This is a genomic window from Pseudomonas sp. B1-22, assembly GCF_050474425.1.
Classification (GTDB): domain Bacteria; phylum Pseudomonadota; class Gammaproteobacteria; order Pseudomonadales; family Pseudomonadaceae; genus Pseudomonas.
Genome location: NZ_JBCHVH010000003.1, coordinates 1 through 54,729, shown reverse-complemented (window position 1 = coordinate 54,729; position 54,729 = coordinate 1). Strand labels below are relative to the sequence as shown.

54 protein-coding genes and 1 rRNA gene are annotated in these 54,729 nt (G+C 65.9%); 26 read left to right on the top strand and 29 right to left on the bottom strand.

Going from position 1 to position 54,729, the window contains the following annotated elements:
- Positions 1–337 precede the first annotated feature (337 nt).
- The 3 genes from ACQ5BL_RS12275 to ACQ5BL_RS12265 are packed head-to-tail and all read right to left on the bottom strand — an operon-like array spanning position 338 to position 3,467.
- Positions 338–682, bottom strand: coding sequence for a YdbL family protein (locus ACQ5BL_RS12275; protein ID WP_207886754.1), 345 nt, complete (start codon positions 680–682; stop codon positions 338–340).
- Between the two features lie 14 nt (positions 683–696).
- Positions 697–888 carry a YnbE family lipoprotein gene (locus ACQ5BL_RS12270; protein ID WP_015479537.1) on the bottom strand — a complete coding sequence of 64 codons (192 nt, stop codon included), beginning with the start codon at positions 886–888 and terminating at the stop codon, positions 697–699.
- Between the two features lie 17 nt (positions 889–905).
- Entirely contained in the window at positions 906–3,467 is a 2,562-nt protein-coding gene (locus ACQ5BL_RS12265) for an intermembrane phospholipid transport protein YdbH family protein (RefSeq protein ID WP_243803905.1), read from the bottom strand.
- A gap of 169 nt (positions 3,468–3,636) precedes the next feature.
- Here ACQ5BL_RS12265 and dadR point away from each other — a divergent pair, with 169 nt between their 5' ends.
- The 3 genes from dadR to ACQ5BL_RS12250 all read left to right on the top strand — a co-directional run bounded on the left by dadR (position 3,637) and on the right by ACQ5BL_RS12250 (position 7,211).
- Complete coding sequence (dadR, locus tag ACQ5BL_RS12260) at positions 3,637–4,125, top strand: transcriptional regulator DadR (protein WP_015479539.1); 489 nt, start codon at positions 3,637–3,639, stop codon at positions 4,123–4,125.
- 147 nt (positions 4,126–4,272) lie between these two features.
- Positions 4,273–5,592 carry an NAD(P)/FAD-dependent oxidoreductase gene (locus tag ACQ5BL_RS12255; RefSeq protein WP_243803903.1) on the top strand — a complete coding sequence of 440 codons (1,320 nt, stop codon included), beginning with the start codon at positions 4,273–4,275 and terminating at the stop codon, positions 5,590–5,592.
- 68 nt (positions 5,593–5,660) lie between these two features.
- Positions 5,661–7,211 (top strand): phospholipase D family protein, encoded by a 1,551-nt coding sequence (locus tag ACQ5BL_RS12250; RefSeq protein WP_243803902.1) that lies wholly within the window; start codon positions 5,661–5,663, stop codon positions 7,209–7,211.
- A 46-nt stretch (positions 7,212–7,257) separates the two neighbouring features.
- Here the strand turns inward: ACQ5BL_RS12250 and ACQ5BL_RS12245 are convergent, their stop codons facing one another.
- Together ACQ5BL_RS12245 and ACQ5BL_RS12240 are read right to left on the bottom strand one after the other, a co-directional pair.
- On the bottom strand, positions 7,258–8,427 hold the full coding sequence (locus tag ACQ5BL_RS12245) for an MFS transporter (protein ID WP_207886758.1): 1,170 nt from the start codon (positions 8,425–8,427) through the stop codon (positions 7,258–7,260).
- Positions 8,428–8,625: 198 nt separating this feature from the next.
- Positions 8,626–10,119, bottom strand: a complete 1,494-nt coding sequence (locus ACQ5BL_RS12240) for an aldehyde dehydrogenase (protein ID WP_207886759.1) — start codon at positions 10,117–10,119, stop codon at positions 8,626–8,628.
- 303 nt (positions 10,120–10,422) lie between these two features.
- On the opposite strand from ACQ5BL_RS12240, the gene ACQ5BL_RS12235 reads away from it, so the two are divergent.
- Entirely contained in the window at positions 10,423–10,785 is a 363-nt protein-coding gene (locus ACQ5BL_RS12235; RefSeq protein WP_207886760.1) for a cupin domain-containing protein, read from the top strand.
- A 124-nt stretch (positions 10,786–10,909) separates the two neighbouring features.
- Here ACQ5BL_RS12235 and rpmG read toward each other — a convergent pair whose 3' ends face one another.
- Positions 10,910–11,065, bottom strand: a complete 156-nt coding sequence (gene rpmG / locus ACQ5BL_RS12230; protein WP_017520721.1) for a 50S ribosomal protein L33 — start codon at positions 11,063–11,065, stop codon at positions 10,910–10,912.
- 11 nt (positions 11,066–11,076) lie between these two features.
- Positions 11,077–11,313 carry a 50S ribosomal protein L28 gene (rpmB, locus tag ACQ5BL_RS12225; RefSeq protein ID WP_009614118.1) on the bottom strand — a complete coding sequence of 79 codons (237 nt, stop codon included), beginning with the start codon at positions 11,311–11,313 and terminating at the stop codon, positions 11,077–11,079.
- Positions 11,314–11,678: 365 nt separating this feature from the next.
- Between rpmB and ACQ5BL_RS12220 the strand changes: the two genes are divergently transcribed.
- Together ACQ5BL_RS12220 and ACQ5BL_RS12215 are read left to right on the top strand one after the other, a co-directional pair.
- Entirely contained in the window at positions 11,679–13,250 is a 1,572-nt protein-coding gene (locus tag ACQ5BL_RS12220) for an ABC transporter substrate-binding protein (protein WP_243803900.1), read from the top strand.
- Between the two features lie 95 nt (positions 13,251–13,345).
- Complete coding sequence (locus ACQ5BL_RS12215; RefSeq protein ID WP_243803898.1) at positions 13,346–13,828, top strand: hypothetical protein; 483 nt, start codon at positions 13,346–13,348, stop codon at positions 13,826–13,828.
- Here the strand turns inward: ACQ5BL_RS12215 and radC are convergent.
- Positions 13,802–14,476: a RadC family protein gene (gene radC, locus ACQ5BL_RS12210; protein ID WP_243803897.1), complete on the bottom strand. Its 675-nt coding sequence runs from the start codon at positions 14,474–14,476 to the stop codon at positions 13,802–13,804. The genes ACQ5BL_RS12215 and radC overlap by 27 nt on opposite strands.
- Before the next feature lie 141 nt (positions 14,477–14,617).
- Here radC and coaBC point away from each other — a divergent pair, with 141 nt between their 5' ends.
- The 5 genes from coaBC to ACQ5BL_RS12185 are packed head-to-tail and all read left to right on the top strand — an operon-like array spanning position 14,618 to position 20,377.
- Positions 14,618–15,826, top strand: a complete 1,209-nt coding sequence (gene coaBC, locus ACQ5BL_RS12205; RefSeq protein ID WP_243803895.1) for a bifunctional phosphopantothenoylcysteine decarboxylase/phosphopantothenate--cysteine ligase CoaBC — start codon at positions 14,618–14,620, stop codon at positions 15,824–15,826.
- 7 nt (positions 15,827–15,833) lie between these two features.
- Complete coding sequence (dut, locus tag ACQ5BL_RS12200; RefSeq protein WP_207886765.1) at positions 15,834–16,289, top strand: dUTP diphosphatase; 456 nt, start codon at positions 15,834–15,836, stop codon at positions 16,287–16,289.
- 37 nt (positions 16,290–16,326) lie between these two features.
- Positions 16,327–18,942: a phosphomannomutase/phosphoglucomutase gene (locus ACQ5BL_RS12195; RefSeq protein WP_430293141.1), complete on the top strand. Its 2,616-nt coding sequence runs from the start codon at positions 16,327–16,329 to the stop codon at positions 18,940–18,942.
- 27 nt (positions 18,943–18,969) lie between these two features.
- The gene (argB, locus tag ACQ5BL_RS12190) at positions 18,970–19,875 is read left to right on the top strand and encodes an acetylglutamate kinase (RefSeq protein ID WP_207886766.1); all 906 of its coding nucleotides are present in this window, start codon (positions 18,970–18,972) and stop codon (positions 19,873–19,875) included.
- 55 nt (positions 19,876–19,930) lie between these two features.
- Positions 19,931–20,377 carry an acyl-CoA thioesterase gene (locus ACQ5BL_RS12185; RefSeq protein ID WP_243803893.1) on the top strand — a complete coding sequence of 149 codons (447 nt, stop codon included), beginning with the start codon at positions 19,931–19,933 and terminating at the stop codon, positions 20,375–20,377.
- A 10-nt stretch (positions 20,378–20,387) separates the two neighbouring features.
- On the opposite strand, the gene ACQ5BL_RS12180 is transcribed toward ACQ5BL_RS12185, so the two are convergent.
- Both ACQ5BL_RS12180 and pyrE read right to left on the bottom strand, forming a co-directional pair.
- The gene (locus ACQ5BL_RS12180; RefSeq protein WP_430293140.1) at positions 20,388–21,002 is read right to left on the bottom strand and encodes a DUF4124 domain-containing protein; all 615 of its coding nucleotides are present in this window, start codon (positions 21,000–21,002) and stop codon (positions 20,388–20,390) included.
- A 19-nt stretch (positions 21,003–21,021) separates the two neighbouring features.
- Positions 21,022–21,663 (bottom strand): orotate phosphoribosyltransferase, encoded by a 642-nt coding sequence (gene pyrE / locus ACQ5BL_RS12175; RefSeq protein WP_207886768.1) that lies wholly within the window; start codon positions 21,661–21,663, stop codon positions 21,022–21,024.
- An 81-nt stretch (positions 21,664–21,744) separates the two neighbouring features.
- Here pyrE and ACQ5BL_RS12170 point away from each other — a divergent pair, with 81 nt between their 5' ends.
- The gene (locus tag ACQ5BL_RS12170; RefSeq protein WP_207886769.1) at positions 21,745–22,524 is read left to right on the top strand and encodes an exodeoxyribonuclease III; all 780 of its coding nucleotides are present in this window, start codon (positions 21,745–21,747) and stop codon (positions 22,522–22,524) included.
- A gap of 78 nt (positions 22,525–22,602) precedes the next feature.
- On the opposite strand, the gene ACQ5BL_RS12165 is transcribed toward ACQ5BL_RS12170, so the two are convergent.
- Together ACQ5BL_RS12165 and rph are read right to left on the bottom strand one after the other, a co-directional pair.
- Positions 22,603–22,974: a DUF4870 domain-containing protein gene (locus ACQ5BL_RS12165; protein ID WP_207886770.1), complete on the bottom strand. Its 372-nt coding sequence runs from the start codon at positions 22,972–22,974 to the stop codon at positions 22,603–22,605.
- A 49-nt stretch (positions 22,975–23,023) separates the two neighbouring features.
- Entirely contained in the window at positions 23,024–23,743 is a 720-nt protein-coding gene (gene rph, locus ACQ5BL_RS12160) for a ribonuclease PH (RefSeq protein WP_152227344.1), read from the bottom strand.
- Positions 23,744–23,939: 196 nt separating this feature from the next.
- Between rph and ACQ5BL_RS12155 the strand changes: the two genes are divergently transcribed.
- From ACQ5BL_RS12155 to ACQ5BL_RS12130, 6 genes are all read left to right on the top strand, one after another.
- Positions 23,940–24,803 carry a YicC/YloC family endoribonuclease gene (locus tag ACQ5BL_RS12155; protein WP_207886772.1) on the top strand — a complete coding sequence of 288 codons (864 nt, stop codon included), beginning with the start codon at positions 23,940–23,942 and terminating at the stop codon, positions 24,801–24,803.
- A gap of 52 nt (positions 24,804–24,855) precedes the next feature.
- Positions 24,856–25,467, top strand: a complete 612-nt coding sequence (gmk, locus tag ACQ5BL_RS12150; RefSeq protein WP_207886773.1) for a guanylate kinase — start codon at positions 24,856–24,858, stop codon at positions 25,465–25,467.
- Positions 25,468–25,566: 99 nt separating this feature from the next.
- Positions 25,567–25,833, top strand: a complete 267-nt coding sequence (gene rpoZ / locus ACQ5BL_RS12145) for a DNA-directed RNA polymerase subunit omega (RefSeq protein WP_043256481.1) — start codon at positions 25,567–25,569, stop codon at positions 25,831–25,833.
- 60 nt (positions 25,834–25,893) lie between these two features.
- Complete coding sequence (gene spoT / locus ACQ5BL_RS12140) at positions 25,894–28,005, top strand: bifunctional GTP diphosphokinase/guanosine-3',5'-bis pyrophosphate 3'-pyrophosphohydrolase (RefSeq protein ID WP_207886774.1); 2,112 nt, start codon at positions 25,894–25,896, stop codon at positions 28,003–28,005.
- A gap of 20 nt (positions 28,006–28,025) precedes the next feature.
- Entirely contained in the window at positions 28,026–28,406 is a 381-nt protein-coding gene (locus ACQ5BL_RS12135; RefSeq protein WP_152227352.1) for a RidA family protein, read from the top strand.
- A 60-nt stretch (positions 28,407–28,466) separates the two neighbouring features.
- The gene (locus tag ACQ5BL_RS12130; protein ID WP_243803892.1) at positions 28,467–29,201 is read left to right on the top strand and encodes a hypothetical protein; all 735 of its coding nucleotides are present in this window, start codon (positions 28,467–28,469) and stop codon (positions 29,199–29,201) included.
- A 32-nt stretch (positions 29,202–29,233) separates the two neighbouring features.
- On the opposite strand, the gene ACQ5BL_RS12125 is transcribed toward ACQ5BL_RS12130, so the two are convergent.
- The 3 genes from ACQ5BL_RS12125 to ACQ5BL_RS12115 form a co-directional block, all read right to left on the bottom strand.
- A complete protein-coding gene (locus tag ACQ5BL_RS12125; RefSeq protein ID WP_243803890.1) occupies positions 29,234–29,857 on the bottom strand; it encodes a LysE family translocator in 624 nt (207 codons plus the stop codon).
- A gap of 66 nt (positions 29,858–29,923) precedes the next feature.
- A complete protein-coding gene (locus ACQ5BL_RS12120; RefSeq protein WP_243803888.1) occupies positions 29,924–30,724 on the bottom strand; it encodes a helix-turn-helix transcriptional regulator in 801 nt (266 codons plus the stop codon).
- Position 30,725: 1 nt separating this feature from the next.
- Entirely contained in the window at positions 30,726–31,595 is an 870-nt protein-coding gene (locus tag ACQ5BL_RS12115) for an NAD-dependent epimerase/dehydratase family protein (protein WP_243803887.1), read from the bottom strand.
- 93 nt (positions 31,596–31,688) lie between these two features.
- On the opposite strand from ACQ5BL_RS12115, the gene oxyR reads away from it, so the two are divergent.
- From oxyR to ACQ5BL_RS12100, 3 genes are all read left to right on the top strand, one after another.
- Positions 31,689–32,621 carry an oxidative stress transcriptional regulator OxyR gene (oxyR, locus tag ACQ5BL_RS12110; protein WP_015479567.1) on the top strand — a complete coding sequence of 311 codons (933 nt, stop codon included), beginning with the start codon at positions 31,689–31,691 and terminating at the stop codon, positions 32,619–32,621.
- On the top strand, positions 32,618–34,693 hold the full coding sequence (recG, locus tag ACQ5BL_RS12105) for an ATP-dependent DNA helicase RecG (protein WP_243803885.1): 2,076 nt from the start codon (positions 32,618–32,620) through the stop codon (positions 34,691–34,693). Before oxyR ends, recG begins: the two co-directional genes overlap by 4 nt.
- Positions 34,694–34,784: 91 nt before the next feature.
- A complete protein-coding gene (locus ACQ5BL_RS12100; RefSeq protein ID WP_430293139.1) occupies positions 34,785–36,191 on the top strand; it encodes an HDOD domain-containing protein in 1,407 nt (468 codons plus the stop codon).
- A 60-nt stretch (positions 36,192–36,251) separates the two neighbouring features.
- On the opposite strand, the gene ACQ5BL_RS12095 is transcribed toward ACQ5BL_RS12100, so the two are convergent.
- From ACQ5BL_RS12095 to ACQ5BL_RS12075, 5 genes are all read right to left on the bottom strand, one after another.
- Positions 36,252–36,653: a helicase gene (locus tag ACQ5BL_RS12095; protein WP_207886781.1), complete on the bottom strand. Its 402-nt coding sequence runs from the start codon at positions 36,651–36,653 to the stop codon at positions 36,252–36,254.
- A 135-nt stretch (positions 36,654–36,788) separates the two neighbouring features.
- Entirely contained in the window at positions 36,789–37,061 is a 273-nt protein-coding gene (locus ACQ5BL_RS12090; RefSeq protein ID WP_009614168.1) for an HU family DNA-binding protein, read from the bottom strand.
- A 202-nt stretch (positions 37,062–37,263) separates the two neighbouring features.
- Positions 37,264–38,418, bottom strand: coding sequence for an NAD(P)/FAD-dependent oxidoreductase (locus ACQ5BL_RS12085; protein ID WP_243803882.1), 1,155 nt, complete (start codon positions 38,416–38,418; stop codon positions 37,264–37,266).
- Between the two features lie 89 nt (positions 38,419–38,507).
- Positions 38,508–38,675, bottom strand: coding sequence for a rubredoxin (locus ACQ5BL_RS12080; protein WP_152227373.1), 168 nt, complete (start codon positions 38,673–38,675; stop codon positions 38,508–38,510).
- Between the two features lie 194 nt (positions 38,676–38,869).
- A complete protein-coding gene (locus tag ACQ5BL_RS12075) occupies positions 38,870–39,037 on the bottom strand; it encodes a rubredoxin (protein ID WP_015479573.1) in 168 nt (55 codons plus the stop codon).
- A 223-nt stretch (positions 39,038–39,260) separates the two neighbouring features.
- Here ACQ5BL_RS12075 and ACQ5BL_RS12070 point away from each other — a divergent pair, with 223 nt between their 5' ends.
- Together ACQ5BL_RS12070 and ubiA are read left to right on the top strand one after the other, a co-directional pair.
- A complete protein-coding gene (locus ACQ5BL_RS12070) occupies positions 39,261–39,800 on the top strand; it encodes a chorismate lyase (protein WP_279577154.1) in 540 nt (179 codons plus the stop codon).
- A 26-nt stretch (positions 39,801–39,826) separates the two neighbouring features.
- Positions 39,827–40,717, top strand: coding sequence for a 4-hydroxybenzoate octaprenyltransferase (ubiA, locus tag ACQ5BL_RS12065; RefSeq protein WP_243803878.1), 891 nt, complete (start codon positions 39,827–39,829; stop codon positions 40,715–40,717).
- 99 nt (positions 40,718–40,816) lie between these two features.
- Here the strand turns inward: ubiA and ACQ5BL_RS12060 are convergent, their stop codons facing one another.
- Positions 40,817–41,185, bottom strand: a complete 369-nt coding sequence (locus ACQ5BL_RS12060; protein WP_207886785.1) for a COG4315 family predicted lipoprotein — start codon at positions 41,183–41,185, stop codon at positions 40,817–40,819.
- Positions 41,186–41,441: 256 nt separating this feature from the next.
- On the opposite strand from ACQ5BL_RS12060, the gene phoB reads away from it, so the two are divergent.
- The 3 genes from phoB (at position 41,442) to ACQ5BL_RS12045 (ending at position 44,911) form a co-directional block, all read left to right on the top strand.
- Positions 41,442–42,131: a phosphate regulon transcriptional regulator PhoB gene (gene phoB / locus ACQ5BL_RS12055; protein ID WP_138217117.1), complete on the top strand. Its 690-nt coding sequence runs from the start codon at positions 41,442–41,444 to the stop codon at positions 42,129–42,131.
- A gap of 41 nt (positions 42,132–42,172) precedes the next feature.
- Entirely contained in the window at positions 42,173–43,477 is a 1,305-nt protein-coding gene (gene phoR, locus ACQ5BL_RS12050) for a phosphate regulon sensor histidine kinase PhoR (RefSeq protein ID WP_243803876.1), read from the top strand.
- Positions 43,478–43,570: 93 nt separating this feature from the next.
- Positions 43,571–44,911, top strand: a complete 1,341-nt coding sequence (locus ACQ5BL_RS12045) for a hemolysin family protein (RefSeq protein ID WP_207886788.1) — start codon at positions 43,571–43,573, stop codon at positions 44,909–44,911.
- Between the two features lie 161 nt (positions 44,912–45,072).
- Here the strand turns inward: ACQ5BL_RS12045 and ACQ5BL_RS12040 are convergent, their stop codons facing one another.
- The 8 genes from ACQ5BL_RS12040 to rrf all read right to left on the bottom strand — a co-directional run bounded on the left by ACQ5BL_RS12040 (position 45,073) and on the right by rrf (position 54,567).
- The gene (locus ACQ5BL_RS12040; protein WP_207886789.1) at positions 45,073–45,972 is read right to left on the bottom strand and encodes a peptidoglycan DD-metalloendopeptidase family protein; all 900 of its coding nucleotides are present in this window, start codon (positions 45,970–45,972) and stop codon (positions 45,073–45,075) included.
- A 113-nt stretch (positions 45,973–46,085) separates the two neighbouring features.
- Positions 46,086–46,979: a response regulator gene (locus ACQ5BL_RS12035; RefSeq protein ID WP_243803874.1), complete on the bottom strand. Its 894-nt coding sequence runs from the start codon at positions 46,977–46,979 to the stop codon at positions 46,086–46,088.
- Between the two features lie 133 nt (positions 46,980–47,112).
- A complete protein-coding gene (gene phoU / locus ACQ5BL_RS12030) occupies positions 47,113–47,853 on the bottom strand; it encodes a phosphate signaling complex protein PhoU (RefSeq protein ID WP_207886791.1) in 741 nt (246 codons plus the stop codon).
- A 165-nt stretch (positions 47,854–48,018) separates the two neighbouring features.
- The gene (gene pstB / locus ACQ5BL_RS12025) at positions 48,019–48,855 is read right to left on the bottom strand and encodes a phosphate ABC transporter ATP-binding protein PstB (RefSeq protein ID WP_207886792.1); all 837 of its coding nucleotides are present in this window, start codon (positions 48,853–48,855) and stop codon (positions 48,019–48,021) included.
- Between the two features lie 52 nt (positions 48,856–48,907).
- Positions 48,908–50,584 carry a phosphate ABC transporter permease PstA gene (gene pstA, locus ACQ5BL_RS12020; RefSeq protein ID WP_243803872.1) on the bottom strand — a complete coding sequence of 559 codons (1,677 nt, stop codon included), beginning with the start codon at positions 50,582–50,584 and terminating at the stop codon, positions 48,908–48,910.
- A 24-nt stretch (positions 50,585–50,608) separates the two neighbouring features.
- On the bottom strand, positions 50,609–52,642 hold the full coding sequence (locus ACQ5BL_RS12015) for an ABC transporter permease subunit (protein ID WP_243804655.1): 2,034 nt from the start codon (positions 52,640–52,642) through the stop codon (positions 50,609–50,611).
- Between the two features lie 395 nt (positions 52,643–53,037).
- Positions 53,038–54,009, bottom strand: coding sequence for a phosphate ABC transporter substrate-binding protein PstS (gene pstS / locus ACQ5BL_RS12010; protein WP_243803870.1), 972 nt, complete (start codon positions 54,007–54,009; stop codon positions 53,038–53,040).
- Positions 54,010–54,451: 442 nt separating this feature from the next.
- Positions 54,452–54,567, bottom strand: a 5S ribosomal RNA gene (gene rrf / locus ACQ5BL_RS12005).
- Positions 54,568–54,729 lie beyond the last annotated feature (162 nt).

Genomic DNA, 54,729 nt, shown 5'->3' with positions numbered 1-54,729 from the left:
GACACGGACGTTTTTTATTCTGAACGTAGATGCGGGCAGTATAGGAAGGCAGCCTCAGAAATATTCACTATTTAAAAGTGTCTATTTGACGAAAAATCCTGGCAAAACGCCCTTTAGCGGAGGGACATCCACCAGAATTAGGGCATTTTCGCCCTAGACCGAACGGTCGAGGATCTGGCGAAAATTTCACCAGAACAGGAAGAAATATCGAACGGATGTCGATCTACCAGAACTTCTCTCGCCAGGCATCCTGCCGGCACGATTTACCTGCCTCCGGCGGCCACTCCCCTGCGCCCCGCCGCGAACGCCGGAGCACAGGGAAATTCCCTTGGAATGCCTACTTGCGCACCCACTGGCCGTTGACCTGCACGTACTGCCCGGACGGCGTACGCTCGATGGCCTTCTTGCCGGCCAGGGCCTCCACGTCCTTCAGCGTGGCGCCACTCTGGCTGGCGACCTTCTGGTATTCGGCGCGGCGCGCGGCGTTGATCTGCGCGGCGATGTCGGCGGCCTGGCCACCGTTGCTGACCACGCCCAGGTAGCCGTCGGCCTGCTCGCCGACCAGTCCCTGGGACTTGGCGCCGCCCAGGGCGGACATGGCCTGCTCCAGGCTCATCGCCATGACCGGCAGGCTCAGGCAGAGGGCGACCAGCGCGGCGCCCAGTTTGCGGTGCAATCTCATGAAAAGGCTCCTTCTCAGAACAGTCCGCTGTTCTCGTTGATGATGCCGTCGAGCGCCTTGTCGACCTTGATATAGATCTCGTGCTCGATCTTCACGTTGAGGTTGATGTTGATCGGCTCCTTGGGCGCGGCCAGTTGCACGGTGGGTGTGCAGCCCTGGGCGAGGCCCGCCAGGAGCAGGAAGGGAAGTAAGGCGCGGAGGCGCATCGGGGTTCTCCTTGCGGTCATGGCGCGGCGGCCGGGTCATTGCGCAGGCGTTCCTGCACGCGCTTGCGGATGGTGTCGCTGACCCGGTCGCTCAGTTGCAGGCTGGTGAGCAGCTTGGGCACGTTCTCCTCCAGGTTGACGTTGAGGTTGATCGGCCGGCCCTGCTCCAGCTCGGGATTGCGCCCGCTCAGGCTCAGGGCGAGCAGCAGCTTGCCGGTGTCATCATAATCCACCGAGCTGGACAGCTTGTCGTAGCGGAAATCGTCTATGGCGGTCGCCAGCAGCTGCATGGCCGGATTGCTCTGCCCCAGCGAGCGGATCTTTTCCGAGCGGAACTGCAACACGCCCGGCTCGCGCGCGGCGACCTGCCCACCGTGAATATTCAGCTTTCCCTTCTCCAGGCGCAGCGGCAGCGTGCCGTCGATGGTTCCGGTGCCGGTCAGCCCTTCGGCCGGATAGGCCTTGAGGACCGCCTCCAGCGACAGGCCTTCCAGTCTGAGCATCTGACTCTGGCCGGGTGCGGAAAGATCCACCGCCCCCGCCGGCAACCAGGCGCGCCCATTGAACAGCGTCAGCTCGGCCTGCTGCCAGTCCACGCGGCCGGCCAGGGGCGCATCCAGCGAGGCCTTGTAGCTGCCCTGCAAGGACAGCGGCCCCAGGGTCACGCCGGGATTGAGCCCGGCGACCTTCAGTTGCGGCACTTGCAGCGCCAGCTGCGAGCCGTTCAGGCCGAACTTCGCCTGCAGGTCCAGCCCGTGGACTTCGCTGCGGTCGTAGACGCCCTCCAGCCCCTGTCCGCGCAGGTTCAGGTCAAGGCTCTGCGGTGCGCTGCCGGGCGGCAGGCGCCAGTTCAAGTCCAGGCTCGCCTTGCCGTTGTTCAGGCTGAGCAGCGGCGGCCAGTCGGCCAGGGACTTCTCCAGCGGGTTGCCGGTACGCAGGAAGAACTCCGGCAGGCGTGCCCCCAGGCTCAGGCCCTTGCCGGCAGCATTGTTCAGCTCGACCGTGGCATTCAGGCCGCCGCCGTTCTGCAGCTGGCCCTTGAACTGCTGGGCATCGAGGCTGACGGACAGCTCGCCGTTCGCGCTCCAGGTCAGCGGCTTGAGGTGTGCCTGGCGCAATTCGCCCAGCGCCAGTTGCTGCGGCGCCGTCAGTTGCAGGTTGAGCGGCGCGCCAGCGGGATAGGCCAGATTGAGAGCCCCCTTGCCGAGTGTGGCATTGAGCTTGCTGACCTTGAGTCCCTGCGGCCCATTCAGGGTGCCGACTTGCAGTTTCGCGCCAGCGGCGAAGGCCAGGGTCGCCGCCTGGTCGTCCGCACGGCCGTCGAAACGCAGATCGATGCGGCTGTTATCCGCCCGCAAGCCAGGCAGCTCCACGTGCGGGACAGTGCCCTCCAATCGCGCGTCGTTCAATTGCAGCGCCAGCGGGATCGTCTCCAGCAGCGCCACCCGCGAGCGCAGGCGCAGGTCGGCGGCGCCCACGGCACGCAGGTCGGCGCGCACACTGCCGGCCTCGTCGTCCACGCCGGGCTCCAGGTGCAACGTCAGGCGCGCCGGGCGCAGGCCGACCGGCAGCGCCTGCAGCCAGTCGCCGTAGAGATCGGACAGGCGCAGGTCGCCGCCGACCACCGAGGGGCGCCAACCCAGCGCACTGCCATTGGCGACCAGCCGCAGATCGCCCTGCAGGTTGCCCAGGCCGGGCAGCGGCCAGGGCTGGGAGAGTTGCAGGGCAAGATCGACGCTGCCCCGCCCATCGCGCAGCCCCGGCCAGTCCGGCCACGCCGCATCGCCGGCCAGCGTGGCGTCCCAGACCAGGCGCAGGCGTCCGGCCTCGGGGATCGGCAGCGGCAGGTCCGGGGTGGGCAGCCACATGCCGAACCAGTTGCGCACCGCCTGGATCGGCGGCACCGCGGGGCTGGCCAGGGTTCCGGTCAACTGGCGATTGGCCGGTGTCCAGCTCGATTCGAGGGACAACAGCGGCTGGTTGTCCAGGTAGCTGTCCAGTTGCAGCCGCCACTGCCCGTCACCGGGCTGCAGCAGTCCGTTGAAGGCGAGTTGCTGGCCCCTCTGGCGCAACTCCCCACCCAGCGCGGCGGCGCCACCTTGCAATTGTTCCCAATGCGCGCTGCCGTTCAGCGTGCAGCGCTGCTCGCGGGCACAGGGCAGTTCGACGCTCACCCGCTCCAGCGCCAGGCGACCGGGCAGTAGCGCCAGCCAGCGCGCCAGTTGCTCCGGCGCAGGCAATGCACCGCCCCCTGCTGCGCCCACCTCCGGCCACTGCCGGACATCGACGGTTTCGGCGGACACTTCCGCCAAGCACCAGCGACCGTCTGCATATTGCGGCCAGCCCACTCGCAGGCTTTCCAGGCGCACCGCGAGGCGTCCGCCCTCCGGGGTCTGTCGCTGCACTGCAAGGTGCTCCAGCAGGAGCCCCGCGCGGGAAACGCCCAGGCCCTGCCACTGCTCGATGCTCACGCCCGCGCCGGCCAGCAACCGGGGCACGGCCAGCCACAGCCCGCCCGCAGCCAGCGCCAGGATCAGCAACAGCAGAAGAAGGACAGTGCGCAGGCGCGGTAGCGACATGCCGGGCTCCGGGAAAGGCGTCTGGCTCCGGACCTTGCGGCGGGAGCATGGGTGTACAGGCTGGCCAACGGCCGGCGGAAGTTCAAGCGCTGCCAGTGATATTCCCTGCGCAACCGACTATATTGCCGACATTCCCCCAAAGCCGACGCTCGCCGTCCGAGTTACTCCGATGAGAACCCAGCACCAAAGCCGCCGCGAACTGGACAAGATCGACCGCAACATCCTGCGCATCCTGCAGGAGGAAGGCCGGATCTCCTTCACCGAACTGGGCGAGCGGGTCGGCCTGTCCACCACGCCCTGCACCGAGCGGGTGCGACGGCTGGAGCGTGAGGGGATCATCATGGGCTACAACGCCCGCCTCAACCCGCAGTACCTCAAGGCCAGCCTGCTGGTGTTCGTCGAGATCAGCCTGGACTACAAGTCCGGCGACACCTTCGAGGACTTCCGCCGCTCGGTGCTCAAGCTGCCCCACGTGCTGGAATGCCATCTCGTCTCGGGCCACTTCGACTACCTGGTCAAGGCACGTATCTCGGAAATGGCCTCCTACCGCAAGCTGCTGGGCGACATCCTGCTCAAGCTGCCGCACGTGCGCGAATCCAAGAGCTACATCGTCATGGAAGAAGTAAAAGAAAGTCTGACTTTGCCCATCCCGGATTGAGAGCGGATTGAATTCCGCTTGATCGCCGCAACCTGCCGGACTTTTACAACTTTCGGCTTCTTTTTACGGCTCCAGCTATTGGCGTGGCGGGAAGTCGGCGTTTATCCTGCGTAAAATTTTAACAACACAAAAATCAGGATATCGCACATGAACGCCCGCGTTCACCAGCCGGTGCACACCGACCATCATGCCCCTTCCTATTACGCCGCGAGCGTCAACCGACGCCTCGAAGTGCCGCCCCTGGCCGGCGAGGAGAAGGCCGACGTGTGCATCATCGGTGGCGGCTTCTCCGGGCTGAACACCGCCATCGAGCTGGCCGAGCGCGGCCTCTCGGTGGTGCTGCTGGAAGCCCACCGGATCGGCTGGGGCGCCAGCGGGCGCAACGGCGGGCAACTGATCCGCGGTGTCGGCCACGGCGTCGAGCAGTTCGAGCCGGTGATCGGCGCCGAGGGCGTGCGCCAACTCAAGCTGATGGGCCTGGAAGCGGTGGAAATCGTTCGTCGCCGCGTCGAGCAGTACGGCATCGACTGCGACCTGACCTGGGGCTACTGCGACCTGGCCAACAAGCCTTCCGACGTCGAAGGCTTCCAGGAAGATTTCGACGAACTGAAAAGCCTGGGCTACCGCCACGAGCTGCGCATGGTGCCCAAAGAGCAGATGCGCTCCATCGTCGGTACCGACCTCTACGTTGGCGGCATGGTCGACATGGGCTCCGGCCACCTGCACCCGCTCAACCTCGCCCTGGGCGAGGCCGCCATGGCGCAGAGCCTGGGCGCACGCCTGTTCGAGAACTCGAAGGTGATCTCGGTCGACTACGGTCGTGAAGTCTGCGTGCGCACCGCCGGCGGCAGCGTGCGCGCCAAGACCCTGGTAATCGCCTGCAACGCCTACCAGAACGGCCTGAACCCCTATCTCGACGGCAAGGTTCTGCCCGCCGGCAGCTACGTGATCGCCACCGAGCCGCTGTCCGCCGAGCAGGCCAGCGCCCTACTGCCGCAGAACATGGCGGTGTGCGACCAGCGCGTGGCCCTGGATTACTACCGCCTCTCCGCCGACAACCGCCTGCTGTTCGGCGGCGCCTGCCACTATTCCGGCCGCGACCCAGCGGACATCGCCGCCTACATGCGGCCGAAGATGCTCAAGGTATTCCCGCACCTGGCCAACGTGCGCATCGACTACCAGTGGGGCGGCATGATCGGCATCGGCGCCAACCGCCTGCCGCAGATCGGCCGCCTGCCCGACCAGCCCAACGTGTACTTCGCCCAGGCCTATGCCGGCCACGGAGTGAACGCCACGCACCTGGCCGGCCGGCTGCTCGCCGAGGCCATCGCCGGCCAGCACAGCAACGGCTTCGAGCTGTTCGCCAAGGTGCCGCACATCACCTTCCCCGGCGGCAGGCTGCTGCGCTCGCCACTGCTGGCCATGGGCATGGCCTGGTACCGCTTCAAGGAAGCGCTCTCCAGCTGACCGTCCGCGCCGGGCAACGGCTAGAATCTCCGGCAGTCCGCCCTGGGCGGCCTGTCGGAGACCCTTTCTTGCTTTCACGCCTGTTGCTGCTGGCATTGCTGGTACTTGGCGGCTGCGCCAGCACGCCGCCCACACCGTCGCACACCCTCCCCGCGCAAGGCACCGCGCTGGACAGCGCCGTGCGCGAGCGCGCCGTCGCCCACCCGGGGCAATCCGGCTTCCACCTGCTGGCCTCGAGCATCGACGCCTTCCTCGCCCGCGCCGAGCTGATCCGCAAGGCCCAGCGCAGCCTCGACATCCAGTACTACATCGTCCACGACGGCCTCACCACCCGCGCGCTGATCCGCGAGCTCCTGCATGCCGCCGACCGGGGCGTGCGCGTGCGCGTGCTGATCGACGACACCAGCAGCGACGGCTGGGACTACGAGCTGGGCACCCTCGCCGCCCACCCGAACATCCAGATCCGCCTGTTCAACCCGCTGCACCTGGGCCGCAGCACCGGCTTCACCCGCAACGTGGGGCGCCTGCTCAACCTCTCCGAGCAACACCGGCGCATGCACAACAAGCTGTGGCTGGCGGACGACAGCGTGGCCATCGTCGGCGGTCGGAACCTGGGGGATGAGTACTTCGACGCCAAGGCCGAGATGAACTTCAGCGACCTCGACCTGCTCGGCGTCGGTCCCGTCGCCCAGTCCCTCGGAATGAGCTTCGACCAGTACTGGAACAGCGCCCTGAGCCGCCCCATCGACGACTACTTGTGGGACAAGCCGGACAAGAGCGAGCTGGACCGCATGCGGCGCCGGATCGACCGCTACCTGGCGCGTGCCAAGGTCAAACGCTCGGGCTATGTCGCGCGGCTCAACCGCAACAGCAACCGACCGCACCTGGACAACTGGCTGGACGACCTGGTGTGGGCACCGGCCCGCGCGATATGGGACGACCCGCTGAAAGTGCTCAACCAGGACGAGCCCAGGCCCGGCCAGATGCTGAGCACCCAGCTCGCGCCGCTGTTCGACGGGGTTTCCCATGAGCTGATCCTGGTCTCGGCGTATTTCGTACCCACCCGCGCCGGACTCGATTATCTGACCCAGCGCGCCGACCAGGGCGTCAGCGTGCGCCTGCTGACCAATTCGCTGGAAGCCACCGACGTGCCCGCCGTGCACGCCGGCTATGCGCCGTATCGCATGGCCCTGCTGGAACACGGTGTGAAGCTCTACGAGCTGCGCGCCGAACCGGACCAGCGCATCGACGGCGCGCCCTGGATGGTGCGCGGCTCCAGCAGCGCCAGCCTGCACAGCAAGGCGGCGGTGTTCGACCGCCAGCGGGTGTTCGTCGGCTCGCTGAACTTCGATCCGCGCTCGGTGCTGTGGAACACCGAGGTCGGGGTCATCGTCGACAGCCCGGAGCTGGCCGAACAGGTGCGCAGCCTGGCGCTGGCCGGCATGTCGCCGAACGTCAGCTACCAGGTGGAGATCGACCGCAGCGGCAGCAAGCCGCGACTGGTCTGGATCAACGAGCGTGACGGCCAGCGCCATACGCGGCACCACGAGCCCGGCAGCCCGTGGCGTCGCTTCAATGCCTGGCTCGCCGGCGCCATCGGGCTGGAGAAGATGCTGTAGCGGCCTGTTGGGTTGATTCAGTGAATCCCATCAACCGCACAGGCCACTAGGAGCGCTCCTGCTGCAGCTCGGCGTCGGTCGTCTGCATCACCGGCGGCAAGCCACGGTAGGACACCAGCACGACGAAGCCCGCCGCCCCCAGCGCCATTACCATCGGCAGTGCATGGCCGCTGATCCATTGGCTCGCAGCCCCCGTGGTCAGCGGCCCGATCAGGCAGCCGATGCCCCAGAGCTGGGCGATGTGGGCGTTGGCGCGAACCAGGGCGTCGTCCCGGTAACGCTCGCCGATGAGGATCAGCGACAAGGTGAACAGCCCGCCCGCACTGGCGCCGAACAGCACCAGCACCGGCCAGATCGCCGGGCTGTGCAACAGCAGCGGAATGCCCAGGCTGCTCGCCAGCAACACCGAGCCGCAGCCCTTGAACAAGGTCTGCCGGGAGATACGGTCGGCCAGCCAGCCGATCGGCAACTGCAGCAAGGCATCGCCGATGACCACGGTGCTGACCATCGCCAGCGCCACCGCCTGGGTGAAGCCCTGTTGCACGCCGTAGACCGGCAGCAGGGTGAGGATCATCGCTTCGAAGCCGGCGAACAGCACCACCGCCCAGGCGATGGCCGGCAGCTTGGCGCAGAAGGCGAACAGCCCGCGCCCGGAAGCGCTGTGCGGATCGACCTTGGGCGCGCCGCCACGGCCCAGCAGAAGCAGGGAGCCGCCGATGAGCAGGCACACGGCGAACCAGAAGCCGCGGTCGTCATCGGTGCCGATGAAGGTCAGCAGCACCGGGCCGGACAGCTGGCTCAGCGCATAGCCGGTGCCATACAGGGCGACCAGGCGACCGCGCCATTTCTCGATCGCCAGCTGGTTGATCCAGCTCTCGCCGAGGATGAAGACCACGGTCAGTTGCACACCGATCAGCAGGCGCAGCACCAGCCACACTGGATAGTTCTGCAGCAGCGCCAGCAGGCCGACCGAGAAGGCTCCCGAAATCAGGCACAGCTGCATCACCCGCCGCGTACCCAGGCGCGCCGCGAGCCGGCCGGCGATCACCGCGCCCAGCAGCACGCCGGCCGCAGGCGTTGCCGCCATCACACCGATGGCAAAGCTGCCATAACCCCAGCCATCCAGGCGCAGCGATACCAATGGCATGGTCAGGCCGAGGGCCAGGCCGATGCTGATGACCGACAGGCAGACGGCAGAATAAGCACCCCAACGCATTGTCTTTCTCCTGTTCCATCCGGAGCGCACTCCGGGCTGATGACGAAGCCCGATGCGCAATGCAAAAGCGGCCGGGCTTCCCTAGGGAAACCCGGCCGCAGGTTTGGCTCTTGTCAGAGCGGCCCCAAACGGAGCCGACCTGGCCAGGCCTGGATCAATAAGGTCGTTACGGAGGGAGCGATGCCCTCCGAACCTCCCTTAGAGTTTGATCCAGGTGGCCTTGAGTTCAGTGTACTTGTCGAACGCGTGCAGCGACTTGTCGCGGCCGTTGCCGGACTGCTTGAAGCCACCGAACGGCGCGGTCATGTCGCCGCCGTCGTACTGGTTCACCCACACGCTGCCGGCGCGCAGCGCCTTGGCGGTCAGGTGGGCCTTGGACAGGTCGCTGGTCCACACCGCGGCGGCCAGGCCGTACGGAGTGTCGTTGGCAATGCGCACGGCTTCTTCGGCATCGCTGAACTCGATGACAGACAGCACCGGGCCGAAGATTTCTTCACGGGCGATGCGCATGGCGTTGGTCACGCCGTCGAAGATGGTCGGCTCGACGTAGGTGCCGCCGGTCTCTTCCAGGGTGCGCTTGCCGCCGGCCACCAGCTTAGCGCCGTCGTCGTGGCCCGCCTGGATGTAGCTCAGCACGTTGTTCATCTGGGTGGTGTCGACCAGCGCACCGACGTTGGTTTCCGGGTCCAGCGGGTTGCCCGGCTTCCAGGCCTTGATGGCTTCGACCACCAGCGGCACGAACTCGGCCTTGATCGACTTCTCCACCAGCAGGCGCGAGCCGGCGGTGCAGACTTCGCCCTGGTTGAAGGCGATGGCGCTGGCGGCGGCTTCGGCAGCGGCTTTCAGGTCCGGCGCGTCAGCGAAGACGATGTTCGGGCTCTTGCCGCCGGCTTCCAGCCAGACGCGCTTCATGTTGGATTCGCCGGCGTAGACCATCAGCTGCTTGGCGATCTTGGTCGAACCGGTGAACACCAGGGTATCGACGTCCATGTGCAGGGCCAGGGCCTTGCCCACGGTGTGGCCGAAGCCCGGCAGGACGTTGAACACGCCTTTCGGGATGCCGGCCTCGATGGCCAGCTGGGCGATGCGGATGCCGGTCAGCGGGGACTTCTCGGACGGCTTCAAGATCACCGAGTTACCGGTGGACAGCGCCGGGCCGAGTTTCCAGCAGGTCATCAGCAGGGGGAAGTTCCACGGCACGATGGCGGCGACGACGCCGACCGGCTCGCGGGTGACCAGGCCCAGTTCGTTGTGCGGAGTGGCGGCGACTTCGTCGTAGATCTTGTCGATCGCTTCACCGCTCCAGCGCAGGCTGTTGGCGGCGCTGTTCACGTCGATGCTCAGCGAGTCGCTGATCGGCTTGCCCATGTCCAGGGTTTCCAGCAGGGCCAGCTCGTGGGCGTTCGCCAGCAGCAGCTCGGAGAAGCGGATCATCACTTTCTTGCGCTGGGCCGGGGCCAGGCGCGACCACACACCGGACTCGAAGGTGGCACGGGCGACCTGCACGGCACGCTCGGCATCGGCGAGGTCGCAACTGGCGACCTTGGCCAGGAAGCGGCCATCCACGGGGCTGATGCAATCGAAGGTGGCGCCGGATACGGCGTCGACGTATTCACCGTTGACGAAGGCGCGGCCTTCGATCTTCAGATCCTTGGCGCGAGCTTCCCAATCGGCGCGAGTGAGGGTACCCATGACAACGTGTCCTCTTATTAATGTACTTATCTAAGGTCCAGGCGCCCGGTGCGGGCGCGCTGTCAAATATTCCGCAAGGTGGAGCAAATGCATGCTGTCCGCCACCCTAAACCGGAGGGCGGTAATTTTCAATATTTTTTACACTAGGCGGCAAAACAGCCTTGTCACGTTCGTTTTATTAAACATAGACTCCCCCTGATCGGTGCCCGAAGCTCATCCGCAGCCAGCGCCGAACGAAATATCCAACGGCGCCCCGCGTGCAGGCGCCCCGCTCGCCAACAACACACAAGAATCGAGACCGTCATGAAAGTCGATCAGATCGTCGATTTCGCCCAGGCCACCACCGCCCCGGAACACTACCGCCCCGCCCCGGACCGCATCATCAAGGGCGATCCGGCGCAGAACGTGCGCAACCACTACGCCAGCCCCTGCGGCCAGTTCAACGTGGGTATCTGGGAAGGCGAGCCGGGCCACTGGAACGTCAGCTACACCGAGCACGAATACTGCGAGATTCTCCAGGGCGTGTCGGTGATCCGCGACGCCGACGGCGGCGCCAAGACCGTGCGCGTGGGCGACCGCTTCGTGATCCCGGCCGGCTTCAGCGGCACCTGGGAAGTGCTGGAACCCTGCCGCAAGGTCTATGTGATCTTCGAGCAGAAGGCCTGATCGGCCCGATGTGAAAAAGCCCGCCAATCGGCGGGCTTTTTTGTGCCCGCAGCGGTGCGGGGCAAACAGCGGGCAAGAAAAAACCCGCCACGAGGGCGGGTTTCTTCACAAGGGCGAAGATCAATTACTTGATCTTGGCTTCCTTGTAGATTACGTGCTTGCGAACAACCGGATCGTATTTCTTGATCTCGATTTTCTCAGGCTTGGTACGCTTGTTCTTGTCGGTGGTGTAGAAGTGGCCGGTACCGGCGCTGGACACCAGACGGATCAGTTCGCGCATGACGGTGCTCCTTAGAATTTTTCGCCGCGGGCGCGCAGGTCGTTCAGAACGGCCTCGATGCCACGCTTGTCGATGATACGCATGCCTTTGGCGGAAACGCGCAGACGCACGAAGCGCTTCTCGGATTCAACCCAGAAACGGTGGTGCTGCAGGTTCGGCAGGAAACGGCGGCGGGTTTTGTTGTGTGCGTGGGAAATGTTGTTCCCGGTAACCGGACCCTTACCGGTCACTTGGCAAACTCTCGACATGGCTCAGCCCTCTGTAAACCACATGCCAAACCCGGCATGGGTTGGCTGCTTAACTCAATTGGATTCTCAGTTTCACCGGGGTCTTAACTGCCGCTTCGCCGCGATCGGGTCGCAGGATCAGAGCAGGGCCCCAGAAAAGAGCGCAGCTTTATATCAGAAAGTCACTTTGCGCTGCAAGGGAAAGCATGACTCGGAAAACCTGACGCCGGCCCCCGTGGGGCGTGGCACCCGTGCCGTTCGTCGCCTGTCATCGTTGTGACAGCCGGCGGGTTGGTCTAGGGTAGCTCCTTCGAGGTTGCCAACAGCCTTGCATGACCTGCCCAGCCTCGCGGATGGGTATCTTGCCAGCTCACACGGAGTCCGTCATGCGTCTCGCCCTTCTCGCCCTCCTTCTTTCCCCCGCCCTCGCCAGCGCCGCCTCGCTGAGCGTGTGCACCGAAGCCAGCCCCGAAGGTTTCGACGTGGTCCAGTACAACTCGCTGACCACCACCAACGCCTCGGCCGACGTGCTGATGAACCGCCTGGTGGACTTCGACGCCCGCCGTGGCGAACTGGTGCCGAGCCTCGCCGAGCGCTGGACGGTCTCCGCCGACGGCCTGACTTACGACTTCCAGCTGCGCGAAGCGGTGAAGTTCCACCACACCGATTACTTCAAGCCCAGCCGCGCACTCGACGCCGACGACGTGGTGTTCAGCTTCCAGCGCATGCTCGACCCCGCGCAGCCCTGGCACAAGGTGGCGCAGAGCGGCTTCCCCCACGCCCAGTCGATGCAGCTGCCGAGCCTGGTCAAGGCCGTGGAGAAGGTCGACGCCCACCACGTGCGCTTCCGCCTGAACCATCCCGACGCCACCTTCCTGCCGATGCTGAGCATGGGCTTCGCCTCCATCTATTCCGCCGAGTACGCCGACCAGCTGATGAAGGCCGGCACCCCGGAGAAGCTCAACGCTCAGCCGATCGGCACCGGCCCCTTCGTCTTCAAGCGCTTCCAGAAGGACGCCGTGGTGCGCTACGCCGCCAACGCCGAGTACTTCGGCGGCAAGCCGGCTGTGGATAACCTGGTGTTCGCTATCACTCCGGACGCCGCCGTGCGCATCCAGAAGCTCAAGCAGGGCGAATGCCAGATCGCCCTGTCGCCCAAGCCGGTGGACGTGGAAGCCGCGGCGAAGAATGCCGACCTGAAGATCGAGCAGACCCCGGCCTTCATGACCGCCTTCGTCGGCATCAACAGCCAGCACGCACCGCTGGACAACCCCAAGGTGCGCCAGGCAATCAACCTGGCCTTCGACAAGCGCAGCTACCTGCAGGCGGTCTTCGCCGGCAGCGCGACCGAAGCCGACGGCGTCTACCCGCCGAACACCTGGAGCTATGCCAAGGACATCCCCGGCTACCCGCACGACCCGGCCAAGGCCCGTGCGCTGCTGGCCGAGGCCGGACTGAAGGACGGTTTCAAGACCACCATCTGGACCCGCCCCTCCGGCAGCCTGCTCAACCCCAACCCCAGCACCGGCGCGCAGCTGCTGCAGTCGGACCTGACGAAGGTCGGCATCCAGGCAGAGATTCGCGTCATCGAATGGGGCGAGCTGATCCGCCGCGCCAAGGCCGGCGAGCATGACCTGCTGTTCATGGGCTGGGCCGGCGACAACGGCGACCCGGACAACTTCCTCACCCCGCAATTCTCCTGCGCCAGCGTCAAGTCCGGGCTCAACTTCGCCCGCTACTGCGACGAGAAACTGGACGGCCTGATCAGCCAGGGCAAGGCGGTGGCCGACCAGGCCAAGCGCAGCGAGCTCTATCACCAGGCGCAGCAGATCATCCACGAGCAGGCGCTGTGGCTGCCGCTGGCCCACCCGACCGCCTCGGCCATCACCCGCAAGGAGGTAAAGGGCTATGCAGTGAGCCCGTTCGGCCGCCAGGACTACTCCAAGGTGCAGCTCTGAGCGGCGAACTGCTTGAAAGACTGCTGCCGGAGTTCCAGTTCTCCGAGCGGCACTCGCTGACCATGCGGGCTTCGCCCGGACAGGTGCTGGACGCCGTGAGCCAGCTCACCGCCGAGCACGACCCGCTGGTACAGCGTTTCCTGCAGATCCGCGAGGCGCCGGCGCGGCTCGCGCTGCGCCTGGGGCTGCGTAATGCGCTGGCGGATCGCCCGCGTTTCGGCCTGCATGAGTTCACCCTGCTGGGTCGCCACGCCGACCAGGAAATCGCCTACGGGCTGGTCGGGCGCTTCTGGCTCAGCGATTTCGGCCTGCGCCCGTGTGCCGACGGCGAAGACTTCCGACGCTTCGCCGAGCCCGGCACGGCCAGGCTGATGCTGCACTTCTCCTGCGAGCCAGCCGACCGGGACGGCTATACCCAGGTTCGAACGGAAACCCGCGTGCACTGCCCGGACCGCAGCAGCCGCCTGCTGTTCACCCCCTACTGGCTGGCCATCCGCCCGGTCAGCGGCTTGATCCGCCGGCGCCTGCTGCGCGACATCCAGCGGCGCGTCTCAGAGCATTCCCAGCTCAGCCATTGATTGCGGCTCGCCATCGCCGACGATGAAGTGATCGAGCACGCGCACGTCGATCAGCGCCAGCGCATCGACAATGCGCCGGGTCAGCAGGCGGTCGGACTGGCTCGGCTCGGCGATCCCTGAGGGATGGTTGTGCGTGAGGATCAGTGCCGCGGCATTGTGCGCCAGCGCGCGCTTGACGATCTGCCGGGGATAGACGCTGGCGCTGTCGATGGAGCCGTGGAACAGCACCTCGAAGCTCAGCACCCGGTGCCGGTTGTCCATGAACAGGCAGGCGAACACCTCGTGGGGCTCGTGGCGCAGCCGTGCCTTGAGGAAGTCACGGACCGCCTGCGGGCTTTCCAGCGCCGAGTCGCGGCTCAGCTGCTCGGCGAGGTGGCGCCGGGCAATCTCCAGCACGGCCTGCAACTGCACGAACTTGGCGACCCCCAGCCCCAGGTGACTGCAGAAGGATTCCAGGTCGGCCTCCAGCAGTGCACGCAGGCTGCCGAATTCGCCCAGCAGCCGTCGCGCCAGGTCGACTGCGCTGCAACCGGCCACACCGGTGCGCAGGAAGATGGCCAGCAGTTCGGCGTCGCTCAGGCTCGCCGCACCTCGTTCGAGGAGTTTTTCCCGCGGGCGCTCCGCCGCGGGCCAATCACGAATGCTCACAGGACCTCCCAGTCACGCGGGCCCGCTGTTCCCCTGCGGGCGCTGTGCTATCTTAGCCCCCTCGCTTCGCGCAGCCGGGGGCCTGGGGAGGCGTCGCCGGCTTAAGCGCGCGTCATCCATTTCCGTAAATCAAGGCGACCTATGCAGCGGCTCTATCGTAAACGCATCGTCCTGGGCGTCGGCGGCGGCATCGCTGCCTACAAGAGCGCCGAACTGGTTCGCCGCCTGCGCGACCAGGGCGCCGAGGTGCGTGTCGTGATGACCCAGGGCGGCCGCGAGTTCATCACCCCGCTCACTCTTCAGGCGCTGTCCGGTCATCCGGTGCACCTGGACCTGCTCGACCCCGCCGCCGAAGCGGCCATGGGCCATATCGAGCTGGCCCGCTGGGCCGACCTGGTATTGATCGCCCCCGCCACCGCCGACCTGATGGCGCGCCTGGCCCAGGGCATCGCCAACGACCTGCTGACCACCCTGGTGCTCGCCACCGATGCGCAGATCGCCCTCGCCCCGGCCATGAACCAGGCCATGTGGCGCGACCCGGCCACCCAGGTGAACGCCGAACTGCTGCGCTCGCGCGGCCTGCACTTCTTCGGCCCCGCCGCCGGCAGCCAGGCCTGTGGCGATGTCGGCCCCGGCCGCATGCTGGAAGCCGAAGAGCTGGCGCAACGCGCCGCCGACTGCTTCGAGTTCAAGGACCTGACCGGCCAGCACGTGCTGATCACCGCAGGGCCGACCCAGGAAAACATCGACCCGGTGCGCTACATCACCAACCACAGCTCCGGCAAGATGGGCTTTGCCCTGGCCGAGGCGGCCGCCGAAGCCGGTGCGCGCGTCACCCTGGTGACCGGCCCGGTGCACCTGCCCACGCCTGACCGGGTCAACCGCGTCGACGTGGTCAGCGCCCGCGACATGCTCGCCGCCTGCGAAGCCGCGATGCCGGCGGATATCCTGATCGCCGCCGCCGCCGTGGCCGACTACCGCCCGGAAGTGGTCGCCTCGCAGAAGCTCAAGAAAGACCCCACCAAAGGCGACGGCCTGCTGTTGCAGCTGGTGCGCAACCCCGACATCCTCGCCACCCTCGCGCAGCGCAGCGACCGCCCGTTCAGCGTCGGCTTCGCCGCCGAGACCGAGAACCTGCTCGAATACGCCTCGCGCAAGCTCAAGGACAAGAATCTCGACCTGATCGTGGCCAACGACGTGGCGAACCCGTCGATCGGCTTCAACAGTGAAGAGAACGCTATCACGGTCATCGACCGCGAGCTGCACGAAACTGCGTTCGCCCAGACCAGCAAGGGCAAGATCGCCCGCCAGTTGATCGCCTTCATCGCTGACCGCACCAAACAACACTGAGAACTCAATGCACTCTCTGCAAGCCAAGATCCTCGACTCCCGCCTGGGCAACGAATTCCCGCTGCCGCAGTACGCCACCCCCGGTTCCGCCGGCCTCGACCTGCGCGCCATGCTCAAGGAGGACCTGCTCCTCGAACCGGGCCAGACCGTGCTGATCCCCACCGGACTGTCGATCTACATCGCCGATCCGGGCCTGGCCGCAATGATCCTGCCGCGTTCGGGCCTGGGCCATAAGCACGGCATCGTGCTGGGCAACCTGGTCGGCCTGATCGACTCGGACTACCAGGGCGAGCTGATGGTGTCCTGCTGGAACCGCGGCCAGACTGCTTTCAACATCGCCGTGGGCGAACGCATCGCTCAACTGGTGCTGGTGCCAGTGGTGCAGGCGCATTTCGAGCTGGTCGAGTCCTTCGACGAAACCCAGCGCGGCGCCGGCGGCTTCGGACATTCGGGCAGCCACTGATCGCTCACTTCAGGATGAATCGCCGAGGAGACGTTGCATGAAACTTTTCCAACGCACCGCCAAGGATGCAGGTGACCTGCCGGAGATCGCACCGGCAGGCAAGTCCGGCAGGCGCCTGGCCGCCGCGAAGGTCGATCTGAGGCCGCTGCTGCCGGCACTGGTGGTCGCCACTGCTGGCGTCGCCGCCGCGGGCGCACTGCTCTGGTTCAGCCTGTTCGGCAGCGCCGAACAGGTGCATCGCCAGCAACTGGCCAGCGCCTGGTCGGAAAACCAGGCCGGCGCCCTGCGCCAGGCGCTGAATCAGCTGGCCGCCGACAATCGCACCGTTGCCGGCAACCCGGAACTGCTGCCGACACTGCAGAGCAACGACCCCACCCGCATCGCCGCGCTGGAGAAATCCCTCGCGCAATGGCACATGGATGGCCTGGTGGACGTCCACCTGAACGCCAACGGCCAGGCCGTGCAGGACACGCAACGGCCCGGCCCGCTCAACTACGCGGCGCTGGACATGCTGCACCGCGTCGAAGCCGGCCAGGTCGTCACCCCGGAGGCCTACAAGGTCGGCCAGCGCTGGCTGCTGTACAGCGCCACCGCGCTGCGCGCCGCGGACAACTCGATCCAGGGCAGCCTGCTGCTGGTGCTCGACCTGCAACGCCTGCTGGGCGCCCTGCCGTCGATGCCCGTCGATGTCGGCCAACTGCAGCTGGCCCAGCAGTTCGGCAATTCGCCGGCGCAGATGCTGCTGCAATCCGGCCAGGCCGCCAACGCTCCGGCGCAACCACTGGGCAGTGGCAATCCGAACTGGAAACTCAGCTTCACCCCGGGGCCGGCACTGGTCGCCCCGCTGTATTCCCCCGTACTGCTGGGCCTGGCCGCCCTGCTCGCGCTGGCCGGCTCGCTGCTCGGCGCCTACCTGGCGCAGAGCGGTTTGCAGCGCCGGGTGAACAAGGATGCCCAGACCCTCGGCCAGTTCGCTCAGGAACTCGCCGGCGGCCGCATTGCCAAAGCTCCTGAGCTGAGCCTTGCAAGCCTGCAGGCGGTGGCTCAGGCGCTGGCCCGCCAACCACGCCGCAAGGCCGAAACCCCCGGTGCCAGCAGCCCCGACGCACCCGCCCAGGCGGCCCCCATGGCCACCCCGGCGCGCGCCCCGGCTGCCACCGAGACGCCATTGGTCGATCCGCTGTTCCAGAATTCCGACACGCTGGATATCGACATACTTGATGAAGACCAGGATCTCCTGGGATTGGAGCAAACCACCGCTATGAGCACGCCAAAAGCCCCGCAACTGCCCGCCAGCATCTTCCGCGCCTACGACATCCGCGGCGTTGTCGGTGACACCCTGACCGCCGATACCGCCTACTGGGTGGGTCGTGCCATCGGCTCCGAGAGCCTGGCGCGCGGCGAACCGAACGTCAGCGTCGGCCGCGACGGCCGCCTGTCCGGCCCCGAGCTGGTGCAGCAACTGATCCAGGGCCTGCTCGATTGCGGCTGCAACGTCACCGACATCGGCATGGTGCCGACCCCGGTGCTGTACTACGCGGCCAACGTGCTGGAAGGCAAGTCGGGCGTGATGCTCACCGGCAGCCATAACCCGCCGAACTACAACGGCTTCAAGATCGTCGTCGCCGGAGAAACCCTGGCCAACGAACAGATCCAGGCCCTGCGCGAGCGCATCGAGAACAACGACCTGGCCACCGGCGTGGGCAGCGTGCAGCAGCTCGACATCCTGCCGCGCTACTTCCAGCAGATCCGCGACGACATCGCCGTCGCCCGTCCGCTGAAGGTCGTGGTGGACTGCGGCAACGGCGTGGCCGGCGTGATCGCCCCGCAGCTGATCGAAGCCCTGGGCTGCACCGTGATCCCGCTGTACTGCGACGTCGACGGCACCTTCCCCAACCACCACCCGGACCCGGGCAAGCCCGAGAACCTGGAAGACCTGATCGCCAAGGTGAAAGAGACCGGCGCCGACATCGGCCTGGCCTTCGACGGCGACGGCGACCGCGTGGGCGTGGTGACCAACGAAGGCACCATCATCTATCCGGACCGCCTGCTGATGCTGTTCGCCAAGGACGTGGTCTCCCGCAACCCGGGCGCCGACATCATCTTCGACGTGAAATGCACCCGTCGCCTGATCTCCCTGATCAGCGGCTACGGCGGTCGTCCGGTGATGTGGAAGACCGGCCACTCGCTGATCAAGAAGAAGATGAAGGAAACCGGCGCCCTGCTCGCCGGCGAGATGAGCGGCCACATCTTCTTCAAGGAACGCTGGTACGGCTTCGACGACGGCATCTACAGCGCCGCTCGACTGCTGGAAATCATCAGCCTGGACAAGCGCGACGCCGAGCGCGTGTTCTCCGCGTTCCCGCTGGACATCTCCACCCCGGAAATCAACATCACCGTCACCGACGAGGGCAAGTTCGCCCTGATCGAGGCGCTGCAGGCCCGCGGCCAGTGGGGCGAAGCCAACCTCACCACCCTCGACGGCGTGCGTGTGGATTATCCCAAAGGCTGGGGCCTGGTTCGCGCGTCCAACACCACGCCGGTGCTGGTCCTGCGTTTCGAGGCGGACTCCCAGGACGAACTGGAACGCATCAAGGAAGTGTTCCGTACCCAGCTGAAAGCGGTCGACCCCGCCCTCAGCCTGCCCTTCTGACCCTGTAGCACTTAGCCGGAGCCCACCATGACCCAGAGCCGCGATGACGCCGCCCAGGTTGCCCGCGTCCTTGCCGAAGCCCTGCCCTATATCCGCCGGTTCGTCGGCAAGACGCTGGTGATCAAGTACGGCGGCAACGCCATGGAAACGGACGAGCTGAAGAACAGCTTCGCCCGCGATGTGGTGCTGATGAAGGCCGTCGGCATCAACCCCGTGGTGGTTCATGGTGGCGGGCCGCAGATCGGCGACCTGCTCAAGCGCCTGTCGATCGAGAGCCACTTCATCGATGGCATGCGCGTCACCGACGCGCAGACCATGGACGTGGTGGAGATGGTTCTCGGCGGCCAGGTGAACAAGGACATCGTCAACCTGATCAACCGTCATGGCGGCAGCGCCATCGGCCTGACCGGCAAGGACGCCGAGCTGATCCGCGCGAAGAAGCTCACCGTCACTCGCCAGACCCCGGAGATGACCACGCCGGAAATCATCGACATCGGCCATGTGGGCGAAGTGGTGAGCGTCAACACCGACCTGCTGAACATGCTGGTGCAGGGCGACTTCATCCCGGTGATCGCGCCGATCGGCGTGGGCGCCAACGGCGAGTCCTACAACATCAACGCCGACCTGGTGGCCGGCAAGGTGGCCGAGGCGCTGAAGGCCGAGAAGCTGATGCTGCTCACCAACATCGCCGGCCTGATGGACAAGCAGGGCGAGGTGCTCACCGGCCTGACCACCGAGCAGGTCAACGAGCTGATCGCCGACGGCACCATCTACGGCGGCATGCTGCCGAAGATCCGCTGCGCCCTGGAAGCGGTCCAGGGCGGGGTGACCAGCGCGCACATCATCGATGGACGCGTGCCCAACGCCGTGCTGCTGGAGATCTTCACCGACAGCGGCGTCGGCACCCTGATCACCAACCGCAGGAAGCACTGATCAAGACACCCGCCAGGAGCGATCCTCGCGGGTGTTTTTTTGCCTGGAGTTTTGTATGGCTACCTCTCCCGTCGCCCGCAACGATTTCAGCTTCTTCCATGGCCTGCGCGTGCGCTGGTCGGAGGTCGACCCACAGGGAATCGTCTTCAACGGCAATTACCTGACCTACGCCGACGTCGCCACCACCGAGTACTACCGCCACCTGGGCGTGAGCTACCCGGCCGACCTGCTGCGCGGCGGCGGTGATCTGTTCGCGGTCAAGACCACCCTGGAATACCTGGCGCCGGCGCACTTCGACGACTGGCTGGAGCTGGGCGTGCGGGTGAGCCGCCTGGGACGCAGCAGCCTGACCTTCCAGGTGGGGATCTGGTGCGACGAGCAGTTGCTGACGCTGGGGGAGCTGATCTACGCCTATGCTGGCGAGGATCGCACCAGCCAGCCCTTGCCGGATTGGCTGCGCGGGAAGATCAACGAATTCGAAAGGCGTACGCCGGAGCAGTGAACCGCCGGGCTCAGCGCGACGTGCCGAGCAGTTGCGCCACGCGCGCGCGGTCGGCCGCGAAGCTCGACATGGCACGCTCTCGCAGTTGCTTGTAGCGGTCGAGGTCCTGGTCCAGGCGCTTCGCCTCATCGCGCAGGTTGGATAGCTGGGCTTCCAGGTCAGCCGGCACCTGGCGGCCGGCGCGCTCCTGGTCGGCAGCCCGGGCCTGCAAGGCGGCCTGCTGGTTCTTGAGCGCCTGCAGATTACCCTTGGTCACGCCACTCAGGGCGTCCAGCTCCGTCAGCTTGCGGTCTCGCGCAAGATCCACGTCGTTCACGCTGGTGTACAGGCGCAGCAGCTGCGCATCGGAACTGGCCTGCGCGGCATCGGCCTTGCGTTGCGCGATCTCGGCGGGCGTCGGCGCCGGGGGCACCACGCGGACCACGCGCCCCTGGTCGTTGAGCACCTCGTAACCCTTGCCGATGAACTCCGAGGGCACACCCTGCCGGTCGATGACGATCCCGCCCTTGTCATCGATGTAGCGGTACATCTCCTTGGAATCTCCGGCGGCCAGCGCCTGACCGGCGAGCATGGCCCCCAGAAGTCCGATCAATATCCTGTAGCTGAACGCACCCTGCTCGGCCATGCCTGACACCTTGTTGCGGTTAGATACCGTACTGCGCGCGATACGCCTCGACAGCAGCCAGGTGCTGTTTCAGCTGCGCATCACCAGCAAGATATTCCAGCACTTGCTCCAGCGACACAATGCTGACGACCGGGATCGAAAAGTCGCGCTCGACTTCCTGGATCGCCGACAGCTCGCCCTTGCCGCGCTCCTGACGGTTCAGCGCGATCAGTACGCCGGCCGCTTGGGCGCCCTGCGCATCGATGATCTGCATGACTTCGCGGATGGCGGTGCCGGCGGTGATCACGTCGTCGATGATCAGCGCGCGGCCGGTCAGCGGCGCGCCAACCAACGTGCCGCCTTCGCCGTGGTCCTTGGCTTCCTTGCGGTTGAAGCACCAGGGCAGGTCGCGGCCATGCTGTTCGGCCAGCGCAATGGCGGTGGCGGCCGCCAGCGGGATGCCTTTATAGGCCGGGCCGAACAGCACATCGAAGGAGATGCCGCTGTCGACCACCGCGCTGGCGTAGAAACGTCCCAGCTGGGCCAGCGCCACGCCTGTGTTGAACAGGCCTGCGTTGAAGAAATAGGGACTGGTGCGCCCGGATTTGAGGGTGAATTCGCCGAAGCGCAGTACGCCGCGCTCGATGGCGAAGCGGATGAAATCGCGTTGATATGGCTGCATGGGAGAGAACCGGCCGGTATGAATTTAGCTAAACCGTTTGAGCTCGGGTATCATACACACACGTGATTTTGGGGGCCATTTATGCGGATCATCAGTGTGAACGTGAATGGTATTCAGGCTGCAGCCGAGCGTGGATTGCTCAGTTGGCTGCAAGCCCAGAATGCCGACGTGATCTGCTTGCAGGATACCCGCGCCTCCGCTTTCGATCTGGATGACCCATCCTACCAACTGGATGGCTACTTCCTGTACGCCTGCGATGCCGAAGTGCCCAGTCAGGGTGGCGTCGCAATCTATAGCCGTCTGCAACCCAAGGCCGTCATAAGCGGGCTGGGTTTCGAGATGGCCGATCGTTACGGGCGCTACCTGCAAGCCGATTTCGATAAGGTGAGTATTGCCACGCTCCTGCTGCCTACCGGGCAGGAAGGGGACGAGAACCTGAACCACAAGTTCAAGTTCATGGATGATTTCGCCCAGTACTTGAACAAGCAGCGCCGCAAGCGCCGCGAATACATCTATTGCGGCTCGCTCTACGTCGCGCACCAGAAGCTGGATGTGAAGAACTGGCGCGAATGCCAGCAGATGCCCGGCTTCATGGCGCCGGAGCGCGGCTGGATGGATGAAGTGTTCGGCACCATGGGCTATGTCGACGCCCTGCGCGAGGTCAATCGCGAAGGCGACCAGTACAGCTGGTGGCCGGACAGCGAACAGGCCGAGATGCTCAACCTGGGCTGGCGCTTCGACTATCAGATCCTCACGCCGGGTCTGCGCCGCTTCGTGCGCGGTGCCAAGCTGCCGCGTCAGCCGCGCTTCTCCCAGCATGCGCCGCTGATCGTGGACTACGACTGGGCGCTCAGTATCTGACGCCCCTCTCGTAAGCTGCATTGAGTGCAGCCAGAAAAAAGCCGGCTTCGAGCCGGCTTTTTCATGTCCGCAGGGCGGCTACTTGATCGGCCGCCAGGTGAAGGGATAGCGGTACTCCACCCCTTCATTGGCCTTGATCCCGGCGATGATGGTCAGCACCAGCGCACCGACGCTGACCAGCCCCAGCAGGAAGAAGCCGACCACTACCAGCATCAGCAGGCAACTGACCACGACCGCCAGGCTGACGGTGATCTGGAAGTTCATCGCTTCCTTGCCTTGCCGGTCCACGAAGGGATCCGACTCGCGCTTGATCTGCCAGACGATCAGCGGCCCGATCAGGTTGCCGAAGGGGAAGACAAGGCAGAGGAAGGCGGCAAAATGGCAAAACATCGCCCATTGCCGGGCTTCGCGGCCCGGTTCGCTGTGTTGCACCGGCATTTCGTCGCTCATCCTCTCGCTCCTTGCAGTTGAAGACCAGGCGGGTTCGCCGTTCGTCGGCTCAGTCGGCCAGTGCGGCGCGCTGCAGTTCGAACAGCTCGCGCAGACCCTGCTGCGCCAGTTCCAGCATGGCATTCAGCTCGGCCGGCTGGAAGGGTACGCCCTCGGCGGTGCCCTGGACTTCGATGAAACCGCCGGCATCGGTCATGACCACGTTCAGGTCGGTCTCGGCGGCGGAGTCTTCCAGATAGTCCAGGTCCAGCACCGGCTCGCCCTGGTACATGCCCACGGACACGGCGGCGACCATCTGCTTGAGCGGATTGCCCTTGAGCGCACCGCGCTTCTTCAGCACGGCCAGCGCGTCGATCAGCGCCACGGTGGCACCGGTGATCGAGGCGGTGCGGGTGCCGCCATCGGCCTGGATCACGTCGCAGTCGATGTACAGGGTGTTCTCGCCCAGCTTGGTCAGGTCCAGCGCGGCGCGCAGGGAACGGCCGATCAGGCGCTGGATCTCCAGGGTGCGGCCACCCTGCTTGCCGCGCGCGGCTTCACGCTGGTTACGCTCGCCGGTGGAGCGCGGCAGCATGCCGTATTCGGCGGTCAGCCAGCCCTGGCCCTGGCCCTTGAGGAAGCGCGGCACACCGGATTCGGCGCTGACGGTGCAGATCACCTTGGTATCGCCGAACTCGACCAGCACGGAGCCCTCGGCGTGCTTGGTGTAATGGCGGGTGATACGGATCGGGCGCAGTTGGTCGGCGGCGCGGCCACTGGGACGGTTCATGGAGGCATCCTGTACAGAGTTGCTGGCGGGGGAATGACCGCCATTATAGAGGCCAGCGGACGGACGCAACCACCGCCGGCGTGCGGCGGCGCGCCGCGCTGGGGTACAATTGCCGGTTTCCGACGACCTGTCGGCCCATTTTCTTCGGACTGCGAGCCTCGGATTCCCAGTCACGAACAACCTGCGAGGTAACCCCATGGTGCACAGCATGACCGCCTTCGCCCGCGTCGAGCGGGCCGGTACCCATGGGACCCTCAGCTGGGAACTGCGCTCGGTCAACCATCGCTACCTCGAGCCGAACCTGCGCCTGCCCGAGGCCTTCCGCGACCTCGAAGGCACGGTGCGCGAAGCCCTGCGCCAGGGCCTGTCGCGCGGCAAGGTCGAGTGCACCCTGCGTTTCGTCGAGGAGAACGCCAGCAAGACGCTGCAGGTGGACCGCGAACGCGCCGCCCAGCTGGTCGCCGCCGCCGAGACCGTTGCCGGCCTGATCCAGCAGCCCGCCCCGCTCGACCCGCTGGCCGTGCTGGCCTGGCCGGGCGTGCTGGTGGCCGACGTCGCCGATCCGCAGGCGCTCAACGCCGCCGCCATCGCCGCCTTCAACCAGGCCCTCGACGAGCTCAAGGCCGGCCGCGCCCGCGAAGGTGCGGAACTGGCGAAGATCATCGACGAACGCCTGGCATCGATGCTGGAAGAAGTCGTCAACCTGCGCCAGCTGGTGCCGGAGATGCTGGCCAACCAGCGGCAGAAGATCCTCGACCGCTTCCTCGAAATGAAGGCCGAACTCGACCCGCAGCGCCTGGAGCAGGAGATGGTCCTGCTGGCGCAGAAGAGCGATGTCGCCGAAGAACTCGACCGCCTGACCACCCACGTCACCGAAGTGCGCCGCGTGCTCAAGGCCGGCGGTGCCGCCGGTCGGCGCCTGGACTTCCTGATGCAGGAACTCAACCGCGAGGCCAACACACTGGGTTCGAAGGCGTTCGACCCGCGCTCCACCCAGGCCGCGGTCAACCTCAAGGTGCTGATCGAGCAGATGCGCGAACAGGTCCAGAATATCGAGTAAACCGGGCGTCTCCCGGCTACCCAACCGTCAACCGCAACTCCAGGAAAGCGCCATGTCCGGCACTCTGTACATCGTTTCCGCCCCGTCCGGCGCCGGCAAGACCAGCCTGGTCAAGGCGCTGCTCGACGCCATGCCCGCCGTGCGCGTCTCCGTCTCCCACACCACCCGCGGCATGCGCCCGGGCGAAGTGGACGGGGTGAACTACCACTTCGTCGGCCGTGACACCTTCACCGCCATGCTCGAGCGCGACGAGTTCCTCGAGCACGCGGAAGTCTTCGGCAACCTCTACGGCACCTCGCAGCGCTGGGTGGAGAAGACCCTGAAGGAAGGTCTCGACCTGATCCTCGAGATCGACTGGCAGGGCGCGCAGCAGGTGCGCCGGCTGATGCCCCAGGCGCAGTCGATCTTCATCCTGCCGCCGAGCCAGGAGGCCCTGCGTCAGCGCCTGACCAACCGTGGCCAGGACACCGACGAGGTAATCGAGCGACGCATGCAGGAAGCCGTCAGCGAGATGAGCCACTATGTCGAGTACGATCACCTGGTGATCAACGACGACTTCGCCCATGCGCTGGAGGACCTCAAGGCGATCTTCCGCGCCCGCCAGCTGCGCCAGGACGCCCAGCAGCAACGGCATACCGAACTGCTGCAACGATTGCTGGCCTGAATGAGCAGAGCGAAGGCTCTTCCATAAAGATTGGCGATTTTTTAGACTATTCAGTCCGCCCGGTATTTCCGGGCATCCATTTTCGTAACGAGGAACACCATGGCCCGCGTCACCGTTGAAGACTGCCTGGACAACGTCGATAACCGTTTCGAGCTGGTCATGCTCGCCACCAAGCGCGCTCGCCAGCTGGCCACCGGCGGCAAGGAGCCGAAGGTAGCCTGGGAAAACGACAAGCCCACCGTCGTCGCTCTGCGCGAGATCGCCTCGGGCCTGGTGGATGCTGAAATCGTTCAGCAGGAGGACGTGGTTGAAGAAGAGCCGCTGTTCGCTGCATTCGAAGACGAGGCCAACAACGAGGCCCTGTAAGTCGATGTCGGGCCGACGAAAAGGCGCGCCGCGACAGACTGCTCGGCAGGGGGTGAACCCATGCCGGGCATAGATGCATTCGCCGACCGACTGTCGAGCTATCTGGGCCCGGATCAGGTCAACCTGGTCCGCCGCGCCTATTACTACGCCGAGCAGGCCCATGACGGGCAGCGCCGCCGCAGCGGCGAGGCCTACGTCACCCATCCGCTCGCCGTCGCCAACATCCTCGCCGACATGCACATGGACCATCAGAGCCTGATGGCGGCCATGCTGCACGACGTGATCGAGGACACCGGCATCGCCAAGGAAGCGCTCACCGCGCAGTTCGGCGAGACCGTCTCGGAACTCGTGGACGGGGTCAGCAAACTGACCCAGATGAACTTCGAGTCCAAGGCCGAGGCGCAGGCCGAGAACTTCCAGAAGATGGCCATGGCCATGGCGCGCGACATCCGCGTGATCCTGGTCAAGCTGGCCGACCGCCTGCACAACATGCGCACCCTGGAAGTGCTGTCGGGCGAGAAGCGCCGCCGCATCGCCAAGGAAACCCTGGAAATCTACGCCCCCATCGCCAACCGGCTGGGCATGCACAGCATGCGCGTGGAATTCGAGGACCTGGGCTTCAAGGCCATGCACCCGATGCGCTCCGAGCGCATCCGCCAGGCGGTGAAGAAGGCCCGCGGCAACCGCCGCGAGATCGTCGGCAAGATCCAGGAGTCGCTGGTCAACTGCCTCGCCCGCGAAGGCATGGAAGGCCAGGTCCTGGGCCGCGAGAAGCACCTGTTCAGCATCTACAAGAAGATGCGCGGCAAGCGCAAGGCGTTCAACGAGATCATGGACGTCTACGCCTTCCGCATCATCGTCGACAAGGTCGACACCTGCTACCGCGTGCTCGGCGCCGTGCACAACCTGTACAAGCCGTTCCCCGGTCGCTTCAAGGATTACATCGCGATTCCCAAGGCCAACGGCTACCAGTCGTTGCACACCACGCTGTTCGGCATGCACGGCGTGCCCATCGAGATCCAGATCCGCACCCGCGAGATGGAAGAGATGGCCAACCACGGGATCGCCGCGCACTGGCTGTACAAGTCCAGTGAAGAGGAAGCCCAGAAGGGCACCCATGCCCGCGCCCGCCAGTGGGTGAAGGGCATCCTCGAACTGCAGCAACGCGCCGGCAACTCGCTGGAGTTCATCGAGAACGTGAAGATCGACCTGTTCCCGGACGAGGTCTACGTCTTCACGCCCAAGGGCCGCATCATGGAGTTGCCCAAGGGCTCCACGGCGGTCGATTTTGCCTATGCGGTGCACACCGACGTAGGCAACAGCTGCATCGCCTGCCGCATCAACCGCCGCCTGGCGCCGCTGTCCGAACCGCTGCAGAGCGGCGCGACGGTGGAGATCGTCACCGCGCCGGGCACCCGGCCGAACCCGGCCTGGCTCAACTTCGTGGTCACCGGCAAGGCGCGCACGCACATCCGCCACGCGCTCAAGCTGCAGCGCCGCTCCGAGTCGATCAACCTCGGCGAGCGCCTGCTGAACAAGACCCTCGCCGGCTTCGACAGCCACCTGGAGAAGATTCCGCAGGAACGCATCCAGGGCGTGCTCAACGAGTACCGCATGGAGGTCTTCGAGGACCTGCTGGAAGAGATCGGCCTGGGCAACCGCATGGCCTATGTGGTCGCGCGTCGCCTGCTGTCCAGCGAGGGCGAGAGCGCCACGCCGAGCAGCGAAGGGCCGCTGGCGATCCGCGGGACCGAGGGCCTGGTGCTCAGCTACGCCAAGTGCTGTACGCCCATCCCGGGCGACCCGATCGTCGGCCATCTGTCCGCCGGCAAGGGCATGGTGGTGCACCTGGAAAGCTGCAAGAACATCAGCGAGATTCGCCACAACCCGGAAAAATGCATCCAGCTCAGCTGGGCCAAGGATGTCACCGGGGAGTTCAACGTCGAACTGCGCGTCGAACTGGAGCACCAGCGCGGCCTGATCGCCCTGCTCGCCACCAGCGTCAACGCCGCCGACGGCAACATCGAAAAGATCAGCATGGACGAACGCGATGGTCGCATCAGCGTGGTCCAGCTGGTCGTCAGCGTGCACGACCGCGTGCACCTGGCCCGCGTCATCAAGAAGCTGCGCGCGCTCAAGGGCGTGATTCGCATCACCCGCATGCGCAGCTGATCCCACCCTAAGGAGTCGACATGACCAAGACCGTTATCCACACCGACAAAGCCCCGGCCGCCATCGGCACCTACTCCCAGGCGATCAAGGCTGGCAACACCGTGTATGTCTCCGGTCAGATCCCGCTGAACCCGCAAACCATGGAACTGGTCGAGGGCTTCGAAGAGCAGACCGTCCAGGTCTTCGAGAACCTGAAAGCGGTGATCGAGGCGTCCGGCGGCTACCTGCACGACGTGGCCAAACTGAACATCTTCCTCACCGACCTGTCGCACTTCGCCAAGGTCAACGAGATCATGGGCAAGTACTTCACCCAGCCCTACCCGGCCCGCGCCGCCATCGGCGTTGCCGCCCTGCCGAAGGGTGCCCAGGTCGAGATGGACGCCATCGTCGTCCTGGAATAAGCGATTCGAAACACCTACGGGGCCCCAGCGGCCCCGTTCCTTTGTCTGCAAGGAGCAAACATGCGTCGCGCCCTGATCCTGAGCGCCCTGATCGGCCTGCTCACCGGCTGCGCCGGCACCCCTTCCGACCCTTCCGGCGTCTGGGTCAACCAGGCCGCCATCGATGCCGCCGGCAAGGGCGGCAAGCTGCGCGAAGCGCTGCTGGCCTACGGTCCGAACCTGGAATGGAAGCTGGACACCAAGGCCAGCCAGGCCACCTTCAGCAACGGCTTCGAGCTGGGTGAAGGCCAGCTGACCGCCGAGGACCCCAAGCATTACCGCGTCGACTTCTACGGCAGCAACCAGGAAAGCCTGGAGCTGGACGGCAAGGAGCTGGTGCAGGTGGGCAGCGACAACTGGCCCGAGCAGCGTTTCGTCCGCCCGAAGCAGCAGCCCGCCGCCCAGAGCCCGGCCGGCAGCACCTTCCAGACCGCGCTGTACGAGGCTTATCTCAAGGGCACCTGGATCATCGAGGAAGGCCAGGGCAAAGGCAGCGAAGTGAAGTTCCTGCCCAACGGCAGCCTCGAAGGCATGCCGGGCGCCGACCGCTACGCCTTGTGCCTGGCCGGCGACTGCGCGGCCATGAGCGGCGACAACGACAGCATCTGGCTGCAACAGGGCCAGCAGGGCCGCGAGTACCTGTTCGAACGCGACGGAGACACGCTGGAGCTGTTCGAGGCGGTGAACCACGCCCAGGCAGACGAGATGCCGGAGTACGAGCGCGGCAACAAGGTCTGGACCCTGGAGCGCGACTGATCCGGGCGAGCGGGCGGGCTAGATCGACAAGATCAGCGCAGCCCGCTCCATAGCAACCAGCCCCCCAGCGCCAGCAACAGGCCGCCGCACAGGCGGTCCAGCGCCGTCACCCGGCGCTTCAGCCAGCCGCGCCAGCGCGGGCGATCCAGCAGGCGCACCAGCAGCAAGTCCCACAGCAACACCACCGCGCCCATCCACAGCACGCAGGCGCCCAGCGCCCAGCCGGGCAGCTGGAACTGGCCGAGCACGCCGAACAGCCCGGTGTAGAAGATCGGCAGCTTCGGGTTCAGGCTGCTGGCGAGAAGCCCCTCACGTACCCCACGCCAGAAGCCGCCAGCCTTGTGGTTGCCCATCTCCGAGGGTATCTCCAGCGCCCGCCGCGCCAGCAGCGCCTGGCCACCGAGCCAGACGAAATACGCACCGCCCAACAGCTGCACCACGCGTAGCCCGTGGCTTGCCACGTCCGGCAACAGGCCAAGGACGAACAGCACCAGCAGCATGCTCGCCAGATTGGCCAGGGCGATGCCCGCCGCGCAGCCGTCGGCATGGCGGCGACCACGCAGCAGCGCGGCACGGATCAGCAGGAAGAAATCCGGCCCCGGCGACAGCAGGGCGGCGAAGTGGGTGCTGGCGACCAGCGCGAAGGCGGCGAACATGACGATCTCCCGAATGCGGCGTCGCGCAGTCTGGAAGGGCCGGCCCCGGGCAGTCTTGGAAGAAACTCAGGTACGCGTGGCGCGCAGGAAGCGTCCCGGCGTGACACCGGTGAAACGGCGGAAGGTGCCGGAGAAATGCGCCTGGTCGTAGAAACCCAGCGCCAGCGCGACCTCCAGCGGCTTCTCACCGGCCACCAGCAGGCGCTTGGCCTCGCGGATGCGCCGTTGCAGCAGGTAGGTATGCGGCGGCACGCCATAGGCATTGCGGAAGGCTTCGATCAGATGGCGCGGGTGGCGTTGCAGCAGAGCAGCCAGCTCTTCGAGGCTCACGGCCTCGCGGTAATGCGCTTCCAGGTAGTCGCGCAGTTTCGCGGTGACGCCGCCGTCGCGGGCTGCCGACGCAGTCGGCCGCATACCGCCGTGGCGGACGAACACCAGCTCCAGCAGCGCCAGCAATTCGCTTTCCAGCGCCAGCGCATCGTTGCGCTCGAACTCCGTGGCCACGCGCCGCAACGCCTCCGCCACTTGCCCGTCGTCGTTCGGGTTGAGTGCCTGGAAGCCGCGCGGCAACTGCTTGCGGCCGAGCAGCGGCAGCAGGCGCGACTCCTCGATGTAGAGCATCCGATAGACCAGCCGCTCGGACTCGGCATTGCCGGTGTGCGGCTCCTCCGGGTTCATCAGCGACAGGGTGCCGGCGGGCAGCACGTGGTGCGCGCCGCGGCACTGGTAGCCGCCGGCGCCATGAAGGATGGCGCCGATGGCGAAGGCGTCATGACTGTGACGGCCGAACGGCTGCCCGGAGAAGTCCGCATGGAACAGCTCCACCCCAGGCAACCAGGGGCGCGCCAGCAGCCGGTTGGCGTCCATCTCAGTCGTCTTTACCAGCGAGGATCGCCGCGTAGCCTTCGCGGAAGCTCGGGTAGCGCGGCTCCCAGCCCAGCGCGCGGGCGCGGGCGTTGCTGCAGCGCTTGCTGCCGGCGCGGCGCACGCTCTGCTCGTCGGACCAGTGGGTGACGCCCAGTTGCTCGCGCAGCCAGCCGACTACCTCATGCAGTGCCGCCGGTTCGTTGTCGACGCCGAGGTAGCACGCCTCCAGCGCCACGCCGCTGCGGTCGGCTTCCAGCAGCGCGGCCAGCAGTCCGGCGGCGTCTTCGGCATGGATGCGGTTGGTGTAGAGCGGCGGCTCGCTGGCCACCCGGTAGCCCTCGCGCACCTGCTTGAGCAGCCACTCACGGCCGGGGCCGTAGATGCCGGTCAGGCGCACCACGCTGGCGGGAATGCCGCTCTCCAGCGCCACGCCCTCGGCTTCGAGCATCACGCTGCCGGAGTAGCTCTGCGCTTCGGCCGGGGAAGTCTCGTCGATCCACTCGCCATCGCGCTGGGCGTACACGCCGCTGCTGGAAACGAACAGCAGGCGCCTGGGCACCTGCCCGCGCTGTTGCAGCCAGCCGAGGGTATTGCGCAGGCCGTCGACATAGGCGGCGCGATAACCCGCCTCGTCGTGCTGGGTCGCGGCGGCGCAGAACACCAGGTAATCCAGCTTGCCCACCGGCCAGGTGTCCGGGCATTCGAGCTGCGCCAGATCGCCGGACACCGGCAGCACCTCGAAGGGCAGCGCGGCGATGTTGCGGCGCAGGCCATGGACGCGCCAGTCGCGCGCGGCCAGCTGGCGTCCCAGACGGCTGCCGACGTCGCCGCAACCGACGATCATCAGGCTCGGGAAGGTGCTCGTACTCATGCTTGGCTCCGTGAATCGGGCCTGCGAGTTTAGCGCGGTTGGTTCGCAGCGGTGCAGCCGCTATGCTTGGGCCACCTCAACGGATTCAGTGCCATGACCCTTACCGAACTGCGCTATATCGTCACGCTTGCCCAGGAGCAACATTTCGGCCGCGCCGCCGAGCGCTGCCACGTCAGCCAGCCGACCCTGTCGGTGGGCGTGAAGAAGCTGGAAGACGAGCTCGGCGTGCTGATCTTCGAGCGCAGCAAGAGCGCCGTGCGCCTGACCCCGGTCGGCGAAGGCATCGTCGCGCAGGCGCAGAAGGTGCTGGAGCAGGCCCAGGGCATCCGCGAACTGGCCCAGGCCGGCAAGAACCAGCTGACCTCGCCGCTGAAGGTCGGCGCCATCTACACCATCGGTCCGTACCTGTTCCCGCATCTGATTCCGCAGCTGCACCGGGTCGCCCCGCAGATGCCGCTGTACATCGAGGAAAACTTCACCCACATCCTGCGCGACAAGCTGCGCACTGGCGAGCTGGACGCGATCATCATTGCCCTGCCGTTCCAGGAAGCCGACGTGCTGACCCTGCCGTTGTTCGACGAGCCGTTCTATGTGCTGATGCCCGCCGACCACGCCTGGACGGCGAAGCCGAGCATCGATGCCGAGCTGCTCAACGACAAGAGCCTGCTGCTGCTCGGCGAGGGCCACTGCTTCCGCGACCAGGTGCTGGAAGCCTGCCCGACCACCCGCAAGGGCGACGAGAACAAGCACACCACGGTGGAATCCAGCTCGCTGGAAACCATCCGCCACATGGTCGCCTCGGGCCTGGGCGTGTCCGTGCTGCCCTTCTCCGCCGTGGACAGCCACCACTACGCGCCGGGCGTGATCGAGGTTCGCCCGTTCACCGCGCCGGTCCCCTTCCGCACCGTCGCCATCGCCTGGCGCGCCAGCTTCCCGCGGCCGCGCGCCATCGAGGTGCTGGCCGACTCGATCCGCCTGTGCTCGGTCGCCAAGCCGACCGTCAAGGGTGAAGCCGAGCCGGCATGACCGATCTGTCGAACGTCCCGGTCACCGCGCTCAAGGGCGTGGGCGCCGCGCTGGAAGAGAAGCTGGCGAAGGTCGGCCTGGAGAACCTCCAGGACATCCTCTTCCACCTGCCGCTGCGCTACCAGGACCGCACCCGCATCACCCCCATCGGCGCGCTGCGCCCGGGCCAGGATGCGGTGGTCGAAGGTGTCGTCTCCGGCGCCGACGTGGTGATGGGCAAGCGCCGCAGCCTGCTGGTGCGCCTGCAGGACGGCACCGGCACCCTGAGCCTGCGCTTCTACCACTTCAGCCAGGCGCAGAAGGAAAACCTCAAGCGCGGCACGCACCTGCGCTGCTACGGCGAGGCGCGCCCAGGCGCTTCGGGCCTGGAGATCTACCACCCGGAATACCGCTCGCTCACCGATGCCGCCGCCGTGCCGGTGGAGCAGACGCTGACGCCGATCTACCCGACCACCGAAGGCCTCACCCAGCAACGCCTGCGCCAGCTCAGCGAGCAGACGTTGCAGCGCCTCGGCCCATCGAGCCTGCCGGACTGGTTGCCGGCGGAACTGGCACGCGACTACCGCCTGGGCCCGCTGGACGAAGCCATCCGTTACCTGCACCGGCCACCGCCGGACGCCGACCTGGAAGAACTCGCCGAGGGCCGCCACTGGGCCCAGCACCGCCTCGCCTTCGAGGAACTGCTGACCCATCAGTTGTCGCTGCAACGCCTGCGCGAGAGCGTGCGCTCCCAGGCCGCGCCGCAGCTGCCGCCAGCCAGGCGCCTGCCGCCGCTGTACCTGAAGAACCTCGGCTTCAAGCCCACCGGCGCCCAGCAGCGAGTCGGCGCGGAGATCGCCTATGACCTCGCCCAGCCCGAACCCATGCTGCGCCTGGTGCAGGGCGACGTCGGCGCGGGCAAGACCGTGGTCGCCGCCCTCGCCGCCCTGCAGGCACTGGAAGCCGGCTACCAGGTGGCGCTGATGGCGCCGACCGAAATCCTCGCCGAACAGCACTTCCTCAATTTCACCAAATGGCTGCAGCCGCTGGGCATCGAAGTCGCCTGGCTGGCCGGCAAGCTCAAGGGCAAGGCCCGCGCCAGCGCGCTGGAGCAGATCGCCGCCGGCGTGCCCATGGTGGTCGGCACCCACGCGCTGTTCCAGGACGAGGTGAAGTTCAAGCGCCTGGCCCTGGTGATCATCGACGAACAGCACCGCTTCGGCGTCCAGCAGCGTCTCGCCCTGCGCCAGAAAGGCGTGGACGGCCGGCTCTGTCCGCACCAGTTGATCATGACCGCCACGCCCATCCCGCGGACCCTGGCGATGAGCGCCTACGCCGACCTGGATACCTCGATCCTCGACGAACTGCCGCCCGGCCGTACCCCGGTGAACACCGTGCTGGTGGCCGACAGCCGCCGCATCGAAGTGATCGAACGGGTGCGCGCCGCCTGCCAGGAAGGCCGCCAGGCCTACTGGGTGTGCACGCTGATCGAGGAGTCCGAAGAGCTGACCTGCCAGGCCGCCGAAACCACCTACGAGGAACTCTCCTCGGCGCTGGGCGAGCTGCGCGTGGGCCTGATCCACGGGCGCATGAAGCCGGCGGACAAGGCCGTGGTCATGGAAGCCTTCAAGGAAGGCATGCTCCAGCTGCTGGTCGCCACCACCGTGATCGAAGTGGGCGTGGACGTACCCAACGCCAGCCTGATGATCATCGAGAACCCCGAGCGCCTGGGCCTGGCCCAGCTCCACCAGCTGCGCGGCCGCGTCGGTCGGGGCAGCGCGGCGAGCCATTGCGTGCTGCTCTACCACCCGCCGCTGTCGCAGATCGGCCGCGAACGCCTGGGGATCATGCGCGAGACCTGCGACGGCTTCGTCATCGCCGAGAAGGACCTGGAGCTGCGCGGCCCCGGCGAAATGCTCGGCACCCGCCAGACCGGCCTGCTGCAATTCAAGGTCGCCGACCTGATGCGCGACGCCGACCTGTTGCCGGCGGTACGCGATGCCGCGCAAGCCCTGCTGGCCCACTGGCCGCAATCGGTCAGCCCCTTGCTGGCACGCTGGCTGCGCCATGGACAGCAATACGGGCAAGTGTGACGCAGATCACTCTCGCCGGTCGGCTGACTGACCGGTCACGCTGACTGGCTGGTTATACTCCGACCCAGCCGTTGATAACCGGATCACATTCATGAGCGACGCCGCACGCGCCACTTCCGCCTCCTCGCAGGCCCCCGAGGTCATCCTGCAGCTGCTCGACAAGCTGGGGGTGGCCTATCGCGAGGTCAGCGACGTCACTTCCCTGCCCAGCGCCCGCCGCATCCAGGCCAGCCTGCTGGAAGACGCCGTCGGCACGCTGCTGGTGCTGTTCCCGCAGAGCCAGCTGCTCGACCTCAATCGCCTGGCCGAGCTGACCGGTCGCAAGCTGGTGGCGGTCAAGCCCGAACGCATGGAGCGCATGCTCGGCAAGCACCAGCTTGGCCGGCTGCCAGCCCTGCCGCCGCTGACCAGCTCGCCCTGCCTGTATGACGAGCGCCTGCTGCAGGAGCCGCAACTGCTGGTCGAGTCCGGCACCGCCGGCGTCCTGCTGGAGATCGCCACCCCGGCCTTCCGTGGCCTGCTGGAGAAAGCCAGCGCCGCGCGCTTCGGCGTGCCGCTGGAAGCCATCCGGCCGAACCTCGACCGCCCGGACGACGACCGCGCCGAAATCACCCAGGCGGTGCAGGCCTTCACCGCCCGCCGCATCCAGCAGCGCCTCGAGGAAACCATCGAGATTCCGCCGCTGCCGGAAACCGCACAGAAGATCATCAAGCTGCGCGTCGACCCCAACGCCACGGTGGACGACATCACCGGCGTTGTGGAGACCGACCCGGCGCTGGCCGCGCAGGTGGTCAGCTGGGCCGCCTCGCCCTACTACGCCGCACCCGGCAAGATCCGCTCGGTGGAGGACGCCATCGTCCGCGTGCTGGGCTTCGACCTGGTGATCAACCTCGCCCTCGGCCTGGCCCTGGGCAAGACCCTGGCCCTGCCCAAGGACCAGCCGCAGCAGGCCACGCCCTACTGGTACCAGGCGATCTACACCGCCGCGGTGATCGAGGGCCTGACCCGCGCCATCCCGCGCACCGAGCGCCCGGAAGCCGGCCTGACCTACCTGGGCGGCCTGCTCCACAGCATCGGCTACCTGGTGCTGGCGCACATCTTCCCGCCGCATTTCTCGCTGATCTGCCGGCACCTGGAAGTGAACCCGCACGTCGAGCACAACCTGGTCGAGCAGCACCTGCTGGGCATCACCCGCGAGCAGATCGGCGCCTGGCTGATGCGCACCTGGGACATGCCCGAGGAGATCTACACCGCCCTGCGCTTCCAGCATGACCCCAGCTACGCCGGCGACTGCGCGACCTACGCCAACCTGGTGTGCCTGGCGACCCGCCTGCTGCGCAACAACGGCATCGGCGGCGGCCCGGAGACGGGCATTCCGCAGGACCTGCTGGAGCGCCTGAACATCAGCCGCGACAAGGCCGAGGATGCGGTACGCAAGGTGCTCGACGCCGAGGCCGCGCTGCGTGAGCTGGCCAGCCAGTTCAACGCGCCGCACTGACACCTGCGCCAAAACGAAAAAAGGCCCCGACGGGGCCTTTTTTCATGGCGCGAAAATGGCTCAGGCGGCCTTCTTCTCGCTGGCCGGCGCTGCCTTCTTCTTCGGCTTGAGGTACTTCACCAGGCCCTGGAACCAGATCACCAGGCCCGGGTTGCCCTGGATCTGGATGTCCTTGTTCTGGATGCCCTGCATGAACGCCAGCTGCGGGTTCTTCGCGGTCATGGTGGCGAAGCCGTAGGCGCCGTCCTTGAAGCCGAGCGCGAAAGCCGGCTGCGGATGGGTGCCGCGGCGCGCGCTGACCTTGAGGTCCTTGACGATGTAGTGGCGGGCGACCTTGCCGTCGAGGGTGTGCAGCTGGAACACCAGGTCCTTGCCTTCCAGTTGCTTCTGGAACGCCGGATTCTCCCGGCTGGCCTTGGCCATCATGCGCCCGAGCATCCACAGCAAAAGACGAAATTTCATGCACAAACCTCGATGTTCGAGACAAAAGTCTGCGCATTGTAGTCACTTAAAAAAGAGACTACATCCGATCTTTTGATGGGTTTATGTAACCGGAGGAGGCAACCCGGAGCCGCTCTGGCTCCGGGTTCCGGGCGATCAGTTGACCGCGTCTTTCAGGGCCTTGCCCGGCTTGAAGGCAACGGTATTGCTGGCTTTGATCTTTACCGGCTGGCCGGTTTGCGGATTCTTGCCGGTACGGGCGCCACGGTGGCGCTGGATGAAGGTGCCAAAACCGACAAGGGTAACGCTGTCCTTGCGATTGAGCGCGCCAGTGATTTCATCCAGCAGCGCGTTCAGCACCTTGTTGGCTTGTTCTTTGGTGAGGTCGGCCTTTTCGGCGATGGCGGCGGCCAGTTCTGGTTTACGCATAGATATAGATGCCTCTTTGACGGTTTGTTGTTGTTGTGTCCGTGCTGTCTTCCCAACAGCGCCCAAGGCACCGCAGGCTTGCCGTACAGGCTCTAGGCTGCGGCAGACGGGGGGAGAATGGCACGCCGCACGCGGGCGCGCCAGTATCGTCCGACAATTTAAGGGCACATTCCCACAGCAAAACCGTCACCCCAAAGGGCTTTTACGCCAGCAGGGCTGGCAACTCCTTGTTAAGCGAGAGCTTTTCGCCAACGGCCGCGCCGGTGAGTGCGTAACCGAGCAATCGACCGGCGGTATCCCGATACAGCACCTTGAGGTCCGCGCCAGAGCCTTCCACCCGCCATTCTCCCTCGCTGCCACGGGGCGGCGGCGAGACCACCAGCGGGCACACCGGCGTCTTCACGGTGACCGGCATCGGGCCGTAGGCCACGCGGGTCGGATTGCCTGCCAGGGTCTGCGCCAGCGCACGCGCGCAGGACATCAGCGGCATCACGTAGAGCAGGTTCAGGCCATCGACTTCGGCGCAATCACCCAGGGCGTAGATGTTGGCGTGGGAGGTGCGCAGCTCGCGGTCGACCATCACGCCGCGATTGACGTCCAACCCCGCCGCGGCGGCCAGGTCGATGCGCGGGCGCAGGCCCACGGCGGAAACCACCAGATCGCAAGCGATCACGCTGCCGTCGGACAGGTGCGCTTCCAGCGCCTCGCCAGCGCGCACCAGGCGGTTCAGCACCGGGCCGAGGTGAAAGCGTACGCCGAGGCCTTCCAACCCCCGCTGCACGGCCTGCGCCGCGGCCGGGTGGAGCAGGCCGGGCATGACCTGCTCGCAGGGCGCCACTACGTCGAGCTGGTAACCGCCACTGGAGAGGTCATTGGCGAACTCGCAACCGATCAGTCCGGCCCCCAGCAGCAGCACGCGGCGCTTGCCGGCCGCCGCGCTGCGGAAGCGGGCGTAGTCTTCCAGGTCGTTGATCGGGAAGATCAGGTCCTGGGCGTCGCCTTCCACCGGCACGCGAATGGTATCCGCGCCCCAGGCCAGCACCAGGTCGCGGTAGTGGATTTCCTCTTCGCCGATCCACAGGCGCCGGTGGCCCGGATCGATACCGGTGACGCGGGTGTGGGTGAGGATGCGCGCCTTGAGCTGGTCGGCCATGGCGCCCGGTTCGGCCATGGCCAGGCCGTCGGCGTCCTTGTCCTTGGAGAAGCCGGTGGAGAGCATCGGCTTGGAATAGGAGCGGCCGTCGTCGGCGGTGATCAGCAGCAGCGGCGTCTCGCCGTCGAGCTTGCGCCACTCGCGCGCCAGGTTGTAGCCGGCCAGGCCTGTCCCGATGATCACCAGCGGTGCGTTGTCGCTCATTGCTCTCTCCACCTCAAAAGACGCCACTTCGTAAAGACGGCACGGCGGCCATCGGGCCGTCGCGTGAAACTCATTCGGTCGGGGAACGATCAAGAAATTGCGATCATCTCGAAATCGATCTTGCCCGTGCCGCAGTCGGGGCACACCCAGTCGGCGGGGATGTCTTCCCAGCGGGTACCCGGCGGGATGCCCTCGTCCGGCAGCCCCAGCGCCTCGTCATAGATGAAGCCACAGATCACGCATTGCCATTTGCGCATCGGCCAAGCCCTCCTGCGATCGCCTGGTGAAGCTAACGGATTTGTGCGCACCGGCCAACGGCGCGCGCGCCGCCGGGCTTCGTCAGCAGGGCCAACCCCGGCGTTTTCCAGTCTACGCCGTCAAACACGGCCTTGCCGGGCCACAAACGCCGACGGCGGCCCGAAGGCCGCCGTCGCGGGTGAACCGGGCGGGATCAACCGATTTCGATCATCTCGAAATCCAGCTTGCCGACGCCGCAGTCCGGGCACAGCCAGTCTTCCGGCACGTCTTCCCAGCGGGTTCCGGCAGCGATGCCTTCTTCCGGCCAGCCCTTGGTTTCGTCATAGATCAGGCCACACACCACACACTGCCACTTCTTCATCGGCTATCACCCTCGTGTTCTTGTCGCTTGGACGTCAGTGCATCCAATGCCCCGCTTTGTACTGGCGATGAGATCGGCGCGCAAGTACCGACCGACCGGCCAAACCTTTGGTGGGGTATGGCGTAACGCTGTCTTGCGGAGAACGCAATCGGCCGCGCAAAGCCGCCATGTTAAGCTGCCGCGTCCCTGGCCATCCGCAGTCATCACCGTGCCCGACGCAGCCCTGACCCACCCGCCCCGCTGGCTCACCGCCGCCCAGTTGCATCCCGCGCCTTCCGCCCTGATCCTGGACTGGCTGTTCGACGAGGGCTCGCTGACGCGCCGGCTGACCGCCCTGTCCGACGGGGGGTTCGCCGTACAGCCGCTGGCCGAGGGCTGGCACCGGATGCGCACCGACGAGTGCGCCGCCCTGGGCGTCCCCGATGGCAGCCTGGGCTGGGTCCGCGAGGTGTACCTGAAGGGCCACGGCCAGCCCTGGGTGTTCGCCCGCAGCGTCGCCGCGCGCCATGCGCTGGAAGGTTCCGGCTTCGACCTGCGCCTGCTCGGCAGCCGTTCCCTGGGCGAGTTGCTGTTCAGCGACCGCGCCTTCCAGCGCGGCCCCATCGAAGTGTGCCGCTACCCGGCCGCCTGCCTGCCCGCCGACGTGCGCGTCGAGCGCCCCTGGGGACGTCGCTCGCTGTTCAGCCGCGACGGCCTCGGCGTACTGGTCGCCGAAGTATTCCTGCCCACGCTCTGGCACCGGCTGGAAGAACTGTCCGTATAATCCCCGGATCGTTTCCGGAGGCCGCCATGTTCGTCGCCCTGATCAAACCCCTTGCCCGTCTGCACCCCCGCGCCTGGGACTTCCTCCAGTTGACGCGCATGGACAAGCCGATCGGCATCTACCTGCTGCTATGGCCCACCCTGTGGGCGCTGTGGATGGCCAGCGGCGGCGTGCCGAGCCTGAAGAACCTGGTGATCTTCGTCGTCGGCACCGTGCTCATGCGCGCCGCCGGCTGCGTGATCAACGACTTCGCCGACCGCAAGCTGGACGGCCATGTCGAGCGCACCAAAGCGCGTCCGCTGGCCACCGGCAAGATCACCGTGCGCGAGGCTTGGATCACCTTCTTCGTGCTGCTGGGGCTGAGCTTCCTGCTGGTGCTGTGCACCAACGCGCAGACCATCTGGCTGTCCTTCGGCGGCGCGGCCATCGCGGCGCTCTACCCCTTCATGAAGCGCTACACCTACTACCCGCAGGTGGTGCTGGGCGCGGCCTTCTCCTGGGGCATCCCGATGGCCTTCACCGCGGCGAGCGAAACCCTGCCGGCGGCGGCCTGGCTGCTGTTCTTCGCCAATGTGCTGTGGACGGTCGCCTACGACACCTACTACGCGATGACCGATCGCGAGGACGACCTGAAGATGGGCATGAAGTCCACGGCGATCCTCTTCGGCGACGCCGACCGGGCGATCAACCTGACCCTGCAGGGCCTGATGCTCCTGCTGCTGATCCTCGCCGGCAACAAGCTGGACATGCATCTGTACTACTACCTGGGCCTGGCCGTTGCGGCAGGCTGCTTCGCCTGGCAGTTCCATTCCACCCGCGATCGCGAGCCGATGAAGTGCTTCAAGGCCTTCCTGCACAACCACTGGGCGGGGCTGGCGATCTTCCTCGGCACGGTGCTGGATTACGCGTTGCGCTGAGTCTGCAGGAGCGAGCTTGCTCGCGAATGCCTCCGCAACGGGGCGAGGGTTCGCGAGCAAGCTCGCTCCTACAAGAGCCTTCTACCTGCAAGCACGGAGCTACTGCGGCTTGGCCACGTGCCAGGCGCCCATCTTGCCGTCTCCGGTCATGTCACCCGGTTTCTGGTCCTGCACGAAGGTATACAGCGGCTTGCCGTAGTAGGCCCATTGCATGCTGCCGTCGTCACGCTTGACCAGCGTCCAGTCCTCCATGGCCTTGGCACCCGCCGCGGCCATCAGTGGCGGCCAGTTCTGCGCACAGCCGCCGTTGCACATCGACTTGCCGCCGCTGTCCTTGTCGAAGGTGTACAGCGTCATGCCCTTGGCATCGACCAGCATGCCGTTCTTCTCCATCGCCGGTTCGGCCGCCAGCGCGGTCATCGCCGGGAGCGCCAGCCCAATGGCCAGGGCCGGTAGAAACCTCTTCATCGCGTGTCTCCTCTGGTGAGGTGGAACGGCGCGGGTGTTCCTGCAAGGCCAAGCCGACTATGCACTCGCAGCCGTCATTGCAGCCTGCCGGCGTGCCAGCGCCAGCCGCATCGCCAACCGCACGTGAAATGCACGGTGGCTGATTCAGCATAGACGAGCGCTCTACGGCAGGGCTCCGCTAACATCCCCATGTCACATCCCTGAAATATTTCCGTTATCTAATGCGGCGCAATACGAAAATTCCTGAGGCACCAGCATGGTTGGCAAGACAATCCTCATCGTCGATGACGAAGCTCCGATCCGGGAAATGATCGCCGTGGCCCTGGAGATGGCCGGCTACGAATGCCTTGAGGCCGACAGCGCCCAGCAGGCCCACGCGGTGATCGTCGACCGCAAGCCGGACCTGATCCTGCTCGACTGGATGCTGCCGGGCACCTCCGGCATCGAACTGGCCCGCCGCTTGAAGCGCGACGAGCTGACCTCGGCCATCCCGATCATCATGCTCACCGCCAAGGGTGAAGAGGACAACAAGATCCAGGGCCTGGAAGTCGGCGCCGACGACTACATCACCAAGCCGTTCTCGCCGCGCGAACTGGTGGCCCGCCTGAAGGCCGTGCTGCGCCGCACCGGCGCCGGCGACAGCGAGACGCCGATCGAGGTCGGCGGCCTGATGCTCGACCCAATCAGCCACCGCGTGACCATCGACGGCAAGCCGGCCGAGATGGGCCCGACCGAATACCGCCTGCTGCAGTTCTTCATGACCCATCAGGAGCGCGCCTATACCCGTGGCCAGCTGCTGGACCAGGTCTGGGGCGGCAACGTCTACGTGGAAGAACGCACCGTCGACGTGCACATCCGCCGCCTGCGCAAGGCCCTCGGCGAGGTCTACGAAAATCTAGTTCAGACCGTGCGCGGCACCGGCTATCGTTTCTCGACCAAGAGTTGATCGGGCTGCTCTAGCCCAGCGGGTACAAGGAACGGAATGTCGTGACCCAGAACTGGCGTGGCGTGCTGATTCGCCACCTGCTGTTAGTCGTCGCCGGCGGATTGCTGGTCGGACTGATCTCCGGGCAGTGGGGCTGGGCCCTCGCGGCTGCCCTGGCCGCCTACCTCGGCTGGACGCTCTGGCAGCTGCTGCGTCTGTACCAGTGGCTGAAGACCCACGAGAGCGACGAAGCCCCGCCCGACGGCTACGGCCTGTGGGGTGAGGTGTTCGACAGCATCTATCACCTGCAGCGACGCAATCAGAAGGCCCGCGGCCGCCTGCAGGCGGTGATCGACCGCATGCAGGAATCCACCGCCGCCCTGCGCGACGGCATGATCCTGCTCGACCGCGACGGCAACCTGGAGTGGTGGAACCAGTCCGCCGAACGCCTGCTGGGCCTGAAAAGCCCGCAGGACGGCGGCCAGCCGGTGACCAACCTGGTTCGCCACCCGCGCTTCAAGGAGTACTTCGCCCACGAGGACTACCGCGAACCGCTGGAGCTGACGTCGCCGATCAACGACAACCTGCGCCTGCAGTTCCACATCACCCTCTACGGTGCCGGCGAGCACCTGATGCTGGTGCGCGACGTGACCCGCGTCCATCAGCTGGAACAGATGCGCAAGGACTTCGTCGCCAACGTCTCCCACGAGCTGCGCACCCCGCTGACGGTGATCGCCGGCTACCTGGAGACGCTGCTGGACAACGTCGAGGACGTCAATCCACGCTGGACCCGCGCACTGCAGCAGATGCAGCAGCAGGCCGGGCGCATGCAGAACCTGCTCAACGACCTGCTGCTGCTGGCCAAGCTGGAAGCCACGGACTATCCGGGCGACAACAAACCGGTGGCGATCGACCTGCTGTTGCTGTCGATCCGCAACGATGCCCAGGCCCTATCCGGCTCGCGCAATCACCGTATCAGCCTGGAGGCGGACGCCAGGGTCAAGCTCAAGGGCAGCGAGGCCGAGATTCGCAGCGCCTTCTCCAACCTGGTGTTCAACGCCGTGAAATACACCCCCGACGAAGGCGAGATCCGCATTCGCTGGTGGGCCGACGAGCAGGGCGCGCACCTGGCGGTGCAGGACAGCGGCATCGGCATCGATCCCAAGCACCTGCCGCGCCTCACCGAACGCTTCTATCGCGTCGACTCCAGCCGCAACGCCAGTACCGGCGGCACCGGCCTGGGGCTGGCCATCGTCAAGCACGTGCTGCTGCGCCATCGCGGCACCCTGGACATCAGCAGCGTGCCGGGCAAGGGCAGCAGCTTCACCTGCCACTTCCCGCCGCAACAGGTCGAGCACCGCACCTGACGGCGCTCGTACACATGAGTTTGCAATCAGCGGGCTTGCCAGTGGCGTCCGTGAACCGCATTCTTGTCCGTCCATTCCTTATCCAACAGAACCATGGACCCTTCCCCTAGTAGCAACTTCCTGACCTACTTCGCCGATTTCGGCCTGATTCTCTTCGCTCTCTTCCTCGTCGTGCTCAACGGTTTCTTCGTGGCCGCCGAGTTCGCCATGGTCAAGCTGCGCTCCACCCGCGTGGAGACCATCGCCAAGCAGCACGGCTGGCGCGGCACCATCCTGCGCAAGGTGCACAACCAGCTCGACGCCTACCTCTCCGCCTGCCAGCTCGGCATCACCCTGGCCTCCCTGGGCCTGGGCTGGGTCGGCGAGCCGGCCTTCGCCGAACTGCTCGAACCGCTGCTGGCCATGGTCGGCGTGCATTCCGAAGAAGTGATCCGCGGCGTGTCGTTCTTCACCGCGTTCTTCATCATTTCCTACCTGCACATCGTGGTCGGCGAGCTCGCGCCCAAGTCCTGGGCGATCCGCAAACCCGAACTGCTGTCGCTGTGGACGGCGGTGCCGCTGTACCTGTTCTACTGGCTGATGTACCCGGCGATCTGGCTGCTCAACGCCAGCGCCAACACCATCCTGAAGATCGCCGGCCAGGGTGAGCCGGGGCCGCACCACGAACACCATTACAGCCGCGACGAGCTGAAGCTGATCCTGCACTCCAGCCGCGCCCACGACCCCAGCGACCAGGGCATGCGCGTACTGGCCTCGGCGGTGGAACTGGGCGAACTGGAAGTGGTGGACTGGGCCAACTCCCGCGAGGACCTGGTCTACCTGGAGCGCAACGCGCCGCTGGACGACATCCTCGCCACTATCCGCCGCCACAAGTACAGCCGCTACCCGGTGTACGACAGCGGCAAGGGCGAGTTCATCGGCCTGCTGCACATCAAGGACCTGCTGCTGGCCCTGACCACGCTGGAGAGCCTGCCGGAGTCCTTCGACCTCGACGAGCTGACTCACCCGCTGGAAATGGTCACCAAGCACATGCCGCTGGCGCGCCTGCTGGAGCAGTTCCGCCAGGGCGGCTCGCACTTCGCCCTGGTGGAGGAAGCCGACCACAAGGTGATCGGCTACCTGACCATGGAAGACGTGCTGGAAGTACTGGTGGGCGATATCCAGGACGAACACCGCAAGGCCGAGCGCGGCATCGTCGCCTACCAGCCCGGCAAGCTGCTGGTGCGTGGCGACACCCCGCTGTTCAAGCTGGAGCGCCTGCTGGGCCTGGACCTCGACCACGTCGAGGCCGACACCCTCGCCGGCCTGGTCTACGACACCTTGAAACGGGTGCCGGAAGAAGAGGAAGTGCTGGATACCGAAGGCCTGCGCATCATCGTGAAGAAGATGAAGGGCCCGAAGATCGTCCTCGCCAAGGTGGTGAAGCTGGACTGATCGTCCGCTCACGAAAAAGGCTGCCCGAGGGCAGCCTTTTTTATTGTGTAGTGCTGGGGGCTGACGCCGTTGTTCAATTGTAGGAGCGGGCCATGCCCGCGATCGCGCGCATGGCGCGCTCCTACAGACCAGCGTTGTACGTCACGGCGAAGCGGATGGAATCAATGCTCCCTGACCACCGCGAAGTTGGGCAACGTATCCACCGGCTGGGCGAAGTCGTAGGGAATCGATACCAGGTCCAGGCCGACGTTGCGCTGCACCACGAAGTGCAGGTGTGGGCCGCTGCTGTTGCCGGTGTTGCCCGAACGCGCCAGGGAGGTGCCGGTGGCGACGCGCTGCCCTTCGTGTACCAGCACCGAGCCGCGCATCAGGTGCAGGTAAACCCCCATGGTGCCGTCGTCATGCAGGATGCGCACGAAGTTGCCGGACGGATTCTTGCCGCGCCCGTCCTGGCCATTCTCGATCTTCACCACCATGCCGCCACGGGCCGCGACGATGGGCGTACCCACCGGCATGGCGATATCCATGGCGTAGCGGCCCTTGGGCGTAAAGTGGCTGTAGCGGCCATTGGCACCCTGGGTCAGGCGGAACGGGCCGCCCACCCACGGGAGGGCGTACTGGTAGGCCAGCGGCTGCAGGCGCGGGTCGCCCAGGGCATAGCGCAGCTTGGGTTTGTACGACATGGGCTTGCCGGGCTCGCGGGGGGTGAGCGTCGCCAGGCGGATGGCGCTGCGCGGCGGCAATACCCAGCGGATCGGCCGTTCGGGGGCGCCCACGGCGTTCTGCGCAGCGGTCACGCTCAGCTCCACCTCCACCGGCGCGTACAGGTCGTTGCGCACCTGCAGCGTCTCGCCGCCGGCGTGCTTCCTGGTCTCGAGCTTCACCTGTTGTTCCAGGTGCTCGACCATGCGATCGCGGAAGACGAACACCGCCGCACCCGGCACGGCCTTGTCCGTGTAGGTGACCACGCCGTTAGCGTCGGTGTACTTGTAGATGGTCACGGCCGAAGCCGTCCCTGATGCGGCCAGCAGACCGCACAGGAGGATACTGCGCCCTAGCATGTCGACTCTGGTTAAGGTATGGCGACAACGGCAAGACTAGCAGCGCGGCCGCTACGGAGCGACCGGCCGACCGTCGGCGTGTGAAACAGTGCCGCCCACCGGTCGGCGCAGGGTCAGGCGCCGGGCACGTAGTGCTTCTGGGAACTGCCACGGGCGATCAGGCGCGACAGGTAGTCGAGCTTCTGCGGATCGCGGTCGACGAAGCGGAAGGTGAGTTGCAGCCATTCGCTGTCGGGCTTGGGCTCCAGCGCTGCCACGGCGTGCAGGTAGCCATTGAGGCGGGCCACGTCGCTGTCCTCTTCCAGGTCCAGCACGGCGCTTTCCAGCACCTGTGGCAGCGGCGAGCCGCGCTTCACCACCAGCAGCGCTTCCTTCAGGCTCAGCGCCTTGATCACACAGGGCAGACTCGCGGCCGGCAGGCGCAACTGTCCCTGCTGGCCCTTGGTGGCGGCGCGCGCGGCGGGCGCAGCGGCAGCCGGAGCAGCAGCGGCGGCAGGACGCGGCGTCGGCGCGGGAGCCGGGCGCACCACGTCGGCCTTGCCACCGGTGAGTGCGCTGAGCGAGTCATTGGGCATGGAGCCGACCAGGCTGCGCTGCGGCGCCTGGGCCGCCAGCGCTTCGAGCTTGCCGGCGCGGGACAGCGCCTTCTTCACCTTGCTCACCAACTGGTCGTTGGAGAAGGGCTTGCCGATGAAGTCGGAGACCCCGGCCTGGATGGCCTGCACCACGTTGTCCTTGTCGCCACGGCTGGTGACCATGATGAAGGGCGTGGTCTTCAGGTTGTCCTGCTCGCGGCACCAGGTGAGCAGCTCGATACCCGACAGCTCGGGCATCTCCCAGTCGCAGAGGATCAGGTCCACGCCCTGGCGCGCGAGGAACTGCTGCGCCTTTCGGCCGTTCACCGCCTCCTCGATCTGCAGGCCGGGGAAATGGTCCCGCAGTCCCTTCTTCACCAGATCCCGGATGAACGGGGCGTCATCCACCACCAGCACACTGACCTTGCCCATCGGCAGCTCCTTCGAACGATAGGGCGAAGAATAGCCCCGTCGAGTGGCGAGATGCCATTGGCACGAAACCGACCGGCCATAAAATGACGAACCCGGCGCGCGGCCGGGTTCGTCGGTGCAGCGGGCGCAGGCCCTATTCGGGCTTGTTGCCATTGGCGGTGCCCTGCACTTCTTCCTTCATGCGGGTCAGGCCCAGGTGGCGAACGTCGGTGCCGCGCACCAGGTAGATCACCAGTTCGGCGATGTTGCGCGCGTGGTCGCCGATGCGCTCCAGCGAACGCAGGGCCCAGATGACGTTGAGCACGCGGGAGATGGCCCGCGGGTCTTCCATCATGTAGGTGACCAGCTCGCGCAGGGCGGTCTTGTACTCGCGGTCGACGGTCTTGTCGTACTGCGCCACCGACAGCGCGAGGTCGGCGTCGAAACGGGCGAAGGCATCCAGCGCCTCCTGCACCATCTTGCGCACCTGGCCGCCGATATGGCGCACCTCGACGTAGCCGCGCGGCGACTCGCCTTCCTCGCACAGCTGGATGGCACGGCGGGCGATCTTCGAGGCTTCGTCGCCGATGCGCTCGAGGTCGATCACCGACTTGGAGATGCTGATGATCAGACGCAGGTCGGAGGCGGCCGGCTGGCGGCGGGCGAGGATGCGCAGGCACTCCTCGTCGATGTTGCGCTCCATCTGGTTGATCTGGTCGTCGATCTCACGCACCTGCTGGGCGAGGCCCGAGTCGGCATCGATCAGCGCGTTGACCGCGTCGTTGACCTGCTTCTCCACCAGGCCGCCCATGGCCAGCAGATGGCTGCGCACATCTTCCAGCTCGGCGTTGAACTGCTGCGAGATGTGGTGGGTGAGGCTTTCTTTGTTGATCATGTGCAAACCCTTGAAAGGTGCGAAGTTCAGAACTCAGTCTTTTTCCGGTCTCATCCGGAGCATTGAGGCCCTTGAGATATCTTCGCTGGCGCGAAGGCGGAGCGCCGACAGTACATCCCGTACGGCAAGCTCCGCCGACAAAGCCAGAGGAGATTTCTCATGGCCTCAACCGTAGCGACCGGTGATGTAGTCTTCTGTCTGCTTCTTGGCCGGGTTGGTGAACAGGGTATCGGTATCACCGAACTCAATCAGCTTGCCCATGTACATGAACGCCGTGTAGTCGGAAACGCGCGCGGCCTGCTGCATGTTGTGGGTGACGATGACGATGGTGAACTTGGATTTCAGCTCGTAGATCAGCTCTTCGATCTTCAGGGTGGAGATCGGGTCCAGCGCCGAGCAGGGTTCGTCGAGCAGCAGGACTTCCGGCTCCACGGCGATGGTGCGGGCGATGACCAGGCGCTGCTGCTGACCGCCGGAGAGGCCGAGGGCGGATTCGTGCAGGCGGTCCTTCACTTCGTCCCACAGGGCGGCCCCCTTGAGCGCCCACTCGACGGCTTCGTCGAGCACGCGCTTCTTGTTGATGCCCTGGATACGCAGGCCGTACACCACGTTCTCGTAGATGCTCTTGGGGAACGGGTTGGGCTTCTGGAACACCATGCCGACGCGGCGGCGCAGTTCGGCGACGTCGACGTTCTTGGCGAAGATGTTGTGGCCGTCGAGGAGGATCTCGCCCTTCACGTTGCAGCCGTCGACCAGGTCGTTCATGCGGTTGAAGCAACGCAGCAGGGTGGACTTGCCGCAACCGGACGGGCCGATGAAGGCGGTCACGCGCTGCTTGGGGATGTTCATGCTGACGTCGAACAGCGCCTGCTTCTCGCCGTAGAACAGGCTCAGGCCAGGCACTTCGAGGGCGACGGTCTCGCTCGCCAGGTTCATGCCCTGGCGATCACCACGGCCGAGCGCGCCGATGTCGATGCCGTGGGTAGCGGTTTCGTGTTGCATCTTCAGTCTCCCTTGGAGGCTTGGCGGCGGGCCTTGCCCGCCGCCTGCAGAATCAGTTTTCCAGCGCCTTGTACTTTTCGCGCAGGCGGTTACGGATGGCGATGGCCGAGAAGTTCAGCAGGGCGATCACCATCACCAGCAGCAGCGCGGTGGCGTACACCAGCGGGCGCGCGGCTTCGACGTTCGGGCTCTGGAAGCCGACGTCATAGATGTGGAAGCCCAAGTGCATGATCTTCTGGTCCAGGTGCACGTACGGGTAGTTGCCGTCCACCGGCAGCGCCGGGGCCAGCTTCACCACGCCCACCAGCATCAGCGGCGCCACTTCCCCAGCGGCACGGGCCACGGCGAGGATCAGGCCGGTCATCATCGCCGGGCTGGCCATCGGCAGGACCACTTTCCACAGGGTCTCGGCCTTGGTAGCGCCCAGGGCCAGGGAGCCTTCGCGGGTGGCCCGCGGGATACGCGCCAGGCCTTCCTCGGTGGCCACGATCACCACCGGTACCGCGAGGATCGCCAGGGTCAGCGAGGCCCAGAACAGGCCCGGCGTGCCGAAGGTCGGTGCCGGCAGCGCTTCGGGGAAGAACATCCGGTCGATCGAGCCGCCCAGCACGTAGACGAAGAAGCCCAGGCCGAACACGCCGTAGACGATCGCCGGAACGCCCGCGAGGTTGTTCACCGCGATGCGGATGATCCGGGTCAGCAGCCCCTGGCGAGCGTACTCGCGCAGGTAGACTGCGGCGATCACGCCGAACGGGGTGACGATCACCGCCATCACCAGGGTCATCATCACGGTGCCGAAGATCGCCGGGAAGATACCGCCCTCGGTGTTGGCCTCACGCGGGTCGTCGCTGAGGAATTCCCACAGTTTCTTGAAGTAGAAGCTCAGCTTGGCGCCGACACCCATGGCGTTGGGCTGGTAGGCGTGCACCAGCTTGCCCAGGGTGATCTCGGTTTCCTTGCCGGTGGCGTCGCGCATGGCGATGCTGTCGCGGTTGAACTCCGAGTGCAGGGCATTGAGCTGCTCCTCCAGCACCTGGTACTGGGCATTCAGCTCGGCGCGGCTGGCGGCGATGTCGGCTTCGGCAGCGGCGTCCAGCTTGCCGTTGAGCTGCAGGCCGCGCTCTTTCAGGCGCAGGCGCTCGAGGCCGTGGTTGATGCCACCGATGTCCTTCTTCTCCAGCTGGTAGAGCTTGGCGTAGAGCTCGTCGACGCGCTTCAGGCGGGTCTGCAGCTCGGCCATGGCAGCCGGACCTTCGGCGACCACCTTGCCGTTTTCCTTCACGTTCAGCAGGTAGCCATAGAAGTTGCCCCACTCGCGGCGCTCCAGGGTCACCAGCTCGGCCGGATGACGCTTGTCGCCCAGCCACTCGCCAATCACCCAGGAGAAGTCGCTGCCGTAGAGGTCGCGGTTGCCCAGCTTGAGCAGCTCGCGGGTCATGAACTCCGGGCCGTTGTCCGGCACCGGCAGGCCGGCACCGCGTAGACGCTCGCGCGGTACCTGCTCGACCTGCACTTCCTCACCGATCAGGGTCTTGGGCGCTTCACCGGGGACGCTGTAGCTCGCTTCGATTACATCCGCCGGCCAGAAGTGGCCGAGACCGCGCACGGCGATCACGGCGAGCAGGCCGATGGTCATGATCACGGCGATGGATACCGCCCCTGCGTTCATCCACACCCAGGGAGTACCGCTGGCGAACCACGCTTTGACGGATTCCTGTTTCTGTTTCACGGAACTAGCCTCGTCGGGCGCCGCTTAGAGCGACGCGTATTTCTTGCGCAGGCGCTGACGGATCAGCTCTGCCAGGGTGTTCATCACGAAGGTGAAGGACAGCAGCACCAGTGCCGAAAGGAACAGCACACGGTAGTGAGTCCCGCCCACCTCCGACTCGGGCATTTCCACCGCGACGTTCGCCGCGAGGGTGCGCATGCCCTGGAAGATGTTCACGTCCATGACGGGGGTGTTGCCGGTGGCCATCAGCACGATCATGGTCTCGCCCACGGCACGGCCGAGGCCGATCATCAGGGCGGAGAAGATGCCCGGGCTGGCGGTCAGGATCACTACGCGGGTCAGCGTCTGCCAGGGCGTGGCGCCCAGGGCCAGGGAGCCGTAGGTCAGGCTCTTGGGCACGCTGAAGATGGCGTCTTCGGCGATGGAGAAGATGTTCGGGATCACCGCGAAGCCCATGGCCAGACCTACTACCAGGGCGTTGCGCTGGTCATAGGTGATGCCCAGGTCATGGCTGATCCACAGACGCATGTCGCCGCCGAAGAACATGGTCTCCAGGTGCGGGCTCATCCACAGGGCGAAGGCGCCGGTAGCGAGCACGACCGGAATCAGGATCGCCGCTTCCCAACCGGCCGGCAGGCTCAGGCGGATGCGCTCGGGCAGGCGGCTCCAGATCAGGCCGGCGGCGAGGATGCCCAGCGGCGTAAGCAGCAGCAGGCTGAAGATGCCCGGCAGGTGACCTTCGACGTACGGTGCGAGGAACAGGCCGGCGAAGAAGCCCAGGATCACGGTCGGCAGCGCTTCCATCAGCTCGATCACCGGCTTGACCTTGCGGCGCATGCCCGGAGCCATGAAATAAGCGGTGTAGACGGCGGCGGCGATGGCCAGCGGTGCGGCGAGGATCATCGCGTAGAACGCGGCCTTCAACGTACCGAAGGTCAGCGGCGACAGGCTCAGCTTGGGCTCGAAGTCGGTGGTCGCGGCGGTGGACTGCCAGACGTAGCCCGGCTTGTCATAGCTCTCGTACCAGACCTTGCCCCACAGCGCGCTCCAGGACACTTCCGGGTGCGGGTTGCTGAGGCTGAGGCGGCGCAGCTCGCCACCCTGTTCGAGGATCAGTCGGTTGGCGCGCGGCGACAGGGCCATCAGGCCGGCCGACGGAGCGACGTTTTCCACAAGCAGGGTGCGATGCGCGGTGCTGTGGAAGATGCCGAGGTTGCCCTGCTTGTCGAGCGCCAGGAAGCCTTTGCGGCGCTGCTCGGGAGCGATCTCGGTCACCGGCTGGTCGCCCAGCTTGAAGTCACGCACATGGGACAGGCGCGGTTCGCCGTCTTCGCCACGGGCCATGAACCACTGGCCGATGCCCCCCTTGGAGTCGCCGACCATCAGCGAGATGCCACCCAGCAGCTGGCTGCTGGCGGTCACTTCGGCGGAGGCGTCGTCGAGCAGCTTGTAGCGGCCGTTGAGCTGGTGGGTGCCGAGGTTGAACACGTCAGCCTGGGCGCGGCCGTTGATCACATAGAGCCACTGCTTGCGCGGGTCCATGTAGATCGCCTTCACCGGCTCGGCGATCTGCGGCAGGTCGATGCGTTCCTCTTCCAGCGTGGTCTCGCCGGTCAGCATGTTTTCCTGACTGGTCAGGCTGAGCAGGAGCATCTGGCTGCCGGTCGAAGCGGCGAGCAGCAGGCCTTCATCACCCGAGACGATCGCGACGTGCTCCAGCGGACGGCCCTGGGTATCCAGGTTGATCGCCGCTTCGCCGTAGGGGTAGTCGATCTGCGGAGTGATGGTTTTATGGTTGTCCGGGTAGGTGACCTTATAGGTGTGCTTGAACACCAGCGCCTGGCCGTTGGACAGGCCCAGCGCCACGGTCGGGTGCCCCGGCTGGTCTTCGGCGATGGAAGTCACGCTGCTGCCGGCGGGCAGCTTGAGCGCGACACGGCTTACTTCCTCGCCAGTCTTGGCGCTGAAGAAGACCACCTCGCCATTCGCGGCGACGCGCATGCCCACCATGTTCTGCTCTTCGATGCTCAGCAGCAGCGGCGCTTGCGCCGTCTTCAGCCAGGCGGGAGCCAGCGGGTCACGGGCCTCCAGCGTGGCGCCGCGGAACAGCGGCAGCACGACATAGGCGAGGTAGAAGAAGATCAGGGTAATGGCAGCCAGGACGGCGAGACCGCCGACCAGCACGTACCAGCGGGTGAGTCGATCCTTGAGCGCACGCATGCGGCGCTTGCGCTGCAGCGCAGGCGTATTGAAATCGATCCGCTCGGGGAGAGAAGAAGTCATCGGGGAGTTGGCCAGGTCGTTCATGCAGTGACACCCTAGCGGCTCTGTGTGACAGAAAGATGACATGGAGGTGACGCGACAAAGCCCACCAGCAGAGCCATGCTGGCGGGCCCGGTCGGGAAGGCGTCAGCCCATGCCGGGCGGCACTGGCCGCCCGGTTGGCGGGCTGATTACAGACCCAGGTCCTTGATCGCTTTTTCGGCGACTTTCGACGGCAGCGGGATGTAGCCGTCTTTCACGACAACCTGCTGGCCGGTCTTGGAGAGCACCATCTTCAGGAACTGGGCTTCCAGCGGGTTCAGCGGCTTGTTCGGGGCCTTGTTGACGTAGACGTAGAGGAAGCGCGACAGCGGGTAGCTGCCGTTCAGGGCGTTGGTTTCATTGTCTTCAATGAACTCGCCGCCTTCCTTCTTGGCCAGGGCAACGGTCTTCACGCTGGCGGTCTTGTAGCCAATGCCGGAGTAGCCCACGCCGTTCAGGGACTGGCTGACCGACTGAACCACGGAAGCCGAACCCGGCTGCTCGTTCACGTTCGGCTTGTAGTCGCCTTTGCACAGGGCTTCTTCCTTGAAGTAGCCGTAGGTGCCGGAGACGGAGTTACGACCGAACAGCTGCACGGGCTTGTTGGCCCAGTCACCGGTCAGGCCCAGGTCACCCCAGGTCTTCACTTCCGACTTGCCGCCGCACAGGCGGGTGGAGGAGAAGATGGCGTCGACCTGTTGCATGGTCAGGCCTTTGATGGGGTTGTCCTTGTGCACGAAGATCGCCAGGGCGTCCACGGCGACCGGAACAGCGGTCGGCTTGTAGCCGTACTTCTGTTCGAAGGCCTGCAGCTCGACGTCCTTCATCTTGCGGCTCATCGGGCCCAGGTTGGCGGTACCTTCGGTCAGAGCCGGCGGCGCGGTGGAGGAACCGGCGGCCTGGATCTGCACGTTCACGTTCGGGTACAGGCGCTTGTACTCTTCGGCCCACATGGTCATCAGGTTGGCCAGGGTATCGGAGCCAACGCTCGACAGGTTGCCCGACACACCGCTGGCTTTTTGGTATTCCGGCAGGGCCGGATCAATTGCGGCGACCGCACTGGCGGTGCCTACGCCCGCGGCGACAAAGGTCAGGGCCGCCATCAAACGCTTGAGTTTCATGCCTTGCTCCTTGAGGAGAATGGGGTTGGATGGAACGGGGGCCAGTATCGTCAGGCCGCATGAAGACTCTATGACGCGAATGTGACAGTTGGATGAAATGCCATCAGGCAAATGCACGAGCGGTAGGGCAACGTAGAAAAATGCCGAAAGACGCGCGCCAGAGCCCCTGAAGGGCTCTCTCCGCTCCTGTAGGAGCGAGCTTGCTCGCGAGCTGGGCCAGCTCCGCAAACCGTCATAATCGATGAAATGAAGCCCTGGAGCGCTTACCCGGCCACACAGGGCATTGCACCCCGTAGGAGCGGGCCATGCCCGCGATCACCGTCGCCTCCACGCGCACGGCTGGCCTAGGTTGGCTCAGAGGACCACGCTGCCCAGCCCACTTTCCCGCGCGCAAAAGCAAAGCCCCCGGCCAGCGATGCTGACCAGGGGCTTTGGGATAGGCGCTTGACGATGACCTACTCTCACATGGGGAAACCCCACACTACCATCGGCGATGCGTCGTTTCACTGCTGAGTTCGGGATGGGATCAGGTGGTTCCAACGCTCTATGGTCGTCAAGCAATTCTTTCGGACGCTCGTGGCTTGCGCTCACGCTCATCCAGATTCGGGTATGTGACAGGTCTTTGCGGTTCACACGAACTTTCGGTTCGTTACGTCTTCACCGTACAACACGCAAATTGTTTGGGTGTTATATGGTCAAGCCTCACGGGCAATTAGTATC

What these genes read in the sequence shown, in the direction of transcription:
- ACQ5BL_RS12085 (WP_243803882.1), bottom strand. Translation starts at nt 38,418, where the DNA reads ATGAGCGACAACGCACCGCTGGTGATCATCGGGACAGGCCTGGCCGGC.
- phoU (WP_207886791.1), bottom strand. Translation starts at nt 47,853, where the DNA reads ATGATCAACAAAGAAAGCCTCACCCACCACATCTCGCAGCAGTTCAAC.
- ACQ5BL_RS12095 (WP_207886781.1), bottom strand. Translation starts at nt 36,653, where the DNA reads ATGAAATTTCGTCTTTTGCTGTGGATGCTCGGGCGCATGATGGCCAAG.
- ACQ5BL_RS12265 (WP_243803905.1), bottom strand. Translation starts at nt 3,467, where the DNA reads ATGTCGCTACCGCGCCTGCGCACTGTCCTTCTTCTGCTGTTGCTGATC.
- pyrE (WP_207886768.1), bottom strand. Translation starts at nt 21,663, where the DNA reads ATGCAGCCATATCAACGCGATTTCATCCGCTTCGCCATCGAGCGCGGC.
- recG (WP_243803885.1), top strand. Translation starts at nt 32,618, where the DNA reads ATGACCGATCTGTCGAACGTCCCGGTCACCGCGCTCAAGGGCGTGGGC.
- ACQ5BL_RS12270 (WP_015479537.1), bottom strand. Translation starts at nt 888, where the DNA reads ATGCGCCTCCGCGCCTTACTTCCCTTCCTGCTCCTGGCGGGCCTCGCC.
- ACQ5BL_RS12115 (WP_243803887.1), bottom strand. Translation starts at nt 31,595, where the DNA reads ATGAGTACGAGCACCTTCCCGAGCCTGATGATCGTCGGTTGCGGCGAC.
- ACQ5BL_RS12195 (WP_430293141.1), top strand. Translation starts at nt 16,327, where the DNA reads ATGAAACTTTTCCAACGCACCGCCAAGGATGCAGGTGACCTGCCGGAG.
- ACQ5BL_RS12035 (WP_243803874.1), bottom strand. Translation starts at nt 46,979, where the DNA reads ATGGGCAAGGTCAGTGTGCTGGTGGTGGATGACGCCCCGTTCATCCGG.
- ubiA (WP_243803878.1), top strand. Translation starts at nt 39,827, where the DNA reads ATGTTCGTCGCCCTGATCAAACCCCTTGCCCGTCTGCACCCCCGCGCC.
- rph (WP_152227344.1), bottom strand. Translation starts at nt 23,743, where the DNA reads ATGAACCGTCCCAGTGGCCGCGCCGCCGACCAACTGCGCCCGATCCGT.
- ACQ5BL_RS12180 (WP_430293140.1), bottom strand. Translation starts at nt 21,002, where the DNA reads ATGGCCGAGCAGGGTGCGTTCAGCTACAGGATATTGATCGGACTTCTG.
- coaBC (WP_243803895.1), top strand. Translation starts at nt 14,618, where the DNA reads ATGCAGCGGCTCTATCGTAAACGCATCGTCCTGGGCGTCGGCGGCGGC.
- ACQ5BL_RS12155 (WP_207886772.1), top strand. Translation starts at nt 23,940, where the DNA reads ATGGTGCACAGCATGACCGCCTTCGCCCGCGTCGAGCGGGCCGGTACC.
- ACQ5BL_RS12130 (WP_243803892.1), top strand. Translation starts at nt 28,467, where the DNA reads ATGCGTCGCGCCCTGATCCTGAGCGCCCTGATCGGCCTGCTCACCGGC.
- argB (WP_207886766.1), top strand. Translation starts at nt 18,970, where the DNA reads ATGACCCAGAGCCGCGATGACGCCGCCCAGGTTGCCCGCGTCCTTGCC.
- ACQ5BL_RS12240 (WP_207886759.1), bottom strand. Translation starts at nt 10,119, where the DNA reads ATGGGTACCCTCACTCGCGCCGATTGGGAAGCTCGCGCCAAGGATCTG.
- ACQ5BL_RS12255 (WP_243803903.1), top strand. Translation starts at nt 4,273, where the DNA reads ATGAACGCCCGCGTTCACCAGCCGGTGCACACCGACCATCATGCCCCT.
- ACQ5BL_RS12125 (WP_243803890.1), bottom strand. Translation starts at nt 29,857, where the DNA reads ATGTTCGCCGCCTTCGCGCTGGTCGCCAGCACCCACTTCGCCGCCCTG.
- ACQ5BL_RS12060 (WP_207886785.1), bottom strand. Translation starts at nt 41,185, where the DNA reads ATGAAGAGGTTTCTACCGGCCCTGGCCATTGGGCTGGCGCTCCCGGCG.
- ACQ5BL_RS12075 (WP_015479573.1), bottom strand. Translation starts at nt 39,037, where the DNA reads ATGAAGAAGTGGCAGTGTGTGGTGTGTGGCCTGATCTATGACGAAACC.
- ACQ5BL_RS12235 (WP_207886760.1), top strand. Translation starts at nt 10,423, where the DNA reads ATGAAAGTCGATCAGATCGTCGATTTCGCCCAGGCCACCACCGCCCCG.
- ACQ5BL_RS12165 (WP_207886770.1), bottom strand. Translation starts at nt 22,974, where the DNA reads ATGAGCGACGAAATGCCGGTGCAACACAGCGAACCGGGCCGCGAAGCC.
- ACQ5BL_RS12045 (WP_207886788.1), top strand. Translation starts at nt 43,571, where the DNA reads ATGGACCCTTCCCCTAGTAGCAACTTCCTGACCTACTTCGCCGATTTC.
- ACQ5BL_RS12090 (WP_009614168.1), bottom strand. Translation starts at nt 37,061, where the DNA reads ATGCGTAAACCAGAACTGGCCGCCGCCATCGCCGAAAAGGCCGACCTC.
- rpoZ (WP_043256481.1), top strand. Translation starts at nt 25,567, where the DNA reads ATGGCCCGCGTCACCGTTGAAGACTGCCTGGACAACGTCGATAACCGT.
- ACQ5BL_RS12040 (WP_207886789.1), bottom strand. Translation starts at nt 45,972, where the DNA reads ATGCTAGGGCGCAGTATCCTCCTGTGCGGTCTGCTGGCCGCATCAGGG.
- ACQ5BL_RS12100 (WP_430293139.1), top strand. Translation starts at nt 34,785, where the DNA reads ATGAGCGACGCCGCACGCGCCACTTCCGCCTCCTCGCAGGCCCCCGAG.
- oxyR (WP_015479567.1), top strand. Translation starts at nt 31,689, where the DNA reads ATGACCCTTACCGAACTGCGCTATATCGTCACGCTTGCCCAGGAGCAA.
- pstB (WP_207886792.1), bottom strand. Translation starts at nt 48,855, where the DNA reads ATGCAACACGAAACCGCTACCCACGGCATCGACATCGGCGCGCTCGGC.
- ACQ5BL_RS12275 (WP_207886754.1), bottom strand. Translation starts at nt 682, where the DNA reads ATGAGATTGCACCGCAAACTGGGCGCCGCGCTGGTCGCCCTCTGCCTG.
- dut (WP_207886765.1), top strand. Translation starts at nt 15,834, where the DNA reads ATGCACTCTCTGCAAGCCAAGATCCTCGACTCCCGCCTGGGCAACGAA.
- dadR (WP_015479539.1), top strand. Translation starts at nt 3,637, where the DNA reads ATGAGAACCCAGCACCAAAGCCGCCGCGAACTGGACAAGATCGACCGC.
- ACQ5BL_RS12185 (WP_243803893.1), top strand. Translation starts at nt 19,931, where the DNA reads ATGGCTACCTCTCCCGTCGCCCGCAACGATTTCAGCTTCTTCCATGGC.
- ACQ5BL_RS12245 (WP_207886758.1), bottom strand. Translation starts at nt 8,427, where the DNA reads ATGCGTTGGGGTGCTTATTCTGCCGTCTGCCTGTCGGTCATCAGCATC.
- phoB (WP_138217117.1), top strand. Translation starts at nt 41,442, where the DNA reads ATGGTTGGCAAGACAATCCTCATCGTCGATGACGAAGCTCCGATCCGG.
- rpmG (WP_017520721.1), bottom strand. Translation starts at nt 11,065, where the DNA reads ATGCGCGAACTGATCCGTCTGGTGTCCAGCGCCGGTACCGGCCACTTC.
- ACQ5BL_RS12220 (WP_243803900.1), top strand. Translation starts at nt 11,679, where the DNA reads ATGCGTCTCGCCCTTCTCGCCCTCCTTCTTTCCCCCGCCCTCGCCAGC.
- ACQ5BL_RS12135 (WP_152227352.1), top strand. Translation starts at nt 28,026, where the DNA reads ATGACCAAGACCGTTATCCACACCGACAAAGCCCCGGCCGCCATCGGC.
- gmk (WP_207886773.1), top strand. Translation starts at nt 24,856, where the DNA reads ATGTCCGGCACTCTGTACATCGTTTCCGCCCCGTCCGGCGCCGGCAAG.
- ACQ5BL_RS12120 (WP_243803888.1), bottom strand. Translation starts at nt 30,724, where the DNA reads ATGGACGCCAACCGGCTGCTGGCGCGCCCCTGGTTGCCTGGGGTGGAG.
- rpmB (WP_009614118.1), bottom strand. Translation starts at nt 11,313, where the DNA reads ATGTCGAGAGTTTGCCAAGTGACCGGTAAGGGTCCGGTTACCGGGAAC.
- ACQ5BL_RS12080 (WP_152227373.1), bottom strand. Translation starts at nt 38,675, where the DNA reads ATGCGCAAATGGCAATGCGTGATCTGTGGCTTCATCTATGACGAGGCG.
- pstS (WP_243803870.1), bottom strand. Translation starts at nt 54,009, where the DNA reads ATGAAACTCAAGCGTTTGATGGCGGCCCTGACCTTTGTCGCCGCGGGC.
- ACQ5BL_RS12170 (WP_207886769.1), top strand. Translation starts at nt 21,745, where the DNA reads ATGCGGATCATCAGTGTGAACGTGAATGGTATTCAGGCTGCAGCCGAG.
- spoT (WP_207886774.1), top strand. Translation starts at nt 25,894, where the DNA reads ATGCCGGGCATAGATGCATTCGCCGACCGACTGTCGAGCTATCTGGGC.